A 56,958-nucleotide genomic window follows, 5' to 3' on the forward strand; every position below is an offset into this window, starting at 1 on the left:
TCCCATGCCGAACTCAGAAGTGAAACGCGGTAGCGCCGATGGTAGTGTGGCATTCGCCATGCGAGAGTAGGACACTGTCAGGCACCTATTTAGAAGAGGCCTCCCATTCGGGAGGCCTTTTTGCATTTCTGCAATTCAAAAAACTGCCCTGCCGCCGGCATTTTAGTAAAAGTGCTGGGCTATCAAGGGATTGCCCGTTACTCTTTAGCCGTTGCCGATTAACACGTGATGCTGCCAGCGAGGTATTGATGGCTACGTTGAAGGAAATTGCACAGGAAGCGGGGGTTTCTCTCGCCACGGTATCCCGGGTACTGAACGAGGATCCCAGCCTGAGCGTCAAGGAAGAGACCAAGCAGCGGATCTTCGAGATTGCCGAACGGCTGGAGTACAAGACCAGCAGCGCCCGCAAGGGGGTACACAAGAGCAAGCTGCACTTTCTGGTGGTCTATGCCTATCCCCAGAGTACCGAGGTCAACGACCCTTACTATCTCGCTATCCGTTATGGCATCGAGACCCAGAGTGCCCGCCTCAATATCGAACTGACCCATCTCTACAACTGCGGTGAAGGGCGCGAACTGAGCGCCGTGGATGGCATTCTGGTGGTCGGTACCCTCACCGCCGAGCGTCTCGTCCAGCTAAGGGCTTGTTCCAGCCAGTTGGTGTTTGTCGACTGCCGTTCACAGGGAGAGTTCGACTCGGTCGATGTGGATCTCGCCCTGATCAGCCAGCAGGTAGTCGATTACTTCATCGCGCAGGGGCACCAGCGTATCGGTTATATCGGTGGCCAGGATGAGAATCCGGATCTGCGCGAACTGGCCTTCCGGGATTATGGCCAGCGGCTGGGGGTGGTGCAGGAGAGCGACCTCTATCGTGGCGATTTCTCCAGCGCTTCCGGCTACCAGTTGGCGAAGGAGATGCTGGCAGGGGATTGGCCCAAGGCGCTGTTCGTTGCCTCCGACTCCATCGCCATCGGCGTGCTGCGTGCCATTCATGAGAAGGGACTGGCGATTCCCCAGCAAATTGAGCTTATCAGCGTCAACGATATTCCAACCGCCAAGTTCACCTTCCCGCCGCTCTCTACAGTGCGGATCCACTCCGAGTTGATGGGCTCCCAGGGGGTCAATCTGTTGGTCGAACGGCTGCGTGACGAGCGTGATATTCCACTTCGGGTGCTGGTGCCGAGCAAGTTGACCCTGCGTGGCACCACTCGCTGATTTTAGTAAAACATTCTGCTTTTTAGTCGCGCCATCTTGCGGTGGTGCGACACATCTCCCAAGCAAACCTCTTTCCCATATCATCCAGTAACTTCATATCATATTGTTTTATAGTTGATTTTATTGCTAATCAGCCAACTCTTATCAACATCCATGCCACTCATCCATATCTTGCCCTCCTTTATCTCCCGCTTCTGATCTCGCTCACAAAACCATCTGTTCATTGTGATCAGGTTAAAACTTTACCTATCTAAAGCTGATATTTAGTAAATGTTTATCTAGAGTTTACCCAGTTAACGTTGCCTTGTTCCGGGAGGACATGTGAATAACTGGGAAAACGTCCAATTCGTTGGTGAAAACAGGCTGGCTCCGCGTGCCTACTTCTTCTCTTATGCCGACCACGCGCTGGCGGCCACCATGCAGCGCGAGCTGAGCCGCCGTTTTCTGAGCCTTGGCGGCCAGTGGCAGTTCCACTATTTCGACCACCCCCTGCAGGTGCCGGAGGCCTTCTATCACAGCCCCATGAGCGAGTGGGGCCAGATCACCGTGCCCAACATGTGGCAGATGGAAGGACATGGTCAGCTGCAGTACACCGACGAAGGTTTTCCCTTCCCCATCGACGTCCCCTTCGTGCCGACCAACAACCCCACCGGTGCCTATCAGCGCAGCTTCACGCTGAGCCCGGCCTGGGACGGCGAGCAGGTGATCATCAAGTTTGACGGGGTGGAGACCTACTTCGAGGTCTATGTGAACGGCCACTACGTCGGCTTCAGCAAGGGCAGTCGCCTCACCGCCGAGTTCGATATCAGCGCCTACGCCAAGGTTGGCGATAACCTGCTGTCGGTGCGGGTGATGCAGTGGGCTGACTCCACCTATATCGAAGATCAGGACATGTGGTGGATGGCGGGGATCTTCCGCGACGTCTATCTGGTGGGCAAACCGGCCACCCATGTGCAGGACTTCTTCATCCGCACCGCGCTGGCCGATGACAATCAAAGCGCCACCCTGAGCTGCGATATCCAGCTGGAGAACCTGGGTGCGACTGCCCGTGATCACCGTCTGGTCTGGTCGTTGCTGGATCAGGGCAACGAGCTCGCCAGCGGCTCCCTCGACCATCTCGCCATCGACGGCAACTGTGATTGCCGCTTCACGCTGGATCTGGCCAACCCCCATCTGTGGAGCGCCGAAGATCCTTACCTCTATCAGCTGCAACTCTCCCTCTACAACGGTCAGGGCGAGCTGCTGGAGGTGATCCCGCAGCGGGTCGGGGTGCGTGAAATCAAGGTCAAGGATGGCCTCTTCTACGTCAATGGTCACTACCTCAAGCTGCACGGGGTGAACCGCCACGACAACGACCACCTCAAGAGCCGCGCGGTCGGCATGGATCGTGTTGAACGCGATATCGTGCTGATGAAGCAGCACAACCTCAACTCGGTACGCACCGCCCACTACCCGAACGACCCGCGCTTCTACGAGCTGTGCGACCAGTACGGTCTGTTTGTGATGGCGGAGACCGACGTGGAGACCCACGGTTTTGCCAACGTCGGCGATCTCAGCCGCATCACCGACGACCCCTTCTGGGAGCCGGTGTTCGTGGATCGCATCGAGCGCCACGTGCACGCCCAGAAGAACCACCCCTCCATCATCATCTGGTCGCTCGGCAACGAGTCCGGCTACGGCTGCAACATCAGAGCCATGTACCAGCGCTGCAAGGCGATCGACCCGACCCGGCTGGTGCACTACGAAGAGGATCGCGATGCCGAGGTGGTGGATGTGGTCAGTACCATGTATTCCCGCGTCTCCCAGATGAACTGCTTCGGCGAGTTCCCGATGGAGAAGCCGCGCATTATCTGTGAATACGCCCACGCCATGGGCAACGGTCCGGGTGGCCTTAGCGAATACCAGCAGGTGTTCGACCGCCATCCCCACATTCAGGGCCATTACATCTGGGAGTGGTGCGATCACGGCATTCTGGATCAGGACGAGCAGGGCCGCCCGGTCTACAAGTACGGCGGCGACTACGGCGACTACCCCAACAACTACAACTTCTGCATGGATGGCCTCATCTACCCGGATCAGACCCCGGGGCCGGGCCTGCGCGAATACAAACAGGTGATCTGCCCGGTCAAGGTGCGCGCGCTGGATCTGGCGAGCGGCAAGCTGGCGGTCGAAAACCGCTACTGGTTCTCCACTCTCGACGACATCCGCCTGCTGGTCGAGGTGAAGGCAGAGGGCGAGCTGCTGGCCAGCCAGCAGATCCGGCTGGAAGGGGTAGCTCCCGGTGCCACCACCGAGTTGCAACTCGAACTGCCCATGCTTGATGGGCGGGAAACCTTCGTCCAGCTGCGGGTCATCAAGGCCACTGCCACCCGCTACAGCGCGGCGGAGCACGAGTTGGGCCAGTACCAGTTCCGGCTGAAAGAGTCGACTCGCCAGTTGCAGCCCTTTGCCAATCCCAACGCTACTGCGCTGCAGATTGCCGACGAGCGGCTCGCGCTGACCCTGAGTGGCAGCGGCTTTGCTCTGCGTTTCTCACGGCTCGACGGCAAGCTGGTGAGCTGGCAGCAGGATGGCAATGAGCTTATCGAGCGGGCGCCGCGTCTCACCTTCTTCAAGCCGATGATCGACAACCACAAGCAGGAGTACGAGAGCCTGTGGCACCCGAACCACCTGCAGATCATGCAGGAGCACTTCCGCACTCTGAGCTGGCGCCAGCTGGGTGAGGCGGTCGAGGTGACGGTCGAGAGCCTGATCGCGCCGCCGGTGTTCGACTTCGGCATGCGCTGCCGCTACGTCTACACCCTGAGCCCGAACGGTCAGCTGCACGTGGCACTCTCCGGTCAGCCCTACGGCGGTTATGACGACATCATCCCCAAGATCGGCTTCGAGCTGGGTATTCGTCAGGATCTCGACCGGGTGCACTACTACGGCATGGGGCCGGGCGAAAACTATCAGGACAGCCGCCAGAGCAACTGGATCGACAGCTTCCAGAGCACAGTCGGCGAGATGTGGGAGCACTACCCCTTCCCGCAGGACAACGGCAACCGCCAGCAGGTGCGCTGGGCGACCCTGACCAACCGCCACGGCGCCGGCCTCTACGTGCGGCCCGATGCCCCCATCAACCTGAGCGTCTGGCCCTACAGCTGGGAGCATATCCACGCGGCGCAGCACATCAACGAGCTGGAGCCGAGCGGTTATCTCACCCTCAATCTGGATCACAAGGTGCTGGGGCTGGGTTCCAACTCCTGGGGCTCCGAGGTGCTGGACTCCTGGCGGGTGCGCTTCGAGCCGTTCAGCTTCGGCCTGACCCTGCTGCCCATCGCTCGCGGCAACCTCAATCCGGCTGCGCTGGCCGGGCTCGATCTCACCATCAACGGCGGGAGGAACCTCGCATGATCACCCTGGACAACCTGACCCTGTTCAAAAACATCTACCGGGAGGGCAAGAAGTGGGGCCGCTGCGTGGAGGCCATCAACAACCTGGCCAACCTCAAGCCCGGGATCTGCCACTCCATCGGTGACTCCCTCACCTATCGCTTGCAGGAGGGGGCCAGCCCGGCCACCTCCCTGTTCGAGGGGCAGCGCCGCTACTTCGACGTTCACTACTACCTGGAAGGGGAAGAGACGGTGGAGTGGGCTGCCAAGTCGGAGTTGCAGGTCGAGCAGGTTTATGACGACACCACCGACCGCGAGTGGCTGGCCGGCGAGGTGCGCGAGCGCCAGAAAGTCGGCAACGGTCAGGTGGTGATCTTCGAGAACGACGAGGCTTACCGGTTCGTCGGCGACAGCCCGGTGCGCAAGCTGATCATCAAGGTCACCGTCGAAGGCGGCTACTTCAAAAACAAATAACAAGCCGCCGGTTCTGCACTGACAAAAGCCGGAAGGGCGGGGCTCACCCTACAACTAATGCCCCGTTCTTTCGCTGAGATAACTACAGGTCTGGAGATGCCCCATGTCTGATTCCAAACGCAATACAATAGGCAAGTTTGGTCTGCTGTCGCTCACCTTCGCGGCGGTATTCAGCTTCAACAACGTCATCAACAACAACATCGAGATCGGTCTGGCCTCGGCACCGATGTTCTTTCTGGCCACCATTTTTTACTTCATTCCGTTTTGCCTGATCATTGCGGAATTTGTGTCACTGAATAAGAACTCCGAAGCGGGCGTCTATGCCTGGGTGAAGAGCTCCCTCGGCGGTCGCTGGGCCTTTATCTCCGCCTACACCTACTGGTTCGTGAACCTCTTCTTCTTCACCTCGCTGCTGCCGCGGGTCATCGCCTACGCCTCCTATGCCTTCCTCGGCTACGAGTACATTCTCACTCCGGTGGCGACCACGGCATTGAGCATGGTGCTGTTTGCCTTTGCCACCTATGTCTCCACCAACGGCGCCAAGATGCTTGGCCCCATCACCTCGGTGACCTCGTCCCTGATGCTGCTGCTGACCCTCTCCTACATCCTGCTGGCAGGTGCGGCACTTGTGGGCGGCGTGCAGCCGGCTGACCCCATCACGGTAGAGGCCATGGTCCCCGATTTCAGCTGGGCCTTCCTCGGCATTACCACCTGGATCTTTATGGCAGCCGGTGGCGCCGAGTCGGTGGCGGTCTACGTCAATGACGTGAAAGGGGGCTCCAAGTCTTTCGTGAAGGTGATCATCATCGCCGGGATCTTTATCGGCGTGCTCTACTCCATCGCCTCCCTGCTGATCAACGTGTTCGTGCCGAGCGGCACCCTGAAATATACCGGCGGCTCGGTGCAGGTGTTTGAAGGGCTGGCAGCCTACTTCGGCCTGCCGGAGATCCTGATGAACCGCTTTGTCGGGCTGGTCTCCTTCACCGCCATGTTCGGCTCCCTGCTGATGTGGACGGCGACCCCGGTGAAGATCTTCTTCTCCGAAATCCCGGCCGGCATCTTCGGCAAGAAGACGGTCGAGCTGAACGAGAACGGCGTGCCTGCCCGTGCAGCCTGGATCCAGTACCTCATCGTGCTGCCGCTGATGGTGATCCCGACTCTGGGCTCCAACACCGCGCAGGATCTGATGAACACCGTCATCAACATGACCGCTGCCGCCTCCATGCTGCCGCCGCTGTTCATCATGCTGGCCTACCTCAATCTGCGCCTGAAGCTCGACCACCTGCCGCGGGATTTCAGGATGGGTTCGCGCACCACCGGCATCGCCGTGGTCTCGGTGCTGATCGCCATCTTCTCGGTGGGCTTCCTCGCCTCCACCTTCCCGACCGGCGCCGACATCATGACCATCATCTTCTACAACGTCGGCGGGATCGTGATCTTCCTTGGCTTCGCCTGGTGGAAATACAACAGATACGAGGCCTCCCTCAGTGCCGAAGCGCGTGCCAAAGAGGCCCAGCCGACGGCGCAGGTTGCCATGCAGACTCCATAGGCACTGAATTGAATCCCAATCAAACCGGGTGGCCGTTGGCCACCCGCAAACCGTTGAACCAGAAAAGGAAAAGAGAATGAGCGAGACGATCGAGTTTGCCGAATTCAAACGGGTCGAGATGAAGGTGGGCAAGGTGCTGGAGGTGGTGCGTCACCCCGGGGCCGACAAACTCTACATCGTCCAGATCGACGTGGGTGGCGAGCGGCCGCTGCAGACCGTCACCAGTCTGGTGCCCTACTACAGCGAAGAGGAGCTGATGGGCAGCGAGGTGGTGGTACTGACCAACCTCAAGCCCACCAGGATGCGCGGCGAGCGATCCGAGTGCATGTTGCTGTGCGCCGAGACCCCGGACGAGAGCCAGAGCGTGCTGTTGCAACCGCGGGTGCCGATGGCGCCGGGCACCCCGATCGTCTGAATGGTATTGCGAGCCGGTGCGGGAGACGGTACCGGTTCAGCAACGAGGTCGTACACGCGGCCCGATCATAACAAGAGAGTAAAGCGCGGGGCCGACAGACCCTTGCCGAACACATCACAGAGTCACAGCGTTACCCGCAGGGAGCGCAAGTCCACTGGAGGACACCATGTCTGAATCCGTACGCGGCACCATAGGCAAGTTTGCCTTGTTGTCGATGACCTTTGCCGCCGTGTTCAACGTGCGTAACATCGTCAACAACAACATCGAACTGGGGCTCAGCTCAGCCCCTATCTTCCTGCTGGCGACCATCGTCTACTTCATCCCGTTCGTCTTCATCATCGCCGAGTTCGTCTCGGCCAATAAAAACTCCGAGTCGGGGATGTACGACTGGCTGAAAAAGCCGCTCGGTACCCGGATGGCCTATCTGGGTTCGTTTCTCTACTGGTTCGTGAACCTGTTCTGGTTCGTCTCTCTGCTACCCAACGTCATCGCCTACGCCTCCTACGCCATGCTGGGCTATGAGTACAGCTTCTCGCCCATGGTCACTTCGATCATCTCCATCGTGCTGTTTGCGGCGGCGACCCATATCTCCACCAAGGGGGCGAGCTGGCTTGGCAAGATTGCCGAAATAGTGGCCTACGGTGTGTTTGCCCTGTTCGCCATCTATGTGCTGGGCGCCCTGATGGCTTTGAGTGGCGATCATGTGCCGGCCCAGCCCATCACCCTGGAGGCGATGACTCCCACCGTCAACTGGGCGACCCTCGGCATCATGTGCTGGATCTTCCAGGCGGCGGGTGGTGCCGAGACCGCAGCGGCCTACCTCAATGATGTGAAGGGTGGCCAGAAGTCCTTCATCAAGGTGATCATCAGCGCCGGCATCGTCATCGGCGCCATGTATGCGGTCGGTTCCCTGCTGGTGAACGTGTTCGTGCCGCGCGAGAGCCTCACCTATGCCGGCGGCATGGTGGAGATCTTCACCGGCATGGCTCAGTACTTCGGGCTTTCCGAGGCGCTGGTGGGCCGCTTCGTCGGCGTGGTGCTGTTTATCGCCATGTTCGGCTCCATGATGATGTGGACCTCGGCGCCGGTGAAGATCCACTTCTCCGAGATCCCGCAGGGGGTTTACGGCGAGAAGACCACCCAGCTCAACGAGCACGGCGTGCCGGTACGCGCCGCCTGGTGGCAGTTTGTCTTCGTGTTCGCGATGCTGGTGGTCAACGGCTTCGGCTCCGAGTCGGTGCAGCAGATGATGAACACCGCCATCAACCTCACTGCCGGCACCGCCATGTTGCCGCCGATCTTCATCATGGTGGCCTACTTCGTGTTCCGCTGGAAACATGACGACACCCCTCGCGATTTCCGCATGGGGTCGCGCACCTTCGGGATGGGCGTGGTGTCGGTGCTGATCGCCATCTTCGTGGTGAGCATGAGCGCCTCCGCCTTCCCGGCCGGGGTGGATCTGGTGCGCGCCTTCTTCATCAACGTCTTTATGACCGCGGTATTCTCGGCGCTGGCCTACTGGTGGATCTCCCGTTTCGAGAAGCGGCAGGCCCGCAAGCTCGCCGGCAATGACAAGAAGATCGGCAACGGCAAGCTGGCCAGCCAGCGCTGATCGGCTGGATGAAAAAGCGTGACGGGCGGCCTTGGTCGCCCGTTTTTTTATCCATTTCGCGCCGGTTTGGCGCTATCTGGCCGTGGGTCAGCAACTTCCGCTATTCAATAAAGCAAAGGCGTTAAGCATTGATGAACAATTAACCGCTGCACAACGTTGCGCCTCTCCGTTATCGGGGTAAGCTGGAGGTTCGTTTTAGCGGGAGGTGCCAGACATCTCCCGCTCTGTTTCTTGTCCTCCCCAATCCTGACTGCCGTCACGGCAGCAGGATGCCCTTCTGATGGAGACCTTTCGTGCGTCTGGATCCCTTTACTGTTGTGCTGATTGCGGTGGTCACCCTGGCCTCCCTCTTTCCCTGCGAGGGGCAGGTGGCCGTCTGGTTCGGTCTGCTGACCAAGCTGGCGGTGGCGCTCCTGTTCTTCATGCATGGCGCCAAGTTGTCGCGCCAGAACCTGCTGGCGGGCCTCGGTCACTGGCGGCTTCATCTGGTGGTGATGCTCAGCACTTTCGTGCTGTTTCCGCTGCTCGGGCTGCTGCTCACCCCGCTGGTACCGGGCTGGCTGAGCCCGGCCATCTACCTCGGCTTCCTCTATCTCTGCGCCCTGCCTGCCACCGTGCAGTCGGCCATCGCCTTTACCTCGATGGCGGGGGGCAATGTGTCGGCGGCAGTGTGCAGCGCCTCGGCCTCCAGCATCCTCGGCATCTTCCTCTCGCCGGTGCTGGTGGGGATGATGATCCACGTGCAAGGGGAGGGGGTCGACACCTGGCACTCCATCCAGTCCATCATGATGCAGCTGATGCTGCCGTTCGTGGTGGGCCACCTGTCGCGCCCGCTCATTGGCCGCTGGGTCGACAGCCATCGGCCGCTCATCGGCAAGCTGGATCAGAGCTCCATCCTGCTGGTGGTCTATGTGGCCTTCAGCGAGGCGGTGGTACAGGGGATTTGGCACCAAGTAGGCTGGTACGATCTGGCCAGTATCGTGCTGCTGAGCTGCGTATTGCTGGCGCTGGTACTCTGCTGGAACGTCTGGATCAGCCGTCGCCTCGGCTTCGACAAGGCGGACGAGATCACCATCGTCTTCTGCGGCTCCAAGAAGAGTCTGGCCAACGGGGTGCCGATGGCCAACGTCATGTTCCCGGCCGCCAGCGTCGGGGTGATGGTGCTGCCGCTGATGATCTTCCACCAGATCCAGCTGATGGTCTGCGCCGTGCTGGCCCGCCGCTATCATGAGCAGGGGCATTGATACTCGCGCCGTTTTTATTGCCATAACAAGAGGGAGGCCCGTTGGCCTCCCTCTTTTCATCTGCATGCTGACCGGCGTGCTAGCGTTTGCGCCAGACGGTCAGCTGCGCCACCGTGTGCTGGTATTTGCGGGCGGTCTCGCGGATGACGAAAGGCACATCCCGGGGCGGGCAGTGCTCCTCGAACTCCGCCGCCAGCAGCCGTTGCAGCGCCTGATAGGTGGTGAGCGCCTCGCCGTTTTCGCGAATGCCGCCGAGCCAGTTGGCGGGCGGGGTATATTCCGCCAGCCAGGTATAGGGGCTGGTGAGCACCAGCAGGCCACCGCTGCGCAGTCGGGGAGCTATGTCACGCAGGAAGCGGGCGGGCTCCCGCAGCCGGTCGATGAGGTTGGAGGCGAGCACCAGATCGTAGTGGTCATATTTGGGCTTGAGGTTGCAGGCATCCCCCTGACTGAAGTGGATGCGCTCAGCCTGACTTGCCCCCAATCCGTGGCTCGACAGGCGTGCCTCGCAATACTCCACCAGTTCACCCTCCAGCGGAATGGCGTAGCGGAAGCTGTCCTGGCTGGCGAGGGCCAGCGCCACATCGATGAAGCGGGCCGAGTAGTCCACCCCGTCCACATGCTGGAAGTGGCGAGCCAGTTCGAAGCTGGCGCGGCCGGTGGCACAGCCGATATCCAGCGCCCGCTGGTGGTTGCTGCAGAGCTCGCCAGCAAGATCAGCAAGCGTCTTGGCGTAGTTGGCTACCCCGAAGTGGCTCGGGCCGTACTGGAAGTCGAGGTACTGAGCGACGAGCGTGTCGGTTTCATAGGGATTCACGATAACGGGTTCCTGATAACGGGAGACCAGATAGCGGAAACCCGCATGCTGGAAGAAGTGACGCCGGAAGGCGTAACGGGATGATTTGAGCGCTTCGTTGCCCGTGCTGATCCAGCTGCCACCCTTGATCAGGGTGTGCTTGCCATCAAAGGTGGGGGTGGAGAAGTCGTCGTAGAGCGGGTGGATTTTAAAGCCGTCGAAGCCATCGATGGCGGTGCTGGTCCACTGCCAGACATTGCCCACCAGATCGAAGAACTCCCCTTGCGGGCAGGCATCCACCGGACAGGAGGAGGCGAAACGGGCCAGATTGATATTGCCGGGGGCCTGTGTCCAGTCCGGCTGATCGCCGGGTAGCTGCTCGCGCAGCAGCATCCATTCCGCCTCGCTCGGCAGCTGGATGGGGAGTCCGGTCAGGGCCGCCTTCCAGCGGCAGAAGGCGGCCGCCTCCAGCTGGTTTACCTCGACCGGCCAGTCCCAGGGCATGGCGACCTGCTCGGTCATCAGCCGCAGCTGCAGTTGTTCGGGTTTGGCAGGGTCACCCACCCAGAAAGTGGGCATCTGCGCCCTGGCGTACTGGCACCAGCCCCATCCCTCCTCATCCCACCACTGTTGCTGGCTGTAGCCGCCCGCCTGTACGAAGGCGAGGTATTCGGCATTGCTCACCAGCATGCGGCTGGCCTGAAACGGGGCCAGCTCGATATGGCGCTCGCCATATTCGTTGTCCCAGCCGTAGGTGGCGTCCCGCTTGCCAAGGCGCACCTTGCCGCCAGCCACCGGCAGCAGGTTGTTGGCGGGCACCTGATCAATGCGGTGGCGGGCTTCAGTGCAGGCGGGCCAATAAGGCTGCGGTCGCACCCAGGCGAGCGGCAGCTGGCGGATCAGCACGCTGGAGGTCTCTAGGTGGATACGCTCGTGCTCTATCCCCATCAGGATCACCCAGGCCGGGCTCTGCCAGTCGATGGGCAGGGTGAGCGGCATCTGGCGGATGAAGTCGCACACCAGCGTACGAACTTTGGCTCGATAGCTGCGCAGCTCGCTGACCTTGGGCCAGTCGTAGTGGGTCTCGTCCAGATCGTCCCAGCTCATCTCGTCCACCCCGATGGCGACCATGGCCTCAATGCGGGCATCCAGCCGCTGATCGATCAGGCGTGCCGCCAGCAGCTTGTTGATAAAGAAGGCGGCGGTGTGGCCGTAGTAGAAGATGAGCGGATGGCGCAGCGGGATCGCCTTGTTGAACCAGGCCCGCTCATCGGCCAGACAGTCGAACAGCGAATCGTAGAGATCGAAGGTCTGGCAAAAGTAGGTGAGCAGCTCGCGCCGTTTCTGCTCGGGATCGCTGCCGATCAGCTGCGGGGTGCGAGTCGGTTCCGGCAGACCGGTGGTGGTGGCATAGAGAGGGCTTGCTTGGGTCACGCTCTGACTCCTTGTTGGCAGTGAAGACTGACAAGACAGTGGTAATGACATTACCGCAATGGAGAGCTTGGTACGCACGAAGTACCACTATTGGCTCAACAGACCGGCAGGGCAATTAAAAACTTCCACGGGCTGTCAGCATAGTGACCGGCAGGGTGACCCGCCAATCAGCCACAATCATATCCGTTCGAGAATGGTTATTTTCACCAAAATATGGTCTAAATGACTCTCTAAATTCTTCTGTCTGTTCTGGTGTAAATGGTTATTTCCTTTTGAATCATCATGTTAATTTTTGGCTCACGCTTTGCAGAGCATGAAAACCAATTGGCCCTGGATGGCCAACACATAAGGAGGAGAGTAGTGATGAAATGGATGATGGTTGTCATGTTGATGGCGGGGCTCAGTGGTTGTCACTGGCTGGATCAGACCAGAGTGACCGGAACGGGGGCTGTGGTCGAGCGCCAGCAGGTGCTTGGTGACGGGGTGACCCGGGTGCTGGCGGGGGTGCCTGCCACCCTCCATCTGGTAGCGGGGGAGCCGCGCGGTATCCTGATCAAGGGGCAGGAGAACCTGCTGCCCTATCTGGTGCTGACCGAGAGCGGCGACAAGCTGGAGATCGAGGTGAAGGAGGGTTACCGGCTCGATCCTACCGAGCCGCTGGAGCTGACCATCACCTTGCCGGTGTTGAACGAACTGGCATTGGCCGGGACCGGCAACGGCGATCTGAGCGGCTTCAAGGGCGATGAGCTGGTGCTGTCGGTGGCCGGTACCGGTGACATCGTCGCCAGTCAGCTTGAGCTGAAACGGCTGGAAGGGAATATCGCTGGCACCGGCAGTCTGGAGCTGGGCAGCGGTTCGGCACAGGCCATCGAGCTGAACATTGCCGGATCTGGCGATGTGCTCGGGAGCGAGATGCGCGGCAAGGAGGTAGAGGTCAATATCGCCGGCAGCGGTGATGTGGCGGTACGGGCGCAGGAGACGCTGAAAGTCGGCATCGCCGGCTCAGGCAACATCGCTTATTGGGGCGATCCCAAGGTGGAGCAGCAGATCGCAGGCTCCGGCGGCGTGACCCGAGCGGGCAGTTGATATCAACCGATCACCACAGCTGAAACAGGCCCGCAACGGGCCTGTTTTGATCAGAGGTGGCGGGCGTGAAAGCGCAGGTGCGCCTCGATAAAGCTCGCCACGAAGTAGTAGCTGTGGTCATAGCCCTCGTGGCGGTTGAGCTCCAGCGGCCACCCCTTGCTGGCGGCCACTTCGGCCAGCGCATCGATATGCAGCTGCTCGGCGAGGAAGGGATCATCCAGCCCCACATCCACCAAGGTTGGTAGCGGTGTGACCGGCTGGTGGCGCAGCAGCTGGCAGGCATCCCACTCCTGCCACAACAGCGGATTGCTGCCGAGGTAGGCGCCGAGCGCCTTCTGGCCCCAGGGGCAGCGGCTCGGGTGGCAGATCGGGCTGAACGCCGAGACCGAGCGGTAGCGACCCGGCTCTCGCAACGCGGCGATCAGCGCACCGTGACCGCCCATGGAGTGGCCACTGATGGCGCGGCGGGTCGAGACCGGGAAGTGGGTCTCTATCAAGTCAGGCAGCTCGCGGGTGACGTAGTCATACATCTGGTAGTGAGCCTGCCAGGGGCTCTGGCTGGCATTGACGTAAAAGCCTGCGCCCATGCCGAGGTCATAACCGGGATCGTCGGCCACGCCGTCGCCGCGGGGGCTGGTGTCCGGCGCCACCATGGCGATGCCGAGCTCGGCGGCAATGCGCTGGGCACCCGCCTTCTGCATGAAGTTCTCATCGGTGCAGGTGAGGCCGCTGAGCCAGTAGAGCACGGGCACCTTCTGGCCGGTGAGGGCCTGAGGCGGCAGATAGATGGCAAAACTCATCTCGCAGCCGAGCACGCTGGCGTGGTGGCGATAGCGCTTGTGCCAGCCGCCGAAGCTCTTGTTGCTGCTGATAATCTCCAGATTCATCGAAGGACTCCTGCACCCCGCCCACGATGGCGGGGGGGTGATCATGCTCAGTAGTGGATGACGGTGCGGATGCTTTTGCCTTGGTGCATCAGATCGAATGCCTCGTTGATCTGCTCAAGCGGCATGGTGTGGGTGATGAAGTCATCGAGGCGGAACTCCCCCTGCATGTAGCGCTGCACATAGCTCGGCAGCTCGCTGCGACCGCGTACCCCACCGAAGGCGCTGCCGCGCCAGACCCGACCGGTGACCAGCTGGAACGGACGGGTGCTGATCTCCTGACCCGCTCCGGCCACGCCGATGATGACCGACTCGCCCCAACCCTTGTGGCAGCACTCCAGCGCCGCACGCATCACCTTGACGTTGCCGATGCACTCGAAGGAGAAGTCGACGCCGCCGTCGGTCAGCTCGACGATCACCTCCTGAATCGGTTTGTCGTAGTCGTTCGGGTTGATGCAGTCGGTGGCGCCCAGCTTGCGGGCCAGTTCGAATTTGCTCTCGTTGATGTCGATGGCGATGATGCGACCGGCCTTGGCCAGACGGGCACCGATCACCGCCGAGAGGCCGATGCCACCCAGTCCGAAGATGGCTACGCTCTCACCCTCTTTCACCTTGGCGGTGTTCATCACGGCGCCTATGCCGGTGGTGACGCCGCAGCCGAGCAGGCAGACCTCTTCCAGCGGGGCGGCCGGGTCTACCTTGGCAATGGAGATCTCCGGCAGCACCGTGTATTCGCTGAAGGTGGAGGTGCCCATGTAGTGATAGATGGGCTGGCCATCTTTCGAGAAGCGGGTGGTACCGTCCGGCATCAGCCCCTTGCCCTGGGTGGCGCGGATCTTCTGGCAGAGGTTGGTCTTGCCGGATTTGCAGAATTTGCACTCGCCGCATTCGGGGGTGTAGAGCGGGATCACGTGATCGCCGACTTTGACGCTGGTGACCCCTTCGCCGATGGATTCGACGATGCCGCCCCCCTCGTGGCCGAGAATGCAGGGGAAGACCCCTTCCGGATCCTCACCGGAGAGGGTGAAGGCATCGGTGTGGCAGACGCCGGTCGCGACGATGCGCACCCGCACCTCGCCCGCTTGCGGTGGCATGACTTCCACCTCTTCGATGGAGAGGGGCTGACCCGGACCCCAGGCGATGGCGGCCTTACACTTGATGCTTTGAACCTGTGCCATGAATGACATCCTTCTTGTTGAGCAGGGTGAACAGAGATGAGTTCGGACATTCAGTGTAGTTTCCCGTCGATTTGGTGATAATGAGGGCAAATCTCAAATCACTTTTACACACAGGTAATAATGTTCGGCTGGGAAGGGATCTGTGAATTTGTTAGCGTGGCGGAGCAGGGGGGCTTTACTCCGGCGGCGCGCAAGCTGGGGGTGTCGGTGGCGCAAGTCAGCCGTCAGGTGGCACAGCTGGAAGATCGGCTGCAGGCCAAGCTGCTGCTGCGCACCACACGTCAGGTGCGGCTCACCGAGCTTGGCGAGATCTACTATCGCCACTGCCGTCAGCTGCTGGACAACCTCTACGAGGCGGAACTGGCGGTAGGGCGCCATCAGGCGGTGCCGCAAGGGTCGCTGCGCATCACTGCCCCCGTCTCCTACGGCGAGAGCCGCATCGCCCCGCTGGTGAACGACTTCATGGTGCGATTTCCCCAGCTGGAGGTGACCCTCAACCTCACCAACCAGCTGCTGGATCTGGTGCACGAGGGCTACGATCTGGCGCTGCGGCTCGGCCATCTCAAGGATTCGACGCTGGTGGCGCGCAAGTTGGCGCAGCGGGTGCCCTATGTCTGCGCCTCACCGGCTTACACCGCTCGCCACGGCATGCCCAACAGCCTCTCCGAGCTGACCCGCCACACCTGTCTGGTGGGCAACAGCGACGAGTGGCACTTTACCTTGGATGGCCGCCCCCACAGCGTGCGGGTGCACGGCCTGTTGCAGTGCAACAGCGGCCACGCCCTGCTGGATGCGGCGCTCAAGGGGATCGGCATCATCCAGTTGCCGGACTACTACGTGAATGACCATCTGGCCCGGGGGGAGCTGATCGAGCTGCTGCCGGAACTGCGAGCGCCGGCGGAGGGGATCTGGGCCCTCTATCCCCACAACCGCCACCTCTCCCCCAAGGTGCGACTGCTGGTGGATTATCTGGCCGAGCGGCTGAGCGACCCGCACCAACCGGCGCTGGTGATGCCGATAGGCTAGGGTGCTCCTCGCCCGTTGACTCACCGGTGGTGGGCGACAGGTGCGATGGCCGGAAAATAAAAGAGCCCTTGAGGAATCAAGGGCTCTTTTGCAGGTAACAACCGGATAGTCAGCGACCCATCATTCGATGTTCTGGATCTGCTCGCGCATCTGCTCGATGAGGACTTTCAGCTCGACGGCGGACTGGGTTACTTCGGCATTGATGGACTTGGAGCCCAAGGTGTTCGACTCGCGGTTGAACTCCTGCATCATGAAGTCGAGACGACGACCGCAGGCGCCACCTTTCTTCATGATCTTGTTGGTCTCGCTGATGTGCATCTCCAGACGATCCAGCTCTTCGGCCACGTCGATCTTCTGGGCCAGCATGACGATCTCCTGCTCGATGCGGGCCGGGTCCAGCTCGACCTTGGCTTCGGCCAGCCGGTCGGTGAGCTTCTGGCGCTGCCACTCGATGATCTGCGGCAGGTGGACGCGCACCTTCTTCACTTCCACTTGAATACCGGCCAGACGCTGTTCGATCAGCGCCTTGAGGTTGGCCCCTTCGCTGGCGCGGGAGGTTAGAAAATCTTCCATGGTCTGGTCAAAACCGCCGAGCAGCTCGGTGGCGACCGCATCCATGTCCTGCTCGGCGGCAGCCATGACGCCCGGCCAACGCAGTACGTCGACCGGATTGAGCTGGCCCTGACCCGCCTCTTTCATTACCCAGCTGGCGCTGTCGATGATGAGCTTGGCCAGCTCTTCATTGATATGGAGCTGGCTGGCTGCGGCCTGAGCGGCCTCGAAGCGCAGGTTGCACTCCACCTTGCCGCGCTGCAGTTTGGCGCGGAAACGCTCACGCAAAACCGGCTCCAGGCTGCGCAGTTGCTCCGGCAGGCGAATGTAGGTTTCCAGATAGCGCTGGTTTACCGAACGAATTTCCCAAACGGCTGTGCCCCAGTCGCCCTTGAATTCCTTGCGGGCGTAGGCGGTCATGCTGTGAATCATTGATTGTTCCGGGCTTGATGAAGTGTGCGGCCAGTATACTCAGCCCGGCCCTGCTCGTCAGCCGATGCCGTGGTTTTAGCGGCTGATATTTGGGGCGGGATCACTTATAATCCCCCGCCAATTTGAGCCAGCCCAGAGGTCCGTTCCATGTCACGTCCAAGCGATCGCAGTGCCGCGCAACTTCGCCCGGTTACCATTACCCGCAATTTCACCAAACATGCAGAAGGCTCAGTGCTGGTGGAGTTCGGTAACACTCGCGTGCTCTGCACAGCCAGCGTCGACACCAGCGTGCCGCGCTTCCTGAAAGGGAAGAATCAGGGCTGGGTGACTGCCGAATACGGCATGCTGCCGCGCTCCACCCACTCCCGGATGAACCGCGAAGCGGCCTCCGGCAAGCAGAGTGGCCGTACTCTGGAGATCTCCCGTCTGATCGCCCGCTCCCTGCGCGCCGCGGTAGACCTGACTGCGCTGGGCGAGCACTCCATCACAGTTGACTGTGATGTGCTGCAGGCCGATGGTGGCACCCGTACCGCCTCCATTACCGGTGCCTGTGTGGCGCTGGTGGATGCGCTGAACTGGATGGTCGAGAAGGGCATGATCAAGCAGAGCCCGCTCAAGCAGATGATCGCCGCCGTCTCCGTCGGCATGTATCAGGGCGAAGCCATCTGCGATCTGGAGTACATCGAAGACTCCGCCGCCGAGACCGACATGAACGTGGTGATGACCGAAGATGGTCGCATCATCGAGGTGCAGGGCACCGCGGAAGCCGAGCCCTTCACCCATGAGGAGCTGCTGGAGATGCTGGCGCTCGCCAAGGGCGGCATCGCCGACATCATTGCGTTGCAGAAGCAGTCACTTTCATAATTTTAAAAACGCGGCATTGACCGCGTTTTTTTATACCCCCACACAAGACAACGACAAGCCAAGCAAGGAGCCAGAATGAAAGCCTACCAGCGTCAATTTATCGAGTTCGCCCTGGAGAAACAGGTCCTCAAATTCGGTGAATTTACCCTGAAATCCGGTCGTAAAAGCCCCTACTTCTTCAACGCCGGTCTGTTCAACAGCGGCCGCGATCTGGCCCGTCTCGGCCGCTTCTATGCCGCCGCCCTGATGGATGCCGGTATCGAGTTTGATGTGCTGTTTGGCCCGGCCTACAAGGGGATCCCCATCGCCTCCGCTACCGCGGTGCAGCTGGTGGAGCAGCACGATGTGGACGTGCCCTGGTGCTTCAACCGCAAGGAGGCAAAGGATCACGGCGAGGGTGGCAATCTGGTGGGCAGCCCGCTCAAGGGGCGCATCATGCTGGTGGATGACGTCATCACCGCTGGCACCGCCATCCGCGAATCCATGGATCTGATCCAGGCCAACGGCGCCTCGCTGGCTGGCGTACTGATCGCGCTGGACCGTCAGGAGAAGGGCAAGGGCGAACTCTCCGCCATTCAGGAAGTGGAGCGTGACTACGGCGCCCACATCATCGCCATCATTCAGATGAGCGACTTGATCGCTTATTTGGAAGAAAAGCTGGAAGAGAAGCAGGCCGAGCAGCCGGAGCTGGCGGCGCAATTGGCTGCCATGAAGGCTTACCGCGCCCAGTACGGTATCTGAGCTCCGCTCACACCGCGCAATAGCTGAATGCGGCGCCCTTTTGCTCTCTGGCAGCAAACGGGCGCCGTTTTTTCATCTGCAAAAAGTGGATCATGTGGCTTGAGCTTACCCTTACAGTAAAGGTTAGGGTTTGCCAGTCGGCGTTTTGTGGTGCCGACGGGTTCCGGGGAGGAACAACATGACCACTCATCTTCAATCACCCATTCATCTGCAGTTGCCGCTCAGCGGCATGAGCTGCGCCAACTGCGCAGGCCGCATCACGACCGCCCTCAACAAGCTCGACGGGGTATCGGCCACCGTCAACTTCGCGCTGGAGCAGGCGGCCATCGAGTTGGCCAGCCCCGATCGCCTGTCTGCGGTGCTCGACAGCATCAAGAGTCAGGGTTACGACTACGGCAGCGAGACCTTTTTGTTTCAAATTACCGGTATGACTTGTGCCGGTTGTTCGGCTCGACTGAACAAGATGCTGGCCGCGCTGCCCGGCGTTATCTCGGCCGAGGTCAACTTCTCCATCGAACAGGCCCGGATCGTGCTGGTCCCCGGGATGCAGACGCCAGCCGCTTTGCGCGAGCAGATCGAGGCGCTTGGCTTTGGCGCCCAACTGGCACAGGGTTCGGCCAGCGGCCGCCGCCAGCAGTTGCTGGAGCGGGAAGCGCAGGAGGCCGCCACAGCCCGTCAGGCGCAGACCCGGGTCATCATCTCGGCTTTGCTCACCTTGCCGCTGCTGGTGGGGATGCTGGCCATGGCTGGACTGTTCCCCTGGCATCTGCCCGCCTGGCTCGAGCTGCTGCTCGCCACCCCGGTGCAGTTCTGGATCGGGGCCCGCTTCTATCGCGGCGCCTGGCTCGCCATCAAGAACCGCGCAGCCAATATGGATGTGCTGGTGGCAACCGGCACCAGCGCCGCCTACTTCTACAGCCTCTATCTGTTGTTGACGCTGGGGATGGCAGCCAGCGGCAAGCTCTATTTCGAAGCGAGCGCCATCATCATCACCCTGATTTCGTTGGGAAAACTGCTGGAGGCGAGAGCCCGCCGCAGCACCCAGTCCGCCATTCGCGAACTGATGGCGCTGCGACCGGAAACTGCCACCGTCTGGCGTGGCGAGAGCTGGCAGAGCGTCGCTATCGACGAGGTGCTGCGTGGCGATCGGCTGCGGGTGCTGGTGGGTGAGCGGGTGCCGGTGGATGGCAAAATCGTGAGCGGCGCCAGCGAACTGGACGAGTCGATCCTCACCGGCGAGAGCCTGCCAGTGCCGCGCAGTGAGGGCGGCAAGGTGCTGGGCGGTGCCATCAACCGCTCCGGTGTGCTGGAGATCGAAGCCACTACCGTGGGGGAGGATTCCAGCCTCAGCAAGATCATCGCGCTGGTGGAGAGCGCCCAGATGGGCAAGGCACCGCTGCAGCAGCTGGTGGACAAGGTCTCCGCCATCTTCGTACCTGTGGTGATGGCTATCGCCCTGTTCACCCTGCTGGTGTGGTACGCCATCAGCAACGATTTCGGTCAGGCGTTGCTGGCAGCGGTGGCGGTACTGGTGATCGCCTGTCCCTGCGCGCTGGGGCTGGCAACGCCTGCAGCCATCGTCACCGGTACCGGGGTGGCGGCGCGCCACGGCATCCTGATCAAGGATGTCGATACCCTGCAGAAGGCCCACGCCATCAAGGCGCTGATCTTCGACAAGACCGGCACGCTCACTCAGGGCAAGCCGGTGCTGGCCAGCTGGAGCGGCAATGACGAGCAGTTGCATCTGGCCGCCGCCCTGCAGCAAGCGAGCGAGCACCCGCTGGCGCTGGCGATGCTCGAGGCAGTCGGCAAGGAGGCGATACTGCCTCAGCCTGATGAGGTAGAGGTGCGGGTCGGTGCCGGTATTGTCGGTCAGGTGGCGGGCCACAGGGTCGCCATCGGCAATCGTTCTCTGCTGGCCCAGCTCGGCATTGAGGTGCCACAACAGGATGAACAAGCCGCCGACGGTGCGACCCGGGTTTGGGTTGCCATCGACGGCGTGGTGGCCGGCATTGCGGCGTTGGCTGATACCCTGCGCCCCGAGAGCCCGGAAGCCATCGCCACCCTGCGTCTGCGCGGCATCGCCAGCTGGCTGGTGAGCGGCGACGCGCCGGCCCCCGTGGCCCATATTGCCGCCAAGCTGGGGCTGGACGGGGCCTTTGACTCCGTGCTGCCAGCGGGCAAGGTGGAGAAAGTGGAGGCGCTGCGGGGGCAAACCCGCGGGCTGGTGGCCATGGTAGGGGATGGAGTGAACGACGCCCCGGCGCTGGCGGCGGCGGATGTCGGTATCGCCATGGGCTCCGGCTCCGATGTGGCGATGGAGACAGCTTCCATCACCCTGATGCGATCTGACCCGCGGCTGGTGGCCGATGCCATCGACATCTCGGCGGCGACCTGGCGCACTATCCAGCAGAATCTGTTCTGGGCCTTCGTGTTCAATATCATCGGTATTCCGCTGGCGGCGTTGGGCTACCTCAGCCCCGAGTTAGCGGGGGCGGCCATGGCCCTGAGCAGCATTACCGTTTTGAGCAATTCCCTGTTATTGAAACGCTGGCAGCCTAGGGCGGCGCATGGGCCAGCATCCAACCCGATCAATAAGGAGGCATAAATGAACATCAGCAAGGTTGCCAAGGCCACTGGGCTGACTGCCAAGACCATCCGTTATTACGAGAGCATTGGCCTCATCACAGCCCCGGTACGCAGTGACAACGGCTATCGCAGTTACACCGAATCAGCGCTGCGCGAGCTGCGTTTCGTCAAGCGGGCGCGGGAGACCGGCTTCAATCTGGAAGAGTGTCAGGAGCTGCTGGCGCTCTATCGGGACGAGCACAGAACCAGCGCCCAGGTGAAGAAGCTGGCGCAGGAGAAGATCGTCGATCTGCGGGCCCGCATCGCTGGGCTTCAGGCGATGCTTACCTCCCTGGAAGGGTTGGTCTGCTGCTGCCACGGGGATGAAAATCCCGAGTGCCCGATCCTCGACGAATTGGAGAAGGGGTGAGCAAGGACTCACCTGCCAGCGCAGAAGAAATCGTTATTGATTGATTAACTTCTTAATAAGCGGCGCTTTATTGTTGCGGGTCAGGGGGTAATGGTAGACTGCTCGGCTCTTGTACAGGAGTACTCAGTTGACCCAGAGTGTGACACGCCAGGTTAAGCAGGCCATTATGGCCCAGCTCTATACCCATGCATCGTTCAGTCTCCCCTGTTTGGGCGTGTTGGCATTTGGCTGGAGTCTGCTGTTTCACGACTATCTACCCGCCATCGAAGCGCTCGGTTGGCTGGCAGGCACTTTCCTGTGGCTGCTGGGTCGGGGCTGGCACCTGCGCTGGCGCCGAGCCCGCCTGCACCAGACACCGCTGCCGGTGCTGGAGCGGGAGCTCTTTATCGGAGCCACCATCACCTCCATCATCTGGGCCCTCGGGGTGCTGCTCTACATGGACAAGCTGCCCGATACCTACCGGGCCGCCATGATGATGCTCTCCAGCCTCATTCTTACCGGCAGCGCCATCATGCTGTTTGGCAGCCGCCGTACCCTCTATGGTTCCGCCCTGCCGCTGGGCATGGCGATGCTGTTCGAGCTGGGCAATGGCAACGAGCAGGAGCGGATCGTCTCCTGCATGCTGGCGGGCTATCTGTTTGTCTTTCTGCCGACCCTGCTGCGCCGGATGCGGCGGGATCAGATCGCCTCGCTCCACCACCGTTTCTCCAACGCCGAGCTGGTTGCCGAACTGAAGGCGGTCTCCGAGCATTTGCGTCTCACCTCCCGCCTCGACGGCCTGACCGGCATCGCCAACCGCGCCCATCTCGACGACTCTCTGGAGCGGGCCTGGCGGCGCTGCCATCGCGCCCGGGCGCCGTTGTCGCTGGTGCTGGTGGATGTGGATTACTTCAAGCAGTTCAACGATCTCTACGGCCATCAGCTGGGGGATGACTGCCTGCAACAGGTGGCGGGGCTGCTGGCCGAGGTGGAGCGGCGCGAGGACGATCTGGCGGCCCGTTACGGGGGCGAAGAGTTCGCCTTGCTGCTGCCCTGCACCGGCATGCAGGGGGCGTTGCAGGTGGCGGACAATGTGCGGCAGGCGCTCAAGGAGCTGGCCATCCCGCACCAGAAATCGCTGGTCTCCGGTCGGGTCACATGTAGTTTTGGTGTTGCGACACTGATACCGGACAACAGCATGAAAATCGCCGATTTGATCCAAAAAGCGGATGCGGCCCTGTATCAGGCCAAGCATAATGGGCGGGATCGAATCGAAGTAGCCTTGATGGGTAAGGTTGCCTGAATTTAACGTGACAGATTAAAGAGGTTGTCTATGCAATGTCATCGTATCGAAGAGCTGCTGGAGTTGTTGCAGCCTGCCTGGATCAAGGAACAGGATCTCAGCCTGGTGCAGTTTGTTGCCAAACTGGCCCAAGAAGCGGGATTTGAAGGGCCTCTGTCCGAGCTGACCGACGACATGCTGATCTATCACCTCAAGATGCGGGAATCCGACAAGCAGGCGATGATCCCCGGTCTGGCCAAGGATCATGTGCCCGATTTCAAAGAGGCACTACTCAAGGCGCGCGGAATCAAGTGAATCTTTAGCGGAAGCGCATCACCTTGTGGTGATGCGCTTTTTTGTTGCCGAAAATTGCGATCCAACCCCAATATTAGATACATCTAATCCACACAATTAGCATGCTGTTTAAGATATAATCCGCTCCATAACAAATAAGGGAGCGATGTCTTGCAATGGCCGACCACGATAAAATCGATATCAAGGACGTCACCGACAAGGGCGTAACCGGGACCTTCAACCCCAATACGTTCAAAGCCAGCGACGACAGATTCAACCCGGGCAACCGCATCTATGTGCGGGCTCAGAAAGGGTATTGGCAGCGGATGCGCAAAGCCATGGGCTGGTTCTTTGTGGCGCTGTTCGTGCTGCTGCCCTGGCTGCGTTACGACGGGCGACAGGCGGTGCTGTTCGACCTCGGTCACCAGCAGTTCCATATCTTTGGCGCCACCATCTGGCCGCAGGATCTGACCCTGCTCGCCTGGCTCTTCATGATCGCCGCCTTCGGACTCTTCTTTATTACCACCTTCCTCGGTCGGGTCTGGTGTGGCTATCTCTGCCCGCAGACGGTCTGGACCTTCATGTTCATCTGGTTTGAAGAGAAGCTGGAAGGGCCCGCCAACAAGCGGCGCAAGCTGGACGAGGCGCCCTGGAGCGGCGGGAAGCTGGCTCGCAAGGGAGCCAAGCATCTGGCCTGGCTGGCGATCTCGCTGGTGACCGGCCTGACCTTCGTCGCCTACTTCCAGGATGTAACTGAACTGGTGCCGGATCTCTTCACCCTTCAGGCCAGCGGATGGGTGCTGTTCTGGGTGATCTTCTTCACCATCATTACCTACGGCAACGCTGGCTGGATGCGTGCCATCATGTGTATCCACATGTGCCCCTATGCCCGCTTCCAGTCCGCCATGTTCGACAAGGACACCTTCATCGTCGGCTATGACACCAAGCGTGGCGAGACCCGTGGCGCCCGTTCCCGCAAGGCGGATCCCAAGGCGATGGGGCTGGGCGACTGTATCGACTGCGATCTTTGCGTGCAGGTCTGCCCGACCGGTATCGATATTCGCGACGGCCTGCAGTACGAGTGCATCAACTGCGGTGCCTGCGTCGATGCCTGCGACCAGACCATGGAGCGGATGGGCTACCCGAAAGGGCTTATCAGCTACACCACAGAGCACAAGCTGGCCAACGACTCCACCCATGTGGCGCGGCCCAAGCTGATAGGTTACGGCTTGGTGATGGCAGTGATGCTGGGGGTATTTGTCTACAACGCCATGTCCATCATGCCGATGGGGCTCGATATCCTGCGGGATCGCAACCAGCTGTTCCGCGAAAACAGCGAGGGGCTGATTGAGAACACCTACACCCTCAAGATCCTCAACAAGACCCTGCAGTCCCAGACCTACCAGCTGGATGTGGAGGGCTTGCCCGAGTATCAGTGGTTCGGCCCCCGTGAAGTGACCCTGAAGGCGGGCGAGATCTACACCCTGCCGGTCAGTCTGGCGGTCGATCCTTACAACCTGAAACGGCCGGCGCTGGATATCCAGTTCGTGCTGAAACGGGAGGGTGCGGCGCCCGATGACAGCAAGGGCAACCTGCGCCAGGGCAGCAAGTTTATCAGCCGGTTGTAACTGCGTGTGGCTGCGGGCCGGGCGTGACACCAGTCCGGTCACCAGCGAGCACGGCAATGGCGGGCAGTAGTGATAGAATGGGGCGCAACGGCGCCCCTTTCTTATGGTGGATGACATGCGTTTCAACTATTCCGACCTCAATCCCGACCTCATCATGGATGCGCTCGATCTCAGTGGCCTGCGGCTCGACTCCGGCCTTATCGAGCTCAACAGCTACGAAAACCGGGTCTACCAGTTTCAGGATGAGGATCGTCGCCGCTATGTGGTGAAGTTCTACCGTCCCGGCCGCTGGAGCCGGGCCCAGATCCTCGAGGAGCACGAGTTTGCCACCCGCCTTGCAGAGGCTGAGATCCCGGTCGCTGCACCGCTCGCCTTCGCGGGCGAGACCCTGCTGGAGCACGAGGGCTACCCCTTTGCCATCTGGCAGAGCGTCGGTGGCCGCCAGTTCGAGGTGGATAATCTCGACCAGCTTGAGTGGGTGGGGCGTTTCCTCGGTCGCATTCATCAGATCGGCGCCAGCAAGCCGTTTCACCATCGGGTGCGGCTCGATGTGGAGAGCATGCTGCACGAACCGCGTCAGCTGCTGGCGTCTGGCGAGTGGCTGCCAAGCGGGCTGGCGAAGCAATTCTTCGGGGTACTCGATGAGCTGATCAAGCATGTCAGCGACGCTATGACCCTGGATGTGGCGCAGATCTCCCTGCATGGCGACTGCCACCCGGGCAACATCCTCTGGCGCGATGGCCCCATGTTTGTCGACCTCGATGATTGCCGTACCGGCCCCGCGATTCAGGATCTTTGGATGATGCTGAGCGGCGAGCGCCACGAGCAGCAGATCCAGCTCGACACCCTGCTGGCGGGCTACGAGGAGTTTATGGAGTTCGACTCGCGGGAGCTGGCGCTGATCGAGCCGCTGCGGGCGATGCGCATCGTTCACTACATGGCGTGGCTGGCGCGGCGCTGGGAAGATCCCGCCTTCCCCCGTCACTTCCCCTGGTTCAATACCGATCACTACTGGCGTCAACAGATTGCGACCCTGCACGATCAGCTGGAGGCGCTCAAGGCGCCGCCGTTGACCCTGATGCCTGGGTGGTAACTTATCCGGCGGCCAGCAGATAGCCCCACCTTTGGCACGATCAGCTGGAGGCACTCAAGGCGCCACCGTTGAGCCTGATGCCAAACTGGTGAAATAGAAGGGATCTTGCGCGGCAAGGGGGACTCGATCTCCGGCCCTGACCATTGACGTCAGCATGGCGAAACAATAGGCTTGGCACTGCTTCGGTTCGCCGGGCGTGCCTCACAGTGATCCCTTAACAGGAAACATCATGAAAAAAGTTCTATTTTTCCTTGCTGCCATGCTGATGATCCCCATGGTTCACGCCGCCCCCGAGTTCAAGGAAGGCGTCAACTACGATGTGGTCAAACAGACTGGCAGTGCCCAGCCGGAAGTGATGGAGTTTTTCTCCTACTACTGCCCGCACTGCGCTACCTTCGAACCGATCGTTGAACAGTTGAAGGCCGGGTTGCCAGAGGGTGTGCCCCTCAAGAAGAACCCGGTTGCTTTCCTCGGTCGCGAGATGGGCCCCGAGATGCAGCGTGCCTACGCCGTTGCCAGCCTGCTCAACGCCGAAGCCAAGCTGACTCCGGCCATCTTCAACAAGATCCACACCCAGCGTCAGCCGCCGATGAGCCGTGACGATGTGAAGAAGATCTTCGTGGACAACGGCGTACCGGCTGAAGAGTTCGACGGTGCCGTCGACAGCTTCGCCGTCTCCGGCATGGTCTCCCAGTTCGATCGCAACACCGAGAGCTACAACATTCGCGGTGTACCGGCCTTCCTGGTGAACGGCAAGTACATGGTGAAGATTGAATCCATCACCTCTCAAGAGCAGTTCAACAAGCTGGTGCAGTTCCTGCTGGCCAAGAAAGACTGATACCCCTTGAGTCGATAAAAAGCCCGCCGGTGCGAACCGGCGGGCTTTTTGTTTTCTGGTGTTCGGGAAGATCAGACCCCGACGTGGAACGCCTGTTTGAGGTTGCGGATAAACTCCGCATCCCGGCAGAGGGTCTTGCCCGGGCTGTCGGAGATCTTGGCAACCGGGCCGCCATTGCACTCGATCAGCTTGAAGACGATGTTCATCGGGCTGACGCCGGGCAGATCGCAGGTGAGCTTGGTGCCGATGCCGAAGCTGGTATTGATGCGGCCACGGAAGTGGCGGAACAGCTGCACCGCCTTGTCGAGGTTGAGCCCGTCGGAGAAGACCAGGGTCTTGTCGGTGGGGTCGATGCCGAGGCGCTGATAGTGGCTGATCGCCTTCTCGCCCCACACTACGGGATCGCCGGAGTCGTGGCGCAAGCCCTGATAGCTGCTGGCCAGCTCGAAATCGAAGTCCCGCAGGAAGGCATCCATGGTAATGCAGTCGGTCAGGGCGATGCCGAGATGGTCGGTGAACTCGTCCAGCCAGCTGGTGAGGGCAGCGCGCTGGCTGTGCTCCAGCGGGAAGCCGAGCTGTTGGTGCGCCTGGAACCACTCATGGGCCTGGGTGCCGACCGCGGGCAGCTTGTACTTCTGGGCCAGCATGTAGTTGCTGGTGCCGCGAAACGCCGGCAGCCGCTCCTTGAGGCGACCCACTACCGCATCCTGTACCGCGTGAGAGAAGCGGCGGCGGGTGCCGAAGTCGATGAGGTTAAACTCGCTCATCTCGTCGCTGCTCAGCTCCTTCTCCAGCTTGTCGATCTTCTGATCGAGCCGCTCCAGCGCGTGGCTGACGCCGAACTGGGGATAGCGGAAGCGGTTGCGCATCTCGCTGATGATGGCGAGCACCGGGATCTCCCACAGGATCACATCCTGCCAGGGGCCCTCGACCCGCACATTGATGCGGCCATCCTGCTCGAACACCTTGAGCAGGGAGGCGTCGAGAGGCTTGCGGCGCAGGTGGTCGAGGTAGTCAGGAGTGAAGAAGGGACGCTCTGCCAGAAAATCGAGCTCTGGCCTAGTCAGTCGCAGGGAACCGGCGAGGCGCAGTTGCTCCTCGATCTGCCCCATCATGGGCAGCAGATCCTCTTCATTTCGGCTGTGAAACTCGGCCACCACCTCGGCATCCGGATAGCGATGGAACACCGCCTGCTGCATATGCAGCTTGTAGGCGTCGGTGTCGAGCAGGCTGGTGAGGATTGGGGGCATATCAGGCTCCTCGCAGACTGGTGAGCACGATGGCGCTCCCCTGCCGCATATGTAACGTGCAGGCATCGGTGTCGAGCAGGCTGGTAAGAATCGGTGGCATATCAGGCGTCCAGCAGGCGTTGTACATCGATCAGGGTCTGGGCCAGTTCGGCGCCAGCCTCAATCATCTGGGTGTGGGCGCTGGCAACCGTCGCGGGCGCGATGCCACGGCAGGCATCGAGATGGACGATCACCCGGAAACCGGCGCGGCGCAGTTGCAGCACGCTGGTTTTGACACAGTAGTCGGTGGCGAGGCCGCCGACCAGCACGGTATCGACCTGGCGGGCTTGCAGGAATTCGATGAGTCCGGTGCTGCGCCGTTCGGCCAGATCGTGGAAGCAGGTGCCGTAGGGATGGAGATCCGGCTCGACCCCCTTCCAGACGAAGAAGTCATAGTCGATGGGGGCGGGCAGGCCGTCGAGCAGCTCGAAGCCCTTGCTGCCCGGTACGCAGTGCACCGGCCAAGTGAGGTCGGCGTTGGGCAGATCCAGCGGCAGCAGCATGCCGGCGGGGTCAGAAACGGCCCAGTCGGCATTGGCGGGGTGAGAGTCCTTGCTGCCGATCCGCAGCGTGGCGAGGGTGGCCTGAGCGTTGAGCGCAGCCACAATATCATCACCGCCCGCGACGGGCAGTTCGTTCGGGCAGAGGGGGGTAAAGCCCTTCTGCGCATCAATATCCAGGCTGGCGACGGTTCCCATGATTGGCTCCTGCACATACTATTCGTGTGATATTATCTACCAAACATTAATGGAAGGCGAGCAGGGCGATCGGCATGCTGAGAATGAGTCTGGATATGGTGGTGCTGCGGTTGCATGAGGAGCGGCTCGAGCTGCTCCTCGAGACCCGCGATCGCCCCCCCTTTGCCCACTGCTGGCAACTGCCGGCGCTGCGCATCGACGAGACCCGGGATCGGGATCTGGATGCCGCCCAGCGCCGTCTGCTGGCGGAGTGGGGGCTTGGTCACTGCTACAGTGAGCAGGTCTGCACTCTCGGCAATCTGGAACGGGATCCCCGCGGCTGGTCCACGACCTTGGTCTATCTCTGCCTGGTGGATCCGGAAGTGGAAGCGATCCACGGCTGCTGGCATCCACTCGCCAACCTGCCGGGGCTGAGCCTCGCCTTCGACCATGTCCAGCTCATCGCCAAGGGGCTGGAGCGGCTGCGGATCAAGAGCCGCTACAGCACCCTGCCGCTGCAACTGCTGGGGCCCGAGTTCACCCTATCCGAGGTGCAACGTGCCTTCGAAATCATCCTGCAAACCCCCATGAATACGGCCGCCTTTCGCAAGCGGATCCATCGCGCCGACATTCTGGTGGATACCGGCCGCAAGCGCACCGGCAAACAGCGTCCTGCCATCCTCTACCGACTGGAGAGCCCCTGCTGCGTGATGTTCGATCAAGTGATGCACGGAGCGGAAGCATGAGTGAGACCGGCGTGCACAAGGTGCTGGTGAGTGCCTGCTTGCTGGGTCAGCCGGTGCGTTACGACGGTCAGAGCAAGGGGATTGTCAGCGACTGGCTGAGTGCGCTGGGTGCCGAGGGGCGGGCGCTGGCCTTCTGCCCCGAAGTGGCGGGCGGTCTGCCGACCCCACGCCCCCCTGCCGAGCGACAGGGCGAGCGCGTAGTGACGGCGAGCGGGCTGGATGTGACTGAAGAGTTTGATCGCGGCGCCGAGCTGGCGTTGGCTATTTGTCAGGCGCAGGGCATTCGCTTTGCCCTTCTGAAAGAGGGGAGCCCCTCATGTGGTAGCGGCCGTATCTATAACGGCCGCTTCGAAGGTGTTTCTGTGGCGGGCGAGGGCAAGACCACTGCCCTGCTGCGCCGCCACGGGATTGCAGTCTTTTCCGAAGATCAGTTGGCCGAGTTGGCCTCGGCACTCTCTTTGGATTCCTCCCCGGATTTGGCGGCAACTGGCAGCGGTGACTGACCGCTCTGCCACCCCTCCAGCACCTCGTCCTTCTCCTGCCAGCGCTGGTTTAGCCACTCCTGAAAACCGCGCTTGAACTGCTTGTCGTTGAAGTAATCTCCAATCAGCTGCTCATTCACCGGCAGCTCCTCAATCCGCACCTGAATGCGTTTTACCCGCCCCATCAGGAAGTCCTTGAACGGGGTCTCGGCGTTGTCCGGATAGCGGATGGTGACGTTGATCAGGCTGTCGAACTGCTCGCCCATGGCCGCCAGTGTAAAGGCCAGTCCTGCCGCCTTGGGCGGCATCAGGTGACGATAGCGGGAGCGGGCCGCATCCCGTTTCTGCTCGGTGAAGCGGGTTCCTTCCACGAAGTTGATGACGGTAGTGGGGATGTGGCGAAACTTCTCGCAGGCGTTGCGGGTGGTCTCGATATCCTTGCCGCGCAGATGGGGATTTCTTAACAGAAACTCTCTCGAATAGCGGCGCATAAAGGGCATATCGAGCCCCCAGCAGGCGAGCCCCAGCAGCGGGATGTAGATGAGCTCGTGTTTCATGAAGAACTTGGGCACCGGCAGCCTATCGCGGAACAGGTGGCCGAGCACCACGATATCGGTCCAGCTCATATGGTTGCTGATGATGAGATACCAGCCATCCTTGCGCAGCTTGGTATTGTCCTCCACCTGCCAGTCAATGCGGGTGGTGAGGCGGATCACCAGCGCATTGCAGGCCAGCCACAGACGCATGAAGCGGTTGTTGAGGCGGCTGCAGGCGCGGCCAAAGGCCGGGATCGGCAGTACTAGTTTGGCCAGCGACACCAGCAGGATCAGGCTGGCGCACAAGGCGGTGAAAAGGATGGTCAGGCCCGCGCTGATGATCAGCACCAGCGGGCCGGGAAGCAGGGATAGCATGAATGTTTACTGCGCCTTGGTTGCCAGCAGTTGGCTCAGGGTCTGGTCCTTTTCGTGCCAGATCCCGTTCAACCACTGTTGAAACTCTTGTTGGAACTCGGGGTCATTGAAGTAATCCCCCACCAGCTTGCGGTCGATCGGCAAATAGCGGACCTGAACCTTGATTTGCCCGACCCGGCCACACATGAAGTCCCAGTAGCTGGGGATGCCGTCCGGATAGGCGATGGTGACATCCACCAATTGATGCAACTGATCACCCATGGCGGCCAGAGTAAAGGCGATGCCCCCCGCTTTCGGGAGCAGCAGATGACGATAGGGCGAGCCCTGCTTCTGATGCTTGCTGCCGGTGAAGCGGGTGCCTTCGACGAAGTTCATCACACTCACCGGAATGTAGCGGAACCTGGCGCAGGCCTTACGGGTCGTTTCAATGTCTTTTCCCTTCAGATGGGGATGTTTTTCCAGAAATTTTCTGGAATATCGCCGCATGAAGGGGAAGTCGAGCGCCCACCATGCCAGACCGAGAAAAGGTACCCAAATCAGCTCTTTCTTGAGGAAAAACTTCAGGAAGGGAATTTTTTGGTTAAAAACCCGCTGCAGTACCAGTATGTCGACCCAGGATTGATGGTTGGCAATCACCATATACCACTCATTCCGGCGCCCTTTGTCCACTCCGACCACATCGAAAGGGGTTCTGATGATGGTTTTCTGGATCAGATTGTTGAAACCGATCCAGCAGCTGGCACAGCCATCCAGCAACCAGTTGCAGAGGGTACGCCACCCCTTAAGGGGGAGCAGAAGTTTGAGCAGACCCAGCGAAAAGATGGGGATAAACCAGAAGAGGGTGTTGAAAAAATAGAGCAGGGTGGAGAGGCTGCCGCGCAGTCGCTCTGTCAGCTTGTTGGGCATGAGTCGGGTCCGTCTTGCTGTCGATAAAGGGCCATCAAGTGGTCAGATCTGTGGCCATAATATCAGCCGATTGCCCGTGAGACCATTCAGAGCCGATACGGAGTCGGACTCACCCTTTTCCCTCCTGTCAGCTGCTGCGCAGTCGCGACAGCAGCCGGTCCATGGCGCGATAACCGAGCGCCTCGATAAGATGCTCCTTGCTGATGGCGTGTTGCCCGGCCAGATCGGCGATGGTGCGTGACACCCGCAGGATGCGATGCCAGGCCCGGATGCTGAGCCCCAGCTTCTGGATGGCGTTCTCCAAAAATTCGGCATCTTGCGGTGATAAGCGGCAAATATCCTCTATCTCACGGCTATCCAGTAGATTGTTGAGTTTGCCATTGCGGCTCAGCATGCGCTCTCGCGCTGCCAGCACCCGATCGCGGATCTGCTGGCTCGACTCCCCCCGCTCCGCCTTGCCGGTCAGGCTCCCCTTGGGCAGCAGCGGCACCTCAACTGTCAGGTCGAAGCGGTCGAGAAAGGGGCCGGAGAGCTTGCCGAGGTAGCGCAAGATCTGATCCGGGCTGGAGCGGGTCTGCCCATCTCCATAGTGGCCGCAGGGGCTGGGATTCATGGCACCGACCAGCTGGAAGCGGGCGGGAAAATCCACCTGCCGGGCGGCCCGGCTGATGGTGATGTGGCCCGTCTCCAGCGGCTCGCGCAGGGAGTCGAGCACCTTGCGCTCGAACTCTGGCAATTCATCCAAAAACAGCACCCCGTTGTGGGCCAACGATATTTCGCCGGGCCTTGGGTGGCTGCCGCCGCCCACCAGCGCCACCGCCGAGGCACTGTGGTGGGGGGTGCGATAGGGTCTGTGGTGCCAGTGGCCGGCGCGTGGAGTGAGGCCGCCGATGGAGTGGATGGCGGCGGTCTGCTGCGCTTCCTGCTCGCTGAGCGGCGGCAGAATGCCGGGCAGACGGCTGGCCAACATGCTCTTGCCGGTGCCGGGCGGGCCGATGAACAGCAGGTTGTGACTGCCGGCGGCGGCGATCTCCAGCGCCCGCTTGGCCTGAGACTGGCCGATCACATCCTGCAGATCCGGCACATCGGGCAGGCTCTCCGCGCTTTGGGAATCCGGCAGCGGCAGTTCGTACTGGCCGGCCAGCCAGGCGGTGACGGCCAGCAACTGGTGGGCGGTGCGCACCTCGGCATCCTGAATGAGAGAGGCTTCCGGGCCGTTCTCTCGCGGTACCAGCAGGGTGCGCCCCGCATCCCGGCAGGCGAGTACGGCAGGCAGTACGCCGAGCACGGGACGAATTTCGCCGGTCAGGGCCAACTCCCCCAAAAATTCGTGATCGAGCAGGTATTTTGCGGGTATCTGCTTGGAAGCGGCGAGAATGCCGATGGCGATGGCCAGATCGAAGCGGCCCCCCTCCTTGGGCAGATCGGCGGGGGCCAGATTGACCGTGATGTGTTTGCTCGGGAACTCGAAATTGCCGTTGAGCAGGGCGCTGCGCACCCGATCCCGCGACTCCTTCACCGAGGTTTCTGGCAGGCCGACCATGTTGAAGGCGGGCAGGCCGTTGGAGAGGTGAACTTCCACTGTAACTTGCGGGGCCGCGATCCCGAGGCTGGCACGGCTATAAACCACAGCTAATGACATAAATCCCGTCCTTGAGTTGATATATGTTCTGACTAACTGCTTGTTGTTGGTTTTTTATTCCAGAGTTCCGGCTGAGGAATAGCCAAAATCAGTGGGTTGTCACAGAAAAAAGGCTTGCCCAATAAAAATCACCGTGCTAGTTCTAATAGCCATTCGCGGTAGAAACCGCCCCAATTTCACAGGGTTTCCGGTTGTAACTATGAACATGGCCTTCCGTTTCGTCAGCATTATTGTGGTCCTAGTGGTGATTATTATCTCACCGCTCGGGGCTCGTTTAGCTGCACGGAACAAGGGATAGACCCACCACCGGACAGAACGAAACAAGCGACCCCCGAGCCTCACAGCTCGGGGGTTTTTTTTCGACCAAAGGACAGGATTTTCCACATGAACGGCGCGCAGTTTTTGGTACAGGCTCTCAAGAAACAGGGGGTGACCCAGGTGTTTGGTTACCCGGGCGGGGCCATCATGCCGGTCTACGATGCCCTGTATGACGGTGGTCTGGCCCATCAGCTCTGCCGCCACGAGCAGGGCGCCGCCATAGCGGCGGTGGGTTATGCCCGCGCCTCCGGTCAGGTGGGAGTCTGCATTGCCACCTCCGGCCCCGGAGCTACCAATCTGGTAACCGGTCTGGCGGAGGCTCTGCTCGATTCGGTGCCGCTGGTGGCCATCAGTGGACAGGTGCCCTGTTCCGCCATCGGCACCGATGCGTTTCAGGAGGTCGACGTGCTCGGCATGTCCCTCTCCTGCACCAAGCACTCCTTCATGGTGACCGATGCCGCCGATCTGGGGCGGGTGCTGGCAGAAGCTTTCGCCATCGCCACCGAAGGGCGCCCCGGCCCTGTGCTGATTGATCTCCCCAAGGATGTGCAGCTGGCCGCCGTGCCGCCCCAGAGCCCGCTGTTTGCGGTGGAGGAGCCCGAGCATCTCAATCCGGCCGAGCTGACGGCCGCCCGCACCCTGCTGGCCGCCGCCGAGCGTCCGGTGCTCTACGTTGGTGGCGGAGTGGGCATGGCCAATGCCGAGCAGCAGTTGCGTGACTTTGCTGCCGCAACCGGCATGCCTGCGGTCACCACCCTCAAGGGGATTGGCGCGCTCGATCCTGACAGCCCTGTTTATCTGGGTATGCTCGGCATGCACGGCACCAAGGCGGCCAACTATGCGGTGCAGCAGTGCGACTTGCTGGTGGTGGTGGGTGCCCGTTTCGATGATCGGGTGACCGGCAAGCTGGAGGAGTTTGCCCCCGAGGCCAAGGTGATCCATCTCGATGTGGATGCCGCCGAGTTCGGCAAGCGCCGCGCCGCCGAGGTGGGGATCACCACGGATCTCAAACAGGTGTTGCCGCACCTCGCCATGACTCTCGACATCGCCCCCTGGCGTGAGCACTGCGCCGCCATGGCCCGCGAATATGCGTTTCGCTACGACCACCCGGGGCAGGCCATTTACGCTCCGGCGCTGCTCAAGCAGCTATCTGCCAAGTTGCCGGAGACCAGCGTGGTCGCCTGCGACGTGGGTCAGCACCAGATGTGGGTAGCCCAGCATATGCGCTTCACCAGCCCGCGCAACCACCTCTCCAGCGCCGGTCTCGGCACCATGGGGTTTGGTTTGCCCGCCGCCATCGGCGCCAAGATGTCGCGCCCGGAGGATGAAGTGGTGCTGGTGAGTGGTGATGGCTCCTTCATGATGAACGTGCAGGAGCTCGGCACCATCCGCCGGGCCCAGCTCAAGGTGAAGATGGTGCTACTGGATAACCAGCGCCTCGGCATGGTGCGCCAGTGGCAGGAGCTGTTTTTCGACGGCCGCTACAGCGAGACCATCCTCTCCGACAACCCAGATTTCGTCGCCCTGGCTGCCGCCTTCGGTATTCCGGGCGAGACCATCACATGCAAGGAGCAGATAGCCGGTGCCCTCGATCGCCTGCTGGCAAGCGAGAGTGCCTACCTGCTGCATGTGGCTATTTCAGAGGAAGAAAACGTCTGGCCCCTGGTTCCGCCGGGAGTCGCCAACCACCAGATGATGGAGCAACGCCCATGAACCCGCACACCCTTGCACAACCAGCATTTGCACAGCACACCCTGCATATCCACGCCCAGCCCAGACCGGAAGTGATGGAGCGGGTGCTGCGGGTGGTGCGTCACCGCGGCTTCAATCTATGTGCCTTGAATATGGAGCAGGATTGCCAACAGCTGCGGATCACGGTTACTGTCGAGTCGGTGCGTCCCATCCAGCAGTTGTGGAGCCAGCTGGTGAAGCTGGTGGACGTCTCCCGGGTCGATGCACTGGAACAGCAACCCCGGATCAGAGCTTAAGGAGCCAAGCCAATGTCACAGCCTTCCCAATCCGCCACTCACCCCCAATACATCTGGTTCAACGGCAAACTGGTGCCCTGGCAAGATGCCCAGGTGCACGTGATGAGCCACGCCCTGCACTACGGCTCCTCGGTGTTCGAGGGGGTACGCGCCTACGATACCCCCAAAGGCACCTGCATCTTCCGTCTGCAGGAGCACACTCGCCGCCTGTTCGACTCCGCCAAGATCTACTGGATGGACGTCCCCTACAGCGAGTCCGACGTGAATGAAGCCTGCCGCACCGTGGTGCGCGAGAACGGCCTGAAGAGCGGCTACCTGCGCCCGCTGGCCTTTGTCGGCAACGTGGGGCTGGGGCTGCATCCGCCGCTGGATGCCAAGGCCGACCTGATGGTGGCCGCCTTGCCGTGGGGCGCCTATCTGGGGGAGGAGGGGCTGAAAAACGGGGTAGATGTGTGCGTCACCTCCTGGAACCGGCTCGCTCCCAACACCATTCCCACCGGCGCCAAGGCGGGCGGCAACTATTTGTCATCCCAGCTGATCAGCCGCGAGGCCAAGCGCAACGGCTTTGCCGAGGGGCTGGCGCTGGATGTGAACGGCTACCTGAGCGAAGGGGCGGGGGAGAACCTGTTTCTGGTGAAGAACGGCGTGCTGTTCACCCCGCCTGCTACCGCCGCCATCCTGCCCGGCATCACCCGTGACACCATCATGACGCTGGCCCGCGATCTGGGTTACGAGGTGCGCGAGCAGGCGCTACCCCGTGAGGCGCTGTATGTTGCAGACGAGATCTTCATGACCGGCACCGCCGCCGAAGTGACGCCGGTGCGCTCCGTCGATCGGATGAAGGTAGGGACTGGCAGCCGTGGCCCGGTGACCGAGCAGCTGCAGAACGCCTTCTTCGGCCTGTTCAATGGCAAGACCAAGGACAAGTGGGGCTGGCTGACGCCAGTCAACGACTGATAAGAGAGGGGAGGCGCTGTGCCTCCCCGAGTCGCTTCCGGTGAGCGCTTCCCAGAGGAGTGCTCACCAGGATCGATTGCGATCCACTCGTATCATCACCGCATAACGCATCGAGCCCATATGGGCATTCAGGGAGTAGAGACAATGCCGAAGTTGAGATCCGCCACCACCACCCACGGACGTAACATGGCCGGGGCCCGCGCCCTGTGGCGTGCCACCGGAATGACCGATCAGGATTTCGGCAAACCCATCATCGCCGTGGTCAACTCCTTCACCCAGTTTGTGCCGGGCCACGTCCATCTCAAGGACTTGGGGCAACTGGTGGCGCGCGAGATCGAAGCTGCGGGCGGCGTCGCCAAAGAGTTCAACACCATCGCCGTGGATGACGGCATCGCCATGGGCCACGGCGGCATGCTCTACTCCCTGCCGTCGCGCGAGCTGATCGCCGACTCGGTGGAGTACATGGTCAACGCCCACTGCGCCGACGCTATGGTCTGCATCTCCAACTGCGACAAGATCACCCCGGGGATGCTGATGGCCGCCCTGCGCATCAATATCCCGGTGATCTTCGTCTCCGGCGGCCCGATGGAAGCGGGCAAGACCAAGCTCTCTGACCAGATCATCAAGCTGGATCTGGTAGACGCCATGATCCAGGGCGCCGATCCCAAGGTGTCCGACGCCCAGAGCGAACAGGTGGAGCGCAGTGCCTGCCCCACCTGTGGCTCCTGCTCCGGCATGTTTACCGCCAACTCCATGAACTGTCTGACCGAGGCGCTCGGCCTTTCCCAGCCGGGCAACGGCTCCATGCTGGCAACCCACGCCGATCGCGAGCAGCTGTTCAAGCTGGCGGGCCAGCGCATCGTGACTTTGGCCAAGCGCTGGTATGAGCAGGATGACGAGACCGCCCTGCCGCGCAACATCGCCACCAAGGCGGCGTTCGAAAACGCCATGGCGTTGGATATCGCCATGGGCGGCTCCACCAATACCGTGCTGCACCTGTTGGCGGCGGCGCAGGAGGCTGGCGTCGACTTCACCATGGCCGATATCGACCGCATGTCCCGCAAGGTGCCCCAGCTGTGCAAGGTGGCGCCCTCCACCCAGAAATACCATATGGAAGATGTGCACCGCGCCGGTGGCGTGGTCGCCATTCTGGGCCAGCTGGAAAAAGCGGGTCTGGTGCATGGGGATACCCGTACCGTGCTGGGTTGCTCCCTTGTCGAGCAGCTCAATGAATATGACGTCAGCCGCCAGCCCAGTCAGGAGGTGGTGGACTTCTACCGCGCCGGCCCTGCCGGCATCCGCACCACCAAAGCGTTCAGTCAGGATTGCCGCTGGCCGGAGCTGGATCTGGACCGCGCCGAGGGCTGCATCCGCTCGCTGGATAACGCCTACAGCCAGGAGGGCGGCCTTGCCGTGCTTTCCGGCAACCTCGCGGTCAACGGTGCCATCGTCAAGACTGCCGGGGTGGATGAGGAGAACCTCACTTTCCGTGGCCCGGCCCGGGTATTCGAGAGTCAGGAGAGCGCGGTGAACGGTATCCTCGACGGCACAGTGAAAGCGGGCGAGGTGGTGGTGATCCGCTACGAAGGGCCGAAAGGGGGCCCGGGCATGCAGGAGATGCTCTACCCCACCACTTATCTCAAGTCCATGGGGCTCGGCAAGGTGTGCGCCCTGATCACCGATGGTCGCTTCTCCGGCGGAACTTCGGGTCTCTCCATCGGCCACGTCTCGCCGGAGGCCGCTTCCGGCGGCACCATCGGTCTGGTGGAGGATGGCGACATCATCAGCATCAACATCCCGGCCCGCAGCATGGTGCTGGAGGTGGCCGACAGCGTGCTGGCTGCCCGCCGCGTCGCCGTGGAAGCCCGTGGCTGGAAGCCGCTCGATCGTCAGCGTCAGGTCTCCTTTGCCCTGCGCGCCTATGCCATGTTCGCCACCAGCGCCGATAAAGGCGCGGTGCGCGATCGCTCAATGCTGGGGGAATAAATCATGGTCTCTGCGGCGGATTATCTACGCAAGGTGTTGCTCTCTCCCGTCTACGAGGCGGCGCGGGTCACCCCCTTGCAAACCCTGAAGAAACTCTCCGAGCGGCTCGGCAACCACGTCAGCCTGAAGCGGGAGGATCTGCAACCGGTCCACTCCTTCAAGCTGCGCGGCGCCTATCACAAGATCGCTACCCTGACTGAGGAGCAGAAGGCGCGCGGCGTTATCGCCGCCTCTGCTGGCAACCACGCGCAGGGGGTCGCCCTGTCGGCCGCCAAGCTCGGCATCAAGGCGATCATCGTGATGCCCAAGACCACGCCGGATATCAAGATCGACGCGGTGCGCCGTCAGGGCGGCAACGTCATGCTGTTTGGCAACAGTTTCGACGAGGCCTATGGCGAGAGTCGCCGCCTTGCGGAACTGGAGGGGTACACCCTGATCCCGCCGTTTGACGACGTCGAGGTGATCGCCGGGCAGGGCACCATCGGCAAGGAGCTGCTGGAGCAGGATACCCACCTCACCCACGTGTTCGTGCCGGTGGGGGGCGGCGGGTTGGCCGCCGGGGTGGCGGTCTATATCAAGCAGCTGCTGCCGGATGTGAAGGTGATCGGGGTGGAGGCGGAAGGCTCCGCCTGTCTCAAGGCGGCCATGGCTGCTGGCGAGCCGGTCAATCTGGAGCGGGTCTCGCTGTTTGCGGACGGGGTGGCGGTCAAGCGCATCGGCGAGGAGACCTTCCGCCTGTGCAACCAGTATCTGGACGAGGTGGTGACCGTTTCCAACGATCAGATCTGCGCCGCACTGAAAGACATCTTCGACGACTGCCGCGCCATTGCCGAGCCGTCGGGCGCCCTGTCGCTGGCGGGCCTCAAGGCCTACAGCGAGCGGGAGCAGGTCAAAGGGGGGCGGATGGCGGCCATTCTGTCCGGCGCCAACGTCAACTTCCACAGCCTGCGCTACGTGTCGGAGCGCTGCGAGATTGGCGAGAAGCGCGAGGGCATGCTGGCGGTGACCATCCCCGAGCGTAAGGGGGCCTTCCTCGACTTCTGCCGTCAGCTTGGCCCCCGCATGGTGACCGAGTTCAACTACCGCTATGCGGATGCCGAGCAGGCGTCGCTGTTTGTCTCGGTGCGGCTCACCGGCGGTGACGAGGAGCTGGGTCAGATCATCGATCAACTCGGCGGCAACGGCTACCCGGTGGTAAACATGACCGAGAGCGAGCTGGCCAAGAACCACGTGCGTTACATGATTGGCGGCCGCCCGGCCCGGCCCCTTGGTGAACGGCTCTACAGCTTCAAGTTTCCGGAGCAGCCGGGCGCCCTGATGCGCTTCCTCGAGACTCTGGGCTGTCGCTGGAACATCAGCCTGTTCCACTACCGCAACCACGGTGCTGACTACGGCCGGGTGCTCTGCGCCTTCGAGCTGCCGGATGAAGACGTGGCAGCCTTCCACGACTACCTGCGCGAGATTGGCTACGGCTGGAAAGAGGTGAGCGACGACCCCGCCTATCGGCTGTTTCTGGCCAGTTGAGCAAGGGGGGCTTCAACAACTCATCAGGAGGGAGGCATTATGCCTCCCTTTTCTATTGCTGCGTGTGGATAGGTCCACTCCATACGACGCAACGTCATGGTTTAACTGGCAAAACAGTGTGAATAGGTACACAGGTGATTTTTACGCCGGATATTGCTGGCAAGCTCACACTCCTGATGGCTTGGTCATTTGAGGCTGCGTTCGGATGGGATACCCTGAATAGCGGAGAGGCCGCCTGACGGCTTCACACAGGGAAAGTGCGCACTCAGGCGCCCATAACGACTTATTGCAGAGGCGAAAATATGAATAAATCCATGCTTGCCGTATTGGTCAGTGGCTTGCTGGCTGCCGGAGCCGTGCAGGCTGCCGCTCAGGACAATACCTGGTATGTCGGTGGCAAGGCCGGTTGGTCCAATTACTATGGCGTTGACCACAACCAGTATGCCGAGTCGATTGCCCAGACGTTGGGTAATACCAGCGAGAACACGGATGATCTGGGTCTGGGCCTGTTCGCCGGTTACCAGCTCAACCCCAACCTGGGTTTCGAGCTGGGTTATGACTGGCTTGGCAAATACGACACCACTTCGGGCTCTGGCGCCAATACCCTCAATACCGAAGCCAAGAGCCAGATGATTCAGGCCACCATGAAGATCAGCTTCCCGGCAACAAATGTGCTCGATCTTTATGGTCGACTGGGCGGCGCCTATGCCTGGACGGATAGCGAGATCAGCTTCGCCAATACCAGCGAGACCGGTAAAAAGCATGGCGCTGCCTTCGTTGGTGCGCTGGGTGCCGAATATGCCATCGATCGTGACTGGGCTGCCCGTCTGGAGTACCAGTACACCACGCCGCTGGGAGATGCCTCTCTCGATCGCTCCGGTATCGAGATGGATAACGGCCTGATCTCGTTCGGGATGCTCTATCGCTTCGGTCAGCAAGGTGGCGAGGTCGCTGCTCCGGCGCCCGCTCCGGCCGCCGAACCGGCACCTGTAGCCGTGGTTGAGCCCAAGACCTTCAGTCTGAGTTCCGATGTGCTGTTCGAGTTCAACAAAGCGACCCTGAAACCGGCTGCCAATCAGGCGCTCGATGCCCTGTTCAGCCAGATTGTGGCGGCCAATCCGAAAGATGGTGTCGCAACTGTCATCGGTTATACCGACCGCATCGGCTCCGACAACTACAACTTGGCACTATCCGAGAAGCGGGCCCAGAGTGTGGCCAGCTATCTGGTATCCAAAGGCTTGTATGCCGATAAGGTACGAGTCGAGGGACGTGGCAAGGCCAATCCGGTCACTGGCAGCAGCTGTGCCAGCCGCGCCAAGCAAGAGCTGATCGCCTGTCTGGCACCGGATCGCCGGGTGGAAATCCATCTGGAAGGGGTTTCCCAGCCTGTCCAATAAGCAGAGCGACGGGAGCAATAAATGTAAAACGGGAGGCTTGGCCTCCCGTTTCTTATGGGGTGTTTACGATGTCGAGCCTCAGAGCCCGAACAGCGGGCGCAGGCGAATGCCGATGAGGCTGCCCGCGAGGGCCATCAGCATCCAGACCCAGCCGTGCAGGCTGCCGGAGGCGGTGCCATCAAAGAAACCGCCGAGGTTGCAGGCGGCGTACATGGCGCCCATCCCCATCAACAGGCCGCCGATGATGGAGGCCAGACTGTTGCCGAGCCGCATCGGGGCGAAGTTGCCGCCACCGCTCAGGCTGCGCGCCAGCATGGCCCCCAGAATACCGAGCCAGAACATGCCGACCATGGGGTTGATAAAGAGCGGCTGGGCCAGTTTCGGGTTCCCCTCGAACAGGCCAAACAGGGAGGCTCCGCGCAGCGCCATGTCATAGACGGCACCGGTGATGGTCCAGGCCGAGCCGTGCAGAGCGACCACGGACGAGTTGAGCAGAGCTATGATGATGCCGCCGGTCAGCACGGTGAAGCGGCCATCGCGCCAGAACAGGTTGCCGCCGCTGAAGAGGGGCTTGAGCTCGCCGGTACGCTTGAGTTCGCTGTTGCGAAACAGCAGGAACAGTGCAGCGACCAGCGCCAGGTTGAGCAGCATGCCGCTCCAGATATTGCCGGTCAGGTCCCGGGCCAATACCACATGGCTGGAGAAGGTAGCATCCAGTTCGGGGCGGAACTGGTTGCTGATGAGGGTGCCGATGCCGTAGCAGATCAGCACCAGCCAGAAGCGGGGTTGTCCCTCGCCGCAGCAGTAAAGAGTGCCGGTGGCGCAGACGCCTGCCAGCTGCATGCCGATGCCGAACAGGAAGGCACCGACGATGAAAGGAATGCCGATAGCCATCACGTTACCCACCATGGCATCGCCAAACAGGGCGTGGCTAAAGGAGAGGAAGGTGGTGAACAGCAGAATTTCGATGGCGATGGTGAGCAGGTGAACCCGCACGTAGTAGCTGTTGCGTTTGGTCAGCATTTCGCGCCAACCGAATACGATGCCGAATCGACTGAAGGAGAGGGTGAAGCCGAAGCCGAATCCGATCAGGGCCATCAGAGCCCATTTCATACCAAAGGTGTTGCCAAGCCAGAGTAACGCTCCCCCCGCGATTACCACGATGGGGAGCGACCATTTTCGAGTCATGTCAGTTGATCCTTGCAGTTGGTTTTCAGAGGGGCGGATCCTATTCCCTCATGGAGTCTAATGCTACCCATTTAACCAGTGCAGAGAAAAAGGGGAGCGCTGACTCCCGTCAGCGCCGGGGATCAATGGCGGGTGGTGTCGAGATGGAAGTGGTGAGTCTGCCTAGTCAGGATGCGGGCGTGCTGGGCGACCATGGTCGCCTCTTCGGCGGCCTGACTGGCGCTCTGGTTGGCCTCGGCCGCCAACCGCGACATCTCGCCGACCTGATGGTGGATCCCCTGCACCAGCCTGGTCTCATCGCTCATCAACTGATCGACCTGAGCGATGCGCTGGTTGATCTCCTCGCAGCTCTGCGCGATCCGGGCGACGCTTTGGCGCGCTGTCATCGTGTGAGTGACCGCCTGTTCGACCCGGGCCAGCTCGGTATCCATCTCGCTGGCGGCGCGCAGGCTGACATCCTGGATCTTGCCGATGATGGTGTTGATCTCGGTGGTGGCGCTGCCGGTGCGGGTCGCCAGCGAGCGCACTTCATCGGCCACCACGGCAAAACCGCGTCCCTGTTCACCTGCCCGCGCCGCTTCAATGGCGGCGTTCAGCGCCAGCAGATTGGTCTGCTCCGCTATATCGTGAATGGCGCCCGCCAGCCCGGCAATCTGCTGCGAGAGGCCAGCCAGATCCGAAATGGTATGGGAGACCTGCTTCACTCCCGTGACTTGCCCCCCGATCACCTGTTCCACGGTGTGGATGGCGATCGCCGCCTCTTGTGCCCGCTCTGCTGACTGCAGGGTTTGCTCCCCCACTTGGTGTAGCTGGCTACCCGCCTGTTCAATGGAGTGGGTGAGCTGCTCGATTGCCTGTTCGATATGGTGGGCGGCCCCGACCTGTGCCTGACTGTCATCGGTGTGCCGTTGTGCCATGGCGGTCAGGCTGGTGGCGCGATCATCCAGCGTACTGGCGCTGCGTTGCAGGGACTCCACCAGGGTTGCCAGCTGATCACGCATGGCCCCGATCTGGCGGATCAGCTCGCCGATGGCATCAAGGCCCGGCTCCGGCATGGGGCGGTTCAACTCCCCTTCGGCGATGGCGGCGGTGGCCTTGCCTGCGGCCAGCAGCCGCTGTTGGGTGGGGCGTCCCAGCCAGAAGATGAGCCCAGCCCCCAGCAGTGCAGCGCACAACAGCAGGCTGTAGCAGAGTCGGGTGGTGTTGGCGAGATGGGCCATCTGCTCGGCGGCATACTGGTTGCCGTGGATGACGGTGGCGTCCACCCCTAGCCGGTGGGCGTTATAGAGGGTGTGCAGGCGTGCCGCAATCGCGCCCGCCTGCACCAGATCCCCCGCCTTGATGGCGGGGACAAACTTGTCGTTGAGCAACTGCCAGAACAGTTCCCCCTGCACTTTTTGCTCCCCCAGCAGCAGCTCCCTGAGGGGCTCGTTCAGGCTGCTCTCTTGCCAGAAACGGTTACGGCTCTCGAACTCTTGCTGCAGTCGGGCGAGGGTTTGCAGCAGGGGCTCCCGCTCCTCCGGTTTGGCATGGAGCAGGGTGTAGACCTGCAACTGGGATTCGATGAGGTAGAGGGGCGGCGGCAGAATATCGGCTACCACATCCTTCCCCTGTCCCATCTGATCGGCTGCGCTCCGGACCGAATAAAGCCCGAAAAAGCTGATGGAGATCAGCGTGATAATGACCATGATCCCCAGAATCTGACCAAAAAGCAGGGATCTGTCGTGAATGTGCTTGAGCATGTTGCCTCCATTCGGCTCCGTTCATGGATAGCATAGCTCTCTGGCGGGATAGTGAGACTCGGGTGTGGTCTGTTGATGGCGAGTCGGCTCTGGAGAAGGGGGAGTAGCAGTCTGAAAACCGCCGGTGGCACGAAAAAGAACCCCGGCTGATGAGCCGGGGTCGCTGGTGGTGAGGCGGTGTCAGGTCCGGCTTGGCGCGGCTTTGGCGCTGCGCAGCCCATCCAGACTGAACAGCACCAGCGCGCTCCAGATGCAGGCAAAGGTGAGCAGTTTGTCCATCGCCAGCGCTTCCCCATAGAGGGTGACTGCGAGGATAAACATCAGGCTGGGGCCTATGTACTGGAAGAAGCCCAAGGTGGAGAGCTTGAGCCGGGTCGCGGCGGCGGTGAAGCAGAGCAGGGGGGCCGTGGTGACGGCGCCTGCGGCGATCAGCAGCAGGTTGAGGTGCCAGTCGTTCTGGGTGAGATGGCTGGTGGGACTATCGGCAAAGCCCCACAGATAGATGGCTGCTGGCGGCAGCATGATCATGGTTTCGATCAGCAGACCGGTGAGGGCATCGAGGGCCAGTTTTTTGCGCACCAGCCCATAGATGGCAAAGCTCGACGCCAGCACCAGCGCAATCCAGGGCAAGGAGCCAAAGGCGATAAGCTGGATGGCCACGCCGGCAAAGGCCAGCGCCACCGCCCACCACTGCAGGCGGCGCAGCTTCTCGCTCAGAAACACCATCCCCAGCAGCACGTTGAACAGCGGGTTGATGTAGTAGCCGAGGCTGGCATCCAGCATGTGACCGTTGTTGATGGCCCAGATGAACAGCAGCCAGTTGCCGCCGACGGTGACCGAGGTAAACGCCAGGGTGAGCAACACTTTTGGCTGGCGCAGCACCGCCTGCACCTTGTGCCACTGGCGCCCTGCCAGGGTGAGTACCATCAGCAGCACGCAGGACCAGATCATCCGGTGGGTCAGGATCTCGGCGGCCGGAACGGCAGAGATGGTCTTGAAATAGATGGGGGCTATGCCCCAAAGGGTATAGGCGCACAGGGCGTAGATGACGCCCTGACGCTGGATCTGTTGCGGCATGCGGATGACCTTTACTGAAGCGTTGGATGCGGGAAAACATCGCAAAAAATCAGTGTAGCGATCCTTTTGCGGGGAAAGAAGCGAATAAACGAAGTTTGAGGGATAGGAGGAGTGTGGCTGGCCGGTCAGCCTTTACCGCGGCGGATCTTGTCGACGTCCATCAACAGCCACAACATCAGGGCGATGGCGGAGATCCAGGGGCCCCAGGTCACGTAGGCCTCGCCGTGCCCCAGCACGAAGAACAGCAGGGGCAAACCGATCACCAGAAAAAGTACGCTTCCCAGAAAAAATAGCATTTTTGTCTTTATATTTAACATGTTGGCTTTTTTATCATTATAAGGATTGAGCCCGGTGATGGAAGGCCAAAAATGCAAAAGGGGGATTTCTCCCCCTTTTTGATCCGATAGTGCTGCTTTGTCGTGTTATTCCAGCTGAATCCAGGTGCTTTTCAGCTCGGTGTACTTCTCCAGCGCATGAAGTGACTTGTCGCGACCGTTGCCGGACTGTTTGAAGCCGCCAAACGGCATGGTCATGTCACCACCGTCCCAGTTGTTGACGAACACGGTACCGGCGCGCAGGGCGCGCGAGCCCTTCACCGCCTTGTTGAGATCCGCCGTCCAGATCGCCGCCGCCAGCCCATAGTCGGTGTCGTTGCCCAGCGCAATGGCCTCTTCCAGCGTATCGAAGCCGGTCACCGCCAGCACAGGGCCGAAGATCTCCTCGCGGAAGATGCGCATCTGCGGGGTCACGTCGTCGAAAATAGTGGGTTCGATATAGAAGCCGCCACTCTCCATATTGATGCGGTTGCCGCCCAGCAGTAGCTTGGCCCCCTCCTGCTTGCCAATCTCGATATAGCGCAGCACCTGTTCCATCTGGATGTGATCCACCATGGCGCCGATGCGGGTCGCAGGGTCGAGCGGGTTGGCCGAGATCCACTCGCGGGCATGGGCCAGCAGTCGCTCCATAAATTGCGGCTTGATGCTGTTTTGCACCAGCAGGCGGGAGGCGGCGGTGCACACCTCGCCCTGGTTGTAGAAGATGGCGCCAGCGGCGCTCTTGGCCGCGGCGTCCAGATCCGGCGCATCCGCCAGTATGATGTTGGGGCTCTTGCCGCCGCACTCCATAAAGGCGCGCTTGAGGTTGGACTTGCCGGAGCACTCCACCAGATGTTTACCGATCTTGGTGGAGCCGGTGAAGGTGATGCAGTCCACATCCATATGCATGGCCAGCGCCTCGCCCACGGTATGACCAAAGCCTGGCAGCACGTTGAACACGCCGTCCGGAATACCCGCCTCCTTGGCCAGACCCGCGATACGCAGGGCGGTCAGGGGGGATTTTTCGGAAGGCTTGAGAATGACCGAGTTGCCGGTAGCGAGCGCCGGGCCCAGCTTCCAGCAGGCCATCACCAGCGGGAAGTTCCAGGGCACTATGGCGGCGACTACCCCGAGCGCTTCGCGGGTCACCAGTGCTAGGGCGGACTCCTCGACCGGGGCGACCTGATCGTAAATCTTGTCGATGGCTTCGGCGTTCCAGGCGATACAGTTGGCGGCAGCGGGGGCGTCATAGCCCATGGCATCGCCGATGGGTTTGCCCATATCCAGCGACTCCAGCAGCGCCAGCTCCACCTTGTTGAGACGCATCAGCTCGGCGAAGCGCTGCATGATCTGTTTGCGCTGTTTCGGCGGCAGGCCGCTCCAACGCTTGTCGTTGAAGGCGTCACGGGCAGCCTGTACCGCCAGTTCGGCATCGGCGGCATCGCAGGCCGCCACCTTGGTCAGCAGCTTGCCGTTGGCCGGGTTGATGCAATCGAAGGTGGCGCCATTGACGGCATCCCGATAGCTGCCGTTGATAAAGGCTTGCGAGGGCAGGGTCAGATGGGCGGCCTTGTGTTGCCACTGGGCCAGGGTCAGGTCACTCATGTTCACTCCTTGAACCGGCAAAAGTCAGTTTCCGCGTATCAATATGCTAAACATCCTGCCGCTTGTAAATCCATCTTGTAACAATTCATTAAACATTGCTCCCCTGCCGATGCGCGTCTTAATGTCAGAAACTGGCGGGGGTGTTGGCCGAAATCAGCACGCACTCCTGCTCGCCGCTATTGCGAAAACGGTGGGGGGTGCGGCTGTCAAAGTAGTAGCCATCCCCGGCGCCCAGCAGGTAGATCTGCTCGCCCACGGTCACTTCAACTTCGCCCTTGATGACGATGCCGCACTCTTCACCCTCGTGGCTCAGCATGTCGTCACCGGTGTCGGCGCCCGGTGGCAGCACCTCCTGCAACATGCCGATGGCGCGGTTGGCACGGCTGTGCCCAACCAGCCGGTAGCTGATGGGATGCGTGCCGAGATCCGGCATATCGGCGGCGCGGAAGATCACTTCGGTGCCCATTTCAGTCTCTTCGGTGAAGAAGCTGGCCAGCGACATGGGGATGCCTTCCAGCACCTTGCGCAGGGAGGCGACAGAAGGGCTCACCTGATTTTTCTCGATCTGGGAGATAAATCCGTTGGTCACACCGGAGCGCTTGGCCAGCTCGCGCTGGGAGAGGGCTGCCTTGGTGCGAACCGCCTTGAGGCGGTGACCGATATCCATCTATAGACACTCCTTGACTGTTTACTATTATTAAAATTGTGTTAAATATCTTATACCACCCTGCTGATGCGTCTAGCTAGGGGTGGCACCAGACAGGGCGATAACGGGCCCTTTTTTATGGATTCAGGTGTTTAATTTAATAGGCATTGGCCGACAGTTGCTAAACACCTTAAGGATGAGGTGACCATGAAACCGATCAGCGACATCAATACGCCCTCCGACATGTCCGCGTTCTGGATGCCGTTCACCGCCAACCAGCAGTTCAAGGCGGCGCCGCGCATCCTGAAGTCGGCAGATGGGATGTATTATCACTCAGAGGATGGCCGCAAGATACTGGATGGCACAGCCGGACTCTGGTGTTGCAACGCGGGCCATGGTCGGCGCGAGATTGCCGAGGCGGTCTCCCAGCAGATTTCCCATCTCGATTTTGCCCCCACTTTCCAGATGGGCCACCCCCTGCCGTTCGAGCTGGCCAACAAGCTGGTGGAGATCGCCCCCAAGGGGTTCGGTCACGTCTTCTATACCAACTCCGGCTCCGAGTCGGTCGATACCGCGCTGAAAATCGCGCTGGCTTGGCAGCGGGCCCGCGGTCAGGGCACCCGTACCCGGCTGATTGGCCGCGAGCGTGGCTATCACGGGGTCGGCTTTGGCGGTATCTCGGTGGGGGGGATTCCCGGCAATCGCAAGTGGTTCGGCTCCCTGCTGACCGGGGTGGATCATCTGCCCCATACCCTCAACATCGCTAAGAACGCCTTCACCAAAGGGCTGCCCGAGGAGGATGTGGCGCTGGCCGACGAGCTGGAGAAGATCGTCTTTCTGCACGATGCCAGCAATATTGCGGCGGTGATCGTCGAGCCCATCGCTGGCAGTACCGGCGTGCTGATGCCCCCCAAAGGCTACCTCAAGCGGCTGCGGGAGATCTGCACCAAGCACGGCATCCTGCTGATTTTTGACGAGGTGATCACCGGTTTCGGTCGCCTTGGCTCTCCCTTTGCCGCGCAGGAGTTCGATGTCATTCCCGACATGATCACCTGCGCCAAGGGGCTCACCAACGGCGCCATCCCCATGGGGGCGGTGCTGGTGCAGAAGCACATTTATGACGACATGATGGCGGCAGGAAAGGGGGCTATCGAGCTGTTCCACGGCTACACCTATTCTGGTCATCCGGTGGCTGCGGCTGCGGGGCTCGCGACCCTCGAGATCTATCGCAACGAGAACCTGCTCAGCCGCGCCGCCGATCTGGCGGGCTACTGGGAGGAGGCTGCCCATTCGCTGAAGGGCTGCAAGCATGTGAAGGATGTGCGCAACTACGGGCTGGTGGCGGGTATCGAGCTGGAGTCCATGCCGGATGCGCCGGGCAAGCGCGCCTACGAGGTGTTCGTGCGCTGCTTCGAGAAGGGGGCATTGATCCGGGTGACCGGCGACATCATCGCCCTGTCGCCGCCCCTCATCATCGAGCGCAGCCAGATCGACGATCTCTTCACCCTGCTGCAGGATGCCCTGCAGGCACAACCTTAACCCATTTGATGGCCCCGCACTGGCGGGGTCTTGCGTTGATTTGCTCAGCGCATTTACCGCATCAGTTATCACGGAGGATACATGACATACAGGGTCAGCAACTTCATCAACGGCCAGCCGCAGGAGAGTCGCAGCGAGCGCCAGGGGGCCATCTTCAATCCCGCCTGCGGCAAGCAGCAGGGGAGCGTCGGGCTGTCCAGCGCCGCCGAGTGTCAGGAGGCGATCGCCATCGCCGAGCGCGCCTTTGCCGACTGGTCACAAACCCCGCCGCTGGTGCGGGCCCGGGTCTTTTTCCGCTTCAAGGAGTTGATGGAGCAGCACAGGGACGAGTTGGCCCAGCTCATCAGCGGCGAGCATGGCAAGGTCTTCTCCGATGCGCAGGGCGAGTTGACCCGCGGGCTGGAGGTGGTGGAGTTTGCCTGCGGCATTCCCCATCTGCTAAAGGGGGAGCACTCCCTCAACGTCGGTCGCGGGGTAGACAGCTACTCCATGATGCAGCCGGTGGGGGTTTGCGCCGGTATCACCCCGTTCAACTTCCCGGCCATGGTGCCGCTCTGGATGTTCCCGGTCGCCATCGCCTGCGGCAATACCTTTATTCTCAAACCCTCCGAGAAGGATCCCTCTCTCTCGCTGCGGATGGCCGAGCTGCTCAAGGAGGCCGGTCTGCCTGACGGCGTGCTCAACGTGGTGAACGGTGACAAGGAGGTGGTGGATGTGCTGCTGACCGACCCGCGGGTCGGAGCTGTGTCGTTTGTCGGCTCCACCCCCATCGCCCAGTACATCTATGCCACCGCCTCGGCCCACGGCAAGCGAGTGCAGGCGCTGGGCGGTGCCAAGAACCACATGGTGGTGATGCCGGATGCGGATCTCGATCAGGCGGTCTCCGCCCTGATGGGGGCTGCTTATGGGGCAGCGGGCGAGCGCTGCATGGCCATTTCTGTAGCCGTGGTGGTGGGTGACGAGACTGCCGATGCGCTGGTGGCCAAACTGACGCCGCTGGTGGAACAGCTGCGGGTGGGCCCGGGGCTGGGCCAGAGCCCGGAGAACGAGATGGGGCCGCTCATCAGCAAGGAGCATCTGGCCAAGGTGCGTGGCTACGTGGATCAGGGGGTGGCCGAAGGGGCCGCGCTGCGGGTCGATGGTCGCACGCTGAGCCACGACGAGGGTTACTTTATCGGCGGCTGCCTGTTTGACGAGGTGACGCCAGAGATGCGTATCTACCGCGAGGAGATCTTCGGCCCTGTGCTCTCCATCGTACGGGTGCCGGACTACGAGACGGCGCTGCGGCTCATCAACGAGCATGAGTACGGCAACGGCACCGCCATCTTTACCTGCGACGGCGACACCGCGCGGGACTTCACGGCGCGGGTGCAGGTCGGTATGGTAGGGGTGAACGTTCCCATTCCGGTGCCGATGGCGTTTCACAGCTTTGGCGGCTGGAAGCGCTCCATCTTCGGGCCGCTCAACATGCACGGGCCGGACGGGGTTCGCTTTTATACCCGGATGAAGACGGTGACGGCGCGCTGGCCCCAGAGCCTGCGCAGTGGTGCCGAGTTCTCCATGCCGACCATGAAGTGACGCGCTGGCGCGTGCTCATGGCCTAACCTCTTGCCCTCGCCGGTCAATGATTGGCGGGGGCGAACTCTGTAAAGGAACAACAGATGCGATTGGGAATTCTCGATTGTGACCGGCTCGATCCCGATCTGGCGGATCGTTTTGGCCCCGTTTACTCCGAGATGTTTATCAGGGGCTTTGCGGCCCTGGCCCCCGAACTGGAATTTCGGGTCTGGTCGGCTCTTGATGGGGAGCTGCCGGAGGATCTGCACGAGTGCGATGCCTGGCTCATCACCGGCTCGCGCCACGATGCTTACAGCGATATTCCCTGGATTCAGGCACTGCGGGCGTGGATCCGCCAGGCGCACGATGCCGACGTCAAGCTGGCAGGTGTCTGCTTCGGTCATCAGGTGATCGCCCAGGCGCTCGGTGGCGAGGTGGTGAAGTCTACCAAGGGGTGGGGGCTGGGTGTGTCGGTGCACCCCATGCTGGTAGATGAGCCCTGGATGGCGCCAGCGCGGGATCATATCCGCATTCTGGCGAGCCATCAGGATCAGGTGGCGCTGCTGCCCCCCGGAGCAACCCGGCTGGCGGGCAACGATTTTTGTCCCAACTTCATGTTCCTGCAGGGGAACAACATAGTGGCCATTCAGGGACATCCGGAGTTCTCGGTGGAGTATAACCGGGCGCTGATCGAGCGGCGCCGTGGCCTGTTGCCCGACGAGCGCTACCAGAGCAGCCTCTCCTCGCTGGAGGGGGAGGTGGATTCGGCGACCATGATGCAGTGGCTGCTGCAGTTTTTGGGGATCCTGCCGCTGCGTGCTGGTGCGGCCTGAGCCCGGTTTGTCAGCCACCCCTTCGGATGCTAGATTTTGTAGCAAAATGAAGGATCAAGCGCTGAGATGTCGGGATCGGATGGTACACTGGCCGCCCATGTGGCGGCCTGTTTGTCTGGCTTGATTGCCGTCCCGGCCTGAGCCAAACCTGTCTGAGCCAAACCAGTGTGAGAGTGTGACGCCTTGAAACTACAGCAATTGAAGTATTTGATCGCGATCCGGGACCACAACCTCAATGTGTCCGTGGCTTCCGATGCGCTCTTCACCAGTCAGCCGGGGGTCAGCAAACAGATTGGCCTGCTGGAGAGCGAGCTGGGGGTGCGGATCTTCGAGCGCCGTGGCAAGCACCTGCACCGCATTACGCCGGTGGGGGAAGAGATCATCAAGTGTGCCGAGGCGATGCTCAATATCGAGAGCAAGATTAAGGCGATCTCCCGCGAGTATCTGGACCCGACCGTGGGCACTCTCAACATCCACACGACCCACACCATCGCCCGCTATCTGCTGCCCAAGTCGGTCACCTACTTCACCAAGAAGTATCCTAAGATCTCGTTCCACCTCCATCCGGTGATGTCGGCGAGCAAGGAGCAGATCAGCAAGGGTTACTCCGATTTCTCCATCGTTGCCCACGAGATTGGCTTCGACAAGGAGCTGATCGCGCTGCCCGCCTACCTCTGGACCCTCTCGCTGGTGGTGCCGCAGGATCATCCGCTGGCCAAGGTGAAGAAGCCGACCCTGGAGCAGCTCTGCCACTACCCCATCCTCAGCTACGAGAGTGGCGCCACTGGCCGTCAGGTGCAGGACGAGGTGTTTCAGGCGGCGGGGCTGACACCGAGTTACTACATGACGGTAATGGATGCCGGAGTGATCAAGCGCTACGTGGAGCTGGGCTTTGGCATCGGCATCATCTCCTCGCTGGTGGCCAACGACACCGATAGCCCCGGGCTGGTCTCCATCAATCTGGAGCACCTGTTCAAGCCCTGCCCGGCGCAGATCTGTTTCAGCAAGAGCATCCTGCTGCAGAACTACATGTATGACTTCATCAGCTCCTTCTCGCCCCACCTCACCAAGGAGGTGATCCAGAGTGTGATGCAGCAGCCGAGTCAGGCGCGCATCAACGAGCTGCTGGCCGGGGTGGAGCTGCCCATCTATTGATCCCGATCGGATTCCCGATCGCTGCCGGTTGTCTCTTCTGTCAGGCTGGGCTCTACTCGGGGTTCAGCCTGTCTCTTTTGGGCTATCTCCATCGTCCGAGGTCTCTATGTCCCGCATTCTGCTGCTTGCCAATCTCAACTGTGATCATGTGCTCTCCCTCTCCGAACCGCTGGTGGCGGGGGCCCGGCTGCAATATGTGGATCAGGGACGCAGGTTGGGGGGCGGCGCGGCCAATACCGGCATCGGGCTGGTGTGGGCGGGTCACGAGGTGACCATCGCCTCCCGCATCGGGCTGGACGAGACCGGCGACTGGCTGCTGGAGCAGGCGGCCGGTTACGGGCTGGATTGCAGCCATGTGGAGCGCTTTGGCGGTGAGACCGGCGAGTTGCTGATCCTGGTGGACTCCACCGGCGAGCGCACCATACTGCGCCGCCCGCGGCGTCCCGATCTGCCTGGCGATCTGCCTCTTGATGGGGTGGATTGCCTCTATGTGAACTATCCCGGCACCGCCATCATCAGCTACATGCGCCAGATGCTCGGCAAGAGCTTCGTGGTGGCCCAGTATCCCAAGGGCGGCCAAGCTCGCCGTCCCTGTCATGTGCTGGTGGCCTCCCGCTCCGATCTCGGCGAGGTGAGCGACCCTTGGCAACATGCCCGCCAGCTGGCGGGAGAGCAGCTCGAATGGCTGGTGCTGACCGAAGGAAAGGCGGGTGCCGTGGCCATCCACGGCGATGAGCAGATCCGGGTTGCCGCCCGGCCAGTATCTGTGGTCGATACTACGGGGGCTGGGGATGCTTTCGCTGGCGGATTGATACACGGATTGGCGCGGGGCATGGCCATCAAGGATGCGTTGCAGTGTGCGGTGGACTGGGGGGCGTTTGCCGTCGCCTCCGAGAGCTCCATCCCCTCGGTTGCCCTGAAAAACTGGCTGAAACAACCCCACTGAACCACCTCTTTGACGGTCGATTGAGGGGCGGTTTGCGGGCCATATGGCCGCTGGTCGAAGGGGTTTGGCGAGGGGGACTATTCGGTAGATTTACCCGCCATAAAGCGGGCAAACGCCGGGCTAACCCGGCAAGTTTGCGATCAATCAAAGAAAGTGTCGATTTATGTGCATCTTCATCGACACCCGGTTGTGCTGCTCTTAACCTGTCACTCCGCAACTCAGATTAAGAGACAGGCCCCCCTCTGGCAAACCAATGGGCAAACAGAGGCAAACCGGTTGTCTCCTGCCTCTTAGCTCAATGTTGTCGTCCTGATTCCTGGCTTGTAGTAAGAGGCAAGTGCGACCATGCAACTGACACGATTTACCGACTACGCCCTGCGTACCCTGACCTTCCTGGCGGTTCAGCCGGGGGATCGTCTGTCGACCATTACCGAAGTGGCCGATACCTTCGGCATCTCTCGCAACCACGTGGTCAAAATTGTGCACCAGCTTGGCATCAAGGGGTATATCGAGACGGTACGCGGCAAGCACGGTGGCATCCGCCTCGGTCGCTCCGCGGTCTCCATCAATTTGCGGGATGTGGTGATGGACATGGAGCATGTGCTCTGTCCGGTCGATTGCAAGCGCGAGAACTGCCGTCTCTCCGGTGGCTGCCGCATTCAGGGCATTCTGCGCCGCGCCATGAACGCCTTCCTCGAAGTGCTGGGCGAGTACACCCTGGCTGATGCGGTGCGCGATCCCAACCGTCTCTGCCACCTGCTGGGTATCGAGCAAGAGACTATTGTGACCATGGCCTGACGGTGCGTGGAATATCGAACAAGATGTGAAAGGGGCCTGATGGCCCCTTTTGCTTTTGTACTCAGGTGGTTTTTAGCGACTGCCTGGCTGGCGGATCAGGGTGATGGCGCCGTGCAGGCAGGCGAGGCCACAGGCACCGCAGCCATTACAGGCATCCATATTGACGTTGATGCCGTCGGCGGTCGCCTTGATCGCCTGTTGCGGGCAGGCATCTTCACAGAGCAGGCAGTAGAAGCCCTGCCGTGCCTGACAGCTCTCTTCAATCTGCACCCGGGTCTGCACCTGCCGACCCAGTTGCAGGTCGAGGGCGCCGGTGGGACAGGCTCTGGCGCAGCTGCCGCAGTAGCTGCACTGGCCGCAGGCGAGATCGAGTACCGGGGTACCGGCGATGGGGCTCCCCTCGTACTCCTCCTGGGTGGCCGGTTTGAGCAGACCGCGCGGGCAGGCCTTGAAACACTCGCCACAGCGGGTGCAGAGGGAGAGGTACTGGGACTCCTCGATGGCCCATGGCGGGCGCGCTTCATGGCAAACCACTGCGGGCTTGCGGGAGGCTTGCCAACCTTGTGTCAGCCAACGGAGGAAATAGTGAGTCATGCTCGCCCCTGATACCTATTAGGGGTTAATTTTATCGAAGTTTCGGGAAGCAGGCCAGAGAATAGCGGCCGTCAGGATCGCAAGCGCAGTTGCCCTTGTGTAAGCTAGGCGGGTCTTTTTACGTGGTTGAATGAAATCATATGTGGCTATTTCTCTGGCGTGCGTCCCTGCTCTATGTCTTTCCCCTGCTGATGTGGGCCTACTGCCGCATCAAGGATATCGAGTTCGCCGAGCTCGATACCGGTGTCAACACTCACAAGTGGGTGGTGCTGGCCGCTTACCTTATCTACGTGGTGATCTGGATCCTGGTTAACCGTTATCTCGAACTCTTCCTGCGTCAGCGGAGCCGCAAATGATTGACCCCGGACTCTGGGGGATCTTGCTGCCTGCCGCCGCACTGGCTCTCGGGCTTGGCTGGTTGATCGGGCGGCGGGCTGCCACGGCGCAAGCTCAGGAGCTGCTGCTGGCGCAGGAGCGTTATCAGGCGCTCCAGGATCGTTTTGACGAGTTGCAGGATGAGCGGATGCAGGGCCAGCAGAAGCTTGATCAGCAGCAGACCCTGCTGATCAAGCTCACCGCCCGCCTCAAGGATGCGGAAGCGACCCTGCGCAGCGAGCGGCTGGCTGCCGCCGAGAAGCTGCAACTGCAACAGGAGGCGGAGCAGCGCCTCAGCCAGCAGTTCGAGAATCTCGCCAACCGGATCTTCGAGCAAAACTCCGGCAACTTCCGCGAACTGAACCAGAACAGCCTCGATCTGCTGCTCACACCGCTCAAAGAACAACTGGAGGGCTTTCGCCGTCAGGTAGGCGAGACCCACGCTCAGGAGACGGCCCAGCGCCACAGCCTCAAGTTCGAGCTGGAGCGCCTCGCCGAGCTCAATGCCCGCATGACCGAAGAGGCGGCCGCCCTGACCCGCGCCCTCAAGGGCGACAGCAAGCAGCAGGGCAACTGGGGGGAAGTGGTGTTGGCGCGGATCCTCAGCGAATGCGGCTTGCGCGAGGGTCACGAGTACCACACCCAGGTCAATATCGAGGTGGAGAAGGGAAAGCGCTACCAGCCCGACGTGATTGTCCACCTGCCGCAGGAGAAGGACATCATCATCGACGCCAAGGTGTCGCTGACCGCCTACGAACGCTGGTACAACGCCGATGACG

50 protein-coding genes and 1 rRNA gene (1 of these 51 only partly in view) are annotated in these 56,958 nt (G+C 61.3%); 35 read left to right on the plus strand and 16 right to left on the minus strand.

The features are described from left to right. The 8 genes from rrf to OKC42_RS09450 form a co-directional block, all read left to right on the plus strand. Window positions 1-83: ribosomal RNA gene (gene rrf, locus OKC42_RS22725) — 5S ribosomal RNA — on the plus strand; the annotation flags it as partial. Between the two features lie 165 nt (window positions 84-248). Further along, complete coding sequence (ebgR, locus tag OKC42_RS09420) at window positions 249-1,214, plus strand: transcriptional regulator EbgR (RefSeq protein WP_005342046.1); 966 nt, start codon at window positions 249-251, stop codon at window positions 1,212-1,214. 321 nt (window positions 1,215-1,535) lie between these two features. After that, a complete protein-coding gene (gene ebgA, locus OKC42_RS09425) occupies window positions 1,536-4,610 on the plus strand; it encodes a beta-galactosidase subunit alpha (protein WP_270819541.1) in 3,075 nt (1,024 codons plus the stop codon). Continuing rightward, the gene (locus OKC42_RS09430) at window positions 4,607-5,062 is read left to right on the plus strand and encodes a beta-galactosidase subunit beta (protein WP_236271982.1); all 456 of its coding nucleotides are present in this window, start codon (window positions 4,607-4,609) and stop codon (window positions 5,060-5,062) included. Before ebgA ends, OKC42_RS09430 begins: the two co-directional genes overlap by 4 nt. A 103-nt stretch (window positions 5,063-5,165) precedes the next feature. Next, window positions 5,166-6,611: an amino acid permease gene (locus OKC42_RS09435; protein ID WP_058056269.1), complete on the plus strand. Its 1,446-nt coding sequence runs from the start codon at window positions 5,166-5,168 to the stop codon at window positions 6,609-6,611. Between the two features lie 76 nt (window positions 6,612-6,687). Continuing rightward, a complete protein-coding gene (locus tag OKC42_RS09440) occupies window positions 6,688-7,026 on the plus strand; it encodes a tRNA-binding protein (RefSeq protein ID WP_026080427.1) in 339 nt (112 codons plus the stop codon). Window positions 7,027-7,192: 166 nt separating this feature from the next. Beyond that, window positions 7,193-8,638 (plus strand): amino acid permease, encoded by a 1,446-nt coding sequence (locus OKC42_RS09445; RefSeq protein WP_270819542.1) that lies wholly within the window; start codon window positions 7,193-7,195, stop codon window positions 8,636-8,638. 293 nt (window positions 8,639-8,931) lie between these two features. Beyond that, window positions 8,932-9,882 carry a bile acid:sodium symporter family protein gene (locus OKC42_RS09450; protein WP_270819544.1) on the plus strand — a complete coding sequence of 317 codons (951 nt, stop codon included), beginning with the start codon at window positions 8,932-8,934 and terminating at the stop codon, window positions 9,880-9,882. Between the two features lie 79 nt (window positions 9,883-9,961). Here the strand turns inward: OKC42_RS09450 and ovoA are convergent, their stop codons facing one another. After that, window positions 9,962-12,112 (minus strand): 5-histidylcysteine sulfoxide synthase, encoded by a 2,151-nt coding sequence (gene ovoA / locus OKC42_RS09455; RefSeq protein ID WP_270819545.1) that lies wholly within the window; start codon window positions 12,110-12,112, stop codon window positions 9,962-9,964. Between the two features lie 363 nt (window positions 12,113-12,475). Here ovoA and OKC42_RS09460 point away from each other — a divergent pair, with 363 nt between their 5' ends. Continuing rightward, entirely contained in the window at window positions 12,476-13,198 is a 723-nt protein-coding gene (locus tag OKC42_RS09460; protein WP_270819546.1) for a head GIN domain-containing protein, read from the plus strand. A 50-nt stretch (window positions 13,199-13,248) separates the two neighbouring features. Here OKC42_RS09460 and fghA read toward each other — a convergent pair whose 3' ends face one another. Beyond that, window positions 13,249-14,085, minus strand: a complete 837-nt coding sequence (fghA, locus tag OKC42_RS09465) for an S-formylglutathione hydrolase (protein WP_270819547.1) — start codon at window positions 14,083-14,085, stop codon at window positions 13,249-13,251. Between the two features lie 47 nt (window positions 14,086-14,132). After that, the gene (locus OKC42_RS09470) at window positions 14,133-15,260 is read right to left on the minus strand and encodes an S-(hydroxymethyl)glutathione dehydrogenase/class III alcohol dehydrogenase (protein ID WP_107683174.1); all 1,128 of its coding nucleotides are present in this window, start codon (window positions 15,258-15,260) and stop codon (window positions 14,133-14,135) included. A 120-nt stretch (window positions 15,261-15,380) separates the two neighbouring features. On the opposite strand from OKC42_RS09470, the gene OKC42_RS09475 reads away from it, so the two are divergent. Beyond that, window positions 15,381-16,286 (plus strand): LysR substrate-binding domain-containing protein, encoded by a 906-nt coding sequence (locus OKC42_RS09475; protein ID WP_270819550.1) that lies wholly within the window; start codon window positions 15,381-15,383, stop codon window positions 16,284-16,286. 120 nt (window positions 16,287-16,406) lie between these two features. Here the strand turns inward: OKC42_RS09475 and OKC42_RS09480 are convergent, their stop codons facing one another. Continuing rightward, complete coding sequence (locus OKC42_RS09480) at window positions 16,407-17,270, minus strand: YicC/YloC family endoribonuclease (RefSeq protein WP_270819551.1); 864 nt, start codon at window positions 17,268-17,270, stop codon at window positions 16,407-16,409. A gap of 147 nt (window positions 17,271-17,417) precedes the next feature. On the opposite strand from OKC42_RS09480, the gene rph reads away from it, so the two are divergent. From rph to OKC42_RS09525, 9 genes are all read left to right on the plus strand, one after another. Then, on the plus strand, window positions 17,418-18,134 hold the full coding sequence (gene rph / locus OKC42_RS09485; RefSeq protein ID WP_005339589.1) for a ribonuclease PH: 717 nt from the start codon (window positions 17,418-17,420) through the stop codon (window positions 18,132-18,134). Window positions 18,135-18,209: 75 nt separating this feature from the next. Then, window positions 18,210-18,875, plus strand: a complete 666-nt coding sequence (gene pyrE, locus OKC42_RS09490; RefSeq protein ID WP_088870390.1) for an orotate phosphoribosyltransferase — start codon at window positions 18,210-18,212, stop codon at window positions 18,873-18,875. 178 nt (window positions 18,876-19,053) lie between these two features. After that, window positions 19,054-21,483 (plus strand): heavy metal translocating P-type ATPase, encoded by a 2,430-nt coding sequence (locus OKC42_RS09495; protein WP_270819552.1) that lies wholly within the window; start codon window positions 19,054-19,056, stop codon window positions 21,481-21,483. Beyond that, window positions 21,484-21,873, plus strand: a complete 390-nt coding sequence (gene cueR / locus OKC42_RS09500; RefSeq protein WP_005339594.1) for a Cu(I)-responsive transcriptional regulator — start codon at window positions 21,484-21,486, stop codon at window positions 21,871-21,873. A 127-nt stretch (window positions 21,874-22,000) separates the two neighbouring features. Then, a complete protein-coding gene (locus OKC42_RS09505; RefSeq protein ID WP_005339596.1) occupies window positions 22,001-23,155 on the plus strand; it encodes a GGDEF domain-containing protein in 1,155 nt (384 codons plus the stop codon). Between the two features lie 30 nt (window positions 23,156-23,185). Next, window positions 23,186-23,449, plus strand: coding sequence for a YihD family protein (locus OKC42_RS09510; RefSeq protein ID WP_005339598.1), 264 nt, complete (start codon window positions 23,186-23,188; stop codon window positions 23,447-23,449). A 155-nt stretch (window positions 23,450-23,604) separates the two neighbouring features. Beyond that, entirely contained in the window at window positions 23,605-25,056 is a 1,452-nt protein-coding gene (gene ccoG, locus OKC42_RS09515) for a cytochrome c oxidase accessory protein CcoG (protein WP_139438149.1), read from the plus strand. 103 nt (window positions 25,057-25,159) lie between these two features. Continuing rightward, entirely contained in the window at window positions 25,160-26,149 is a 990-nt protein-coding gene (locus OKC42_RS09520) for a serine/threonine protein kinase (protein WP_075111952.1), read from the plus strand. Window positions 26,150-26,378: 229 nt separating this feature from the next. Next, complete coding sequence (locus OKC42_RS09525; RefSeq protein ID WP_005356138.1) at window positions 26,379-26,987, plus strand: thiol:disulfide interchange protein DsbA/DsbL; 609 nt, start codon at window positions 26,379-26,381, stop codon at window positions 26,985-26,987. 71 nt (window positions 26,988-27,058) lie between these two features. On the opposite strand, the gene pncB is transcribed toward OKC42_RS09525, so the two are convergent. Both pncB and OKC42_RS09535 read right to left on the minus strand, forming a co-directional pair. Next, a complete protein-coding gene (gene pncB / locus OKC42_RS09530) occupies window positions 27,059-28,237 on the minus strand; it encodes a nicotinate phosphoribosyltransferase (RefSeq protein WP_005342020.1) in 1,179 nt (392 codons plus the stop codon). A 101-nt stretch (window positions 28,238-28,338) separates the two neighbouring features. Then, a complete protein-coding gene (locus OKC42_RS09535; RefSeq protein WP_005356142.1) occupies window positions 28,339-28,974 on the minus strand; it encodes a nicotinamidase in 636 nt (211 codons plus the stop codon). Between the two features lie 74 nt (window positions 28,975-29,048). Here OKC42_RS09535 and OKC42_RS09540 point away from each other — a divergent pair, with 74 nt between their 5' ends. Both OKC42_RS09540 and OKC42_RS09545 read left to right on the plus strand, forming a co-directional pair. Then, window positions 29,049-29,699, plus strand: a complete 651-nt coding sequence (locus OKC42_RS09540; RefSeq protein ID WP_005339607.1) for an NUDIX hydrolase — start codon at window positions 29,049-29,051, stop codon at window positions 29,697-29,699. Continuing rightward, complete coding sequence (locus tag OKC42_RS09545) at window positions 29,696-30,202, plus strand: DUF523 domain-containing protein (RefSeq protein WP_127007189.1); 507 nt, start codon at window positions 29,696-29,698, stop codon at window positions 30,200-30,202. Before OKC42_RS09540 ends, OKC42_RS09545 begins: the two co-directional genes overlap by 4 nt. On the opposite strand, the gene OKC42_RS09550 is transcribed toward OKC42_RS09545, so the two are convergent. From OKC42_RS09550 to OKC42_RS09560, 3 genes are all read right to left on the minus strand, one after another. Beyond that, the gene (locus OKC42_RS09550) at window positions 30,127-31,092 is read right to left on the minus strand and encodes an acyltransferase (protein WP_058056256.1); all 966 of its coding nucleotides are present in this window, start codon (window positions 31,090-31,092) and stop codon (window positions 30,127-30,129) included. The two genes, OKC42_RS09545 and OKC42_RS09550, sit on opposite strands and share 76 nt — an antisense overlap. 6 nt (window positions 31,093-31,098) lie before the next feature. Next, window positions 31,099-31,998: an acyltransferase gene (locus OKC42_RS09555; RefSeq protein ID WP_270819556.1), complete on the minus strand. Its 900-nt coding sequence runs from the start codon at window positions 31,996-31,998 to the stop codon at window positions 31,099-31,101. Between the two features lie 127 nt (window positions 31,999-32,125). Further along, the gene (locus tag OKC42_RS09560) at window positions 32,126-33,640 is read right to left on the minus strand and encodes a YifB family Mg chelatase-like AAA ATPase (protein WP_270819557.1); all 1,515 of its coding nucleotides are present in this window, start codon (window positions 33,638-33,640) and stop codon (window positions 32,126-32,128) included. A gap of 384 nt (window positions 33,641-34,024) precedes the next feature. Here OKC42_RS09560 and ilvG point away from each other — a divergent pair, with 384 nt between their 5' ends. From ilvG to ompA, 6 genes are all read left to right on the plus strand, one after another. Beyond that, window positions 34,025-35,671, plus strand: coding sequence for an acetolactate synthase 2 catalytic subunit (gene ilvG / locus OKC42_RS09565; protein ID WP_270819559.1), 1,647 nt, complete (start codon window positions 34,025-34,027; stop codon window positions 35,669-35,671). Further along, window positions 35,668-35,946 carry an acetolactate synthase 2 small subunit gene (gene ilvM / locus OKC42_RS09570; protein WP_005342011.1) on the plus strand — a complete coding sequence of 93 codons (279 nt, stop codon included), beginning with the start codon at window positions 35,668-35,670 and terminating at the stop codon, window positions 35,944-35,946. The genes ilvG and ilvM overlap by 4 nt, the downstream gene beginning before the upstream one ends. Window positions 35,947-35,958: 12 nt before the next feature. Beyond that, window positions 35,959-36,903, plus strand: coding sequence for a branched-chain amino acid transaminase (locus OKC42_RS09575; protein ID WP_270819561.1), 945 nt, complete (start codon window positions 35,959-35,961; stop codon window positions 36,901-36,903). Window positions 36,904-37,047: 144 nt separating this feature from the next. Further along, complete coding sequence (ilvD, locus tag OKC42_RS09580; protein ID WP_270819562.1) at window positions 37,048-38,889, plus strand: dihydroxy-acid dehydratase; 1,842 nt, start codon at window positions 37,048-37,050, stop codon at window positions 38,887-38,889. A gap of 3 nt (window positions 38,890-38,892) precedes the next feature. Next, the gene (ilvA, locus tag OKC42_RS09585; RefSeq protein WP_129504931.1) at window positions 38,893-40,413 is read left to right on the plus strand and encodes a threonine ammonia-lyase, biosynthetic; all 1,521 of its coding nucleotides are present in this window, start codon (window positions 38,893-38,895) and stop codon (window positions 40,411-40,413) included. 302 nt (window positions 40,414-40,715) lie between these two features. Continuing rightward, window positions 40,716-41,810 carry a porin OmpA gene (gene ompA, locus OKC42_RS09590; RefSeq protein ID WP_270819563.1) on the plus strand — a complete coding sequence of 365 codons (1,095 nt, stop codon included), beginning with the start codon at window positions 40,716-40,718 and terminating at the stop codon, window positions 41,808-41,810. Window positions 41,811-41,888: 78 nt separating this feature from the next. Here the strand turns inward: ompA and OKC42_RS09595 are convergent, their stop codons facing one another. The 6 genes from OKC42_RS09595 to OKC42_RS09620 all read right to left on the minus strand — a co-directional run bounded on the left by OKC42_RS09595 (window position 41,889) and on the right by OKC42_RS09620 (window position 48,403). After that, a complete protein-coding gene (locus tag OKC42_RS09595; RefSeq protein ID WP_270819564.1) occupies window positions 41,889-42,998 on the minus strand; it encodes a YeeE/YedE thiosulfate transporter family protein in 1,110 nt (369 codons plus the stop codon). A 122-nt stretch (window positions 42,999-43,120) separates the two neighbouring features. Further along, window positions 43,121-44,740, minus strand: coding sequence for a methyl-accepting chemotaxis protein (locus OKC42_RS09600; RefSeq protein WP_270819565.1), 1,620 nt, complete (start codon window positions 44,738-44,740; stop codon window positions 43,121-43,123). Between the two features lie 180 nt (window positions 44,741-44,920). After that, complete coding sequence (gene rarD / locus OKC42_RS09605; protein WP_270819566.1) at window positions 44,921-45,817, minus strand: EamA family transporter RarD; 897 nt, start codon at window positions 45,815-45,817, stop codon at window positions 44,921-44,923. A gap of 125 nt (window positions 45,818-45,942) precedes the next feature. Further along, window positions 45,943-46,113, minus strand: a complete 171-nt coding sequence (locus OKC42_RS09610) for a hypothetical protein (protein ID WP_005341999.1) — start codon at window positions 46,111-46,113, stop codon at window positions 45,943-45,945. Window positions 46,114-46,239: 126 nt separating this feature from the next. Continuing rightward, a complete protein-coding gene (locus OKC42_RS09615; RefSeq protein WP_160882335.1) occupies window positions 46,240-47,736 on the minus strand; it encodes an aldehyde dehydrogenase in 1,497 nt (498 codons plus the stop codon). A gap of 124 nt (window positions 47,737-47,860) precedes the next feature. Then, the gene (locus OKC42_RS09620; RefSeq protein ID WP_005339643.1) at window positions 47,861-48,403 is read right to left on the minus strand and encodes a cupin domain-containing protein; all 543 of its coding nucleotides are present in this window, start codon (window positions 48,401-48,403) and stop codon (window positions 47,861-47,863) included. Between the two features lie 186 nt (window positions 48,404-48,589). Here OKC42_RS09620 and OKC42_RS09625 point away from each other — a divergent pair, with 186 nt between their 5' ends. From OKC42_RS09625 to OKC42_RS09650, 6 genes are all read left to right on the plus strand, one after another. Continuing rightward, a complete protein-coding gene (locus tag OKC42_RS09625; protein WP_042079773.1) occupies window positions 48,590-49,921 on the plus strand; it encodes an aspartate aminotransferase family protein in 1,332 nt (443 codons plus the stop codon). A gap of 81 nt (window positions 49,922-50,002) precedes the next feature. Beyond that, window positions 50,003-51,499 (plus strand): CoA-acylating methylmalonate-semialdehyde dehydrogenase, encoded by a 1,497-nt coding sequence (locus OKC42_RS09630; RefSeq protein WP_270819568.1) that lies wholly within the window; start codon window positions 50,003-50,005, stop codon window positions 51,497-51,499. An 83-nt stretch (window positions 51,500-51,582) separates the two neighbouring features. Further along, entirely contained in the window at window positions 51,583-52,311 is a 729-nt protein-coding gene (locus OKC42_RS09635) for a glutamine amidotransferase-related protein (RefSeq protein ID WP_150390114.1), read from the plus strand. A 183-nt stretch (window positions 52,312-52,494) separates the two neighbouring features. Next, on the plus strand, window positions 52,495-53,466 hold the full coding sequence (locus OKC42_RS09640; protein WP_270819570.1) for a LysR substrate-binding domain-containing protein: 972 nt from the start codon (window positions 52,495-52,497) through the stop codon (window positions 53,464-53,466). Window positions 53,467-53,572: 106 nt separating this feature from the next. Beyond that, entirely contained in the window at window positions 53,573-54,412 is an 840-nt protein-coding gene (locus OKC42_RS09645; protein WP_100647089.1) for a PfkB family carbohydrate kinase, read from the plus strand. Between the two features lie 345 nt (window positions 54,413-54,757). Next, a complete protein-coding gene (locus tag OKC42_RS09650; protein ID WP_005339654.1) occupies window positions 54,758-55,210 on the plus strand; it encodes an Rrf2 family transcriptional regulator in 453 nt (150 codons plus the stop codon). A gap of 72 nt (window positions 55,211-55,282) precedes the next feature. Here OKC42_RS09650 and OKC42_RS09655 read toward each other — a convergent pair whose 3' ends face one another. Continuing rightward, window positions 55,283-55,804: a ferredoxin-type protein NapF gene (locus OKC42_RS09655; protein WP_005339657.1), complete on the minus strand. Its 522-nt coding sequence runs from the start codon at window positions 55,802-55,804 to the stop codon at window positions 55,283-55,285. A 140-nt stretch (window positions 55,805-55,944) separates the two neighbouring features. On the opposite strand from OKC42_RS09655, the gene OKC42_RS09660 reads away from it, so the two are divergent. After that, window positions 55,945-56,160, plus strand: coding sequence for a hypothetical protein (locus tag OKC42_RS09660; RefSeq protein ID WP_021231493.1), 216 nt, complete (start codon window positions 55,945-55,947; stop codon window positions 56,158-56,160). Then, window positions 56,157-56,958 carry the 5' portion of a DNA recombination protein RmuC gene (gene rmuC, locus OKC42_RS09665; protein WP_236353801.1) on the plus strand. The gene runs 539 nt beyond the window's last position, so 802 of the gene's 1,341 nt are visible here — the first part of the coding sequence; its start codon is at window positions 56,157-56,159; the stop codon falls past the right edge of the window. The genes OKC42_RS09660 and rmuC overlap by 4 nt, the downstream gene beginning before the upstream one ends.

This window comes from Aeromonas sp. Y311-2, assembly GCF_027706025.1.
Taxonomy (GTDB): domain Bacteria; phylum Pseudomonadota; class Gammaproteobacteria; order Enterobacterales; family Aeromonadaceae; genus Aeromonas; species Aeromonas veronii.

What these genes read in the sequence shown, in the direction of transcription:
- ompA (WP_270819563.1), top strand. Translation starts at nt 40,716, where the DNA reads ATGAATAAATCCATGCTTGCCGTATTGGTCAGTGGCTTGCTGGCTGCC.
- rarD (WP_270819566.1), bottom strand. Translation starts at nt 45,817, where the DNA reads ATGCCGCAACAGATCCAGCGTCAGGGCGTCATCTACGCCCTGTGCGCC.
- OKC42_RS09655 (WP_005339657.1), bottom strand. Translation starts at nt 55,804, where the DNA reads ATGACTCACTATTTCCTCCGTTGGCTGACACAAGGTTGGCAAGCCTCC.
- OKC42_RS09480 (WP_270819551.1), bottom strand. Translation starts at nt 17,270, where the DNA reads ATGATTCACAGCATGACCGCCTACGCCCGCAAGGAATTCAAGGGCGAC.
- OKC42_RS09635 (WP_150390114.1), top strand. Translation starts at nt 51,583, where the DNA reads ATGCGATTGGGAATTCTCGATTGTGACCGGCTCGATCCCGATCTGGCG.
- ebgR (WP_005342046.1), top strand. Translation starts at nt 249, where the DNA reads ATGGCTACGTTGAAGGAAATTGCACAGGAAGCGGGGGTTTCTCTCGCC.
- ilvA (WP_129504931.1), top strand. Translation starts at nt 38,893, where the DNA reads ATGGTCTCTGCGGCGGATTATCTACGCAAGGTGTTGCTCTCTCCCGTC.
- OKC42_RS09645 (WP_100647089.1), top strand. Translation starts at nt 53,573, where the DNA reads ATGTCCCGCATTCTGCTGCTTGCCAATCTCAACTGTGATCATGTGCTC.
- OKC42_RS09610 (WP_005341999.1), bottom strand. Translation starts at nt 46,113, where the DNA reads ATGCTATTTTTTCTGGGAAGCGTACTTTTTCTGGTGATCGGTTTGCCC.
- OKC42_RS09545 (WP_127007189.1), top strand. Translation starts at nt 29,696, where the DNA reads ATGAGTGAGACCGGCGTGCACAAGGTGCTGGTGAGTGCCTGCTTGCTG.
- OKC42_RS09630 (WP_270819568.1), top strand. Translation starts at nt 50,003, where the DNA reads ATGACATACAGGGTCAGCAACTTCATCAACGGCCAGCCGCAGGAGAGT.
- ccoG (WP_139438149.1), top strand. Translation starts at nt 23,605, where the DNA reads ATGGCCGACCACGATAAAATCGATATCAAGGACGTCACCGACAAGGGC.
- OKC42_RS09520 (WP_075111952.1), top strand. Translation starts at nt 25,160, where the DNA reads ATGGTGGATGACATGCGTTTCAACTATTCCGACCTCAATCCCGACCTC.
- OKC42_RS09575 (WP_270819561.1), top strand. Translation starts at nt 35,959, where the DNA reads ATGTCACAGCCTTCCCAATCCGCCACTCACCCCCAATACATCTGGTTC.
- rph (WP_005339589.1), top strand. Translation starts at nt 17,418, where the DNA reads ATGTCACGTCCAAGCGATCGCAGTGCCGCGCAACTTCGCCCGGTTACC.
- OKC42_RS09460 (WP_270819546.1), top strand. Translation starts at nt 12,476, where the DNA reads ATGAAATGGATGATGGTTGTCATGTTGATGGCGGGGCTCAGTGGTTGT.
- fghA (WP_270819547.1), bottom strand. Translation starts at nt 14,085, where the DNA reads ATGAATCTGGAGATTATCAGCAGCAACAAGAGCTTCGGCGGCTGGCAC.
- OKC42_RS09525 (WP_005356138.1), top strand. Translation starts at nt 26,379, where the DNA reads ATGAAAAAAGTTCTATTTTTCCTTGCTGCCATGCTGATGATCCCCATG.
- OKC42_RS09430 (WP_236271982.1), top strand. Translation starts at nt 4,607, where the DNA reads ATGATCACCCTGGACAACCTGACCCTGTTCAAAAACATCTACCGGGAG.
- ilvD (WP_270819562.1), top strand. Translation starts at nt 37,048, where the DNA reads ATGCCGAAGTTGAGATCCGCCACCACCACCCACGGACGTAACATGGCC.
- pyrE (WP_088870390.1), top strand. Translation starts at nt 18,210, where the DNA reads ATGAAAGCCTACCAGCGTCAATTTATCGAGTTCGCCCTGGAGAAACAG.
- ilvM (WP_005342011.1), top strand. Translation starts at nt 35,668, where the DNA reads ATGAACCCGCACACCCTTGCACAACCAGCATTTGCACAGCACACCCTG.
- OKC42_RS09470 (WP_107683174.1), bottom strand. Translation starts at nt 15,260, where the DNA reads ATGGCACAGGTTCAAAGCATCAAGTGTAAGGCCGCCATCGCCTGGGGT.
- OKC42_RS09625 (WP_042079773.1), top strand. Translation starts at nt 48,590, where the DNA reads ATGAAACCGATCAGCGACATCAATACGCCCTCCGACATGTCCGCGTTC.
- OKC42_RS09615 (WP_160882335.1), bottom strand. Translation starts at nt 47,736, where the DNA reads ATGAGTGACCTGACCCTGGCCCAGTGGCAACACAAGGCCGCCCATCTG.
- OKC42_RS09440 (WP_026080427.1), top strand. Translation starts at nt 6,688, where the DNA reads ATGAGCGAGACGATCGAGTTTGCCGAATTCAAACGGGTCGAGATGAAG.
- OKC42_RS09650 (WP_005339654.1), top strand. Translation starts at nt 54,758, where the DNA reads ATGCAACTGACACGATTTACCGACTACGCCCTGCGTACCCTGACCTTC.
- OKC42_RS09445 (WP_270819542.1), top strand. Translation starts at nt 7,193, where the DNA reads ATGTCTGAATCCGTACGCGGCACCATAGGCAAGTTTGCCTTGTTGTCG.
- OKC42_RS09495 (WP_270819552.1), top strand. Translation starts at nt 19,054, where the DNA reads ATGACCACTCATCTTCAATCACCCATTCATCTGCAGTTGCCGCTCAGC.
- OKC42_RS09435 (WP_058056269.1), top strand. Translation starts at nt 5,166, where the DNA reads ATGTCTGATTCCAAACGCAATACAATAGGCAAGTTTGGTCTGCTGTCG.
- OKC42_RS09600 (WP_270819565.1), bottom strand. Translation starts at nt 44,740, where the DNA reads ATGCTCAAGCACATTCACGACAGATCCCTGCTTTTTGGTCAGATTCTG.
- OKC42_RS09555 (WP_270819556.1), bottom strand. Translation starts at nt 31,998, where the DNA reads ATGCCCAACAAGCTGACAGAGCGACTGCGCGGCAGCCTCTCCACCCTG.
- pncB (WP_005342020.1), bottom strand. Translation starts at nt 28,237, where the DNA reads ATGCCCCCAATCCTCACCAGCCTGCTCGACACCGACGCCTACAAGCTG.
- OKC42_RS09475 (WP_270819550.1), top strand. Translation starts at nt 15,381, where the DNA reads ATGTTCGGCTGGGAAGGGATCTGTGAATTTGTTAGCGTGGCGGAGCAG.
- OKC42_RS09620 (WP_005339643.1), bottom strand. Translation starts at nt 48,403, where the DNA reads ATGGATATCGGTCACCGCCTCAAGGCGGTTCGCACCAAGGCAGCCCTC.
- OKC42_RS09595 (WP_270819564.1), bottom strand. Translation starts at nt 42,998, where the DNA reads ATGACTCGAAAATGGTCGCTCCCCATCGTGGTAATCGCGGGGGGAGCG.
- OKC42_RS09560 (WP_270819557.1), bottom strand. Translation starts at nt 33,640, where the DNA reads ATGTCATTAGCTGTGGTTTATAGCCGTGCCAGCCTCGGGATCGCGGCC.
- OKC42_RS09550 (WP_058056256.1), bottom strand. Translation starts at nt 31,092, where the DNA reads ATGCTATCCCTGCTTCCCGGCCCGCTGGTGCTGATCATCAGCGCGGGC.
- OKC42_RS09540 (WP_005339607.1), top strand. Translation starts at nt 29,049, where the DNA reads ATGCTGAGAATGAGTCTGGATATGGTGGTGCTGCGGTTGCATGAGGAG.
- OKC42_RS09660 (WP_021231493.1), top strand. Translation starts at nt 55,945, where the DNA reads ATGTGGCTATTTCTCTGGCGTGCGTCCCTGCTCTATGTCTTTCCCCTG.
- OKC42_RS09510 (WP_005339598.1), top strand. Translation starts at nt 23,186, where the DNA reads ATGCAATGTCATCGTATCGAAGAGCTGCTGGAGTTGTTGCAGCCTGCC.
- ilvG (WP_270819559.1), top strand. Translation starts at nt 34,025, where the DNA reads ATGAACGGCGCGCAGTTTTTGGTACAGGCTCTCAAGAAACAGGGGGTG.
- cueR (WP_005339594.1), top strand. Translation starts at nt 21,484, where the DNA reads ATGAACATCAGCAAGGTTGCCAAGGCCACTGGGCTGACTGCCAAGACC.
- OKC42_RS09535 (WP_005356142.1), bottom strand. Translation starts at nt 28,974, where the DNA reads ATGGGAACCGTCGCCAGCCTGGATATTGATGCGCAGAAGGGCTTTACC.